This window comes from Bradyrhizobium sp. HKCCYLS1011, from assembly GCF_051167795.1.
GTDB lineage: Bacteria > Pseudomonadota > Alphaproteobacteria > Rhizobiales > Xanthobacteraceae > Bradyrhizobium.
On record NZ_JBNPTT010000001.1, the window covers coordinates 169105 to 224577 of the forward strand.

Annotated in this window: 54 protein-coding genes and 1 pseudogene (2 of these 55 cut by a window edge); 34 read left to right on the forward strand and 21 right to left on the reverse strand. The window is 63.6% G+C overall.

Annotated elements, in window-relative coordinates:
- Positions 1-474, reverse strand: the 5' portion of a protein-coding gene (locus tag ACQR1W_RS00785) for a transporter substrate-binding domain-containing protein (RefSeq protein ID WP_434849047.1). 321 nt of this gene lie to the left of the window's left edge; the window shows 474 of its 795 coding nt (coding positions 1-474); the start codon lies at positions 472-474; its stop codon lies beyond the left edge, outside the window.
- A gap of 352 nt (positions 475-826) precedes the next feature.
- Between ACQR1W_RS00785 and ACQR1W_RS00790 the strand changes: the two genes are divergently transcribed.
- The 3 genes from ACQR1W_RS00790 (at position 827) to ACQR1W_RS00800 (ending at position 5855) form a co-directional block, all read left to right on the forward strand.
- Positions 827-1681, forward strand: a complete 855-nt coding sequence (locus ACQR1W_RS00790; RefSeq protein ID WP_434849048.1) for an alpha/beta hydrolase family protein — start codon at positions 827-829, stop codon at positions 1679-1681.
- 302 nt (positions 1682-1983) lie between these two features.
- The gene (locus tag ACQR1W_RS00795; RefSeq protein ID WP_434849049.1) at positions 1984-2502 is read left to right on the forward strand and encodes a protein phosphatase CheZ; all 519 of its coding nucleotides are present in this window, start codon (positions 1984-1986) and stop codon (positions 2500-2502) included.
- 1016 nt (positions 2503-3518) lie between these two features.
- The gene (locus ACQR1W_RS00800) at positions 3519-5855 is read left to right on the forward strand and encodes an ATP-binding protein (protein WP_434849694.1); all 2337 of its coding nucleotides are present in this window, start codon (positions 3519-3521) and stop codon (positions 5853-5855) included.
- Between the two features lie 14 nt (positions 5856-5869).
- Here the strand turns inward: ACQR1W_RS00800 and erpA are convergent, their stop codons facing one another.
- Positions 5870-6196, reverse strand: coding sequence for an iron-sulfur cluster insertion protein ErpA (erpA, locus tag ACQR1W_RS00805; RefSeq protein WP_008968546.1), 327 nt, complete (start codon positions 6194-6196; stop codon positions 5870-5872).
- Between the two features lie 111 nt (positions 6197-6307).
- On the opposite strand from erpA, the gene ACQR1W_RS00810 reads away from it, so the two are divergent.
- From ACQR1W_RS00810 to surE, 12 genes and pseudogenes are all read left to right on the forward strand, one after another.
- Positions 6308-7474: a deoxyguanosinetriphosphate triphosphohydrolase gene (locus ACQR1W_RS00810; protein WP_434849050.1), complete on the forward strand. Its 1167-nt coding sequence runs from the start codon at positions 6308-6310 to the stop codon at positions 7472-7474.
- A 9-nt stretch (positions 7475-7483) separates the two neighbouring features.
- Entirely contained in the window at positions 7484-9283 is a 1800-nt protein-coding gene (gene argS / locus ACQR1W_RS00815; RefSeq protein WP_434849051.1) for an arginine--tRNA ligase, read from the forward strand.
- Positions 9284-9379: 96 nt separating this feature from the next.
- Positions 9380-11071 (forward strand): SPOR domain-containing protein, encoded by a 1692-nt coding sequence (locus tag ACQR1W_RS00820; protein WP_434849052.1) that lies wholly within the window; start codon positions 9380-9382, stop codon positions 11069-11071.
- Between the two features lie 42 nt (positions 11072-11113).
- Positions 11114-12142: a beta-N-acetylhexosaminidase gene (gene nagZ, locus ACQR1W_RS00825; RefSeq protein ID WP_434849053.1), complete on the forward strand. Its 1029-nt coding sequence runs from the start codon at positions 11114-11116 to the stop codon at positions 12140-12142.
- Entirely contained in the window at positions 12139-12975 is an 837-nt protein-coding gene (locus ACQR1W_RS00830; protein WP_008968540.1) for a segregation and condensation protein A, read from the forward strand. The genes nagZ and ACQR1W_RS00830 overlap by 4 nt, the downstream gene beginning before the upstream one ends.
- A gap of 19 nt (positions 12976-12994) precedes the next feature.
- Positions 12995-13706 (forward strand): annotated as a pseudogene (scpB, locus tag ACQR1W_RS00835) (SMC-Scp complex subunit ScpB); the annotation flags it as partial.
- 422 nt (positions 13707-14128) lie between these two features.
- Complete coding sequence (locus tag ACQR1W_RS00840; protein WP_008968538.1) at positions 14129-14362, forward strand: twin-arginine translocase TatA/TatE family subunit; 234 nt, start codon at positions 14129-14131, stop codon at positions 14360-14362.
- 114 nt (positions 14363-14476) lie between these two features.
- A complete protein-coding gene (gene tatB, locus ACQR1W_RS00845; RefSeq protein ID WP_434849054.1) occupies positions 14477-15052 on the forward strand; it encodes a Sec-independent protein translocase protein TatB in 576 nt (191 codons plus the stop codon).
- Positions 15049-15852 carry a twin-arginine translocase subunit TatC gene (gene tatC / locus ACQR1W_RS00850; RefSeq protein ID WP_434849055.1) on the forward strand — a complete coding sequence of 268 codons (804 nt, stop codon included), beginning with the start codon at positions 15049-15051 and terminating at the stop codon, positions 15850-15852. Before tatB ends, tatC begins: the two co-directional genes overlap by 4 nt.
- A gap of 115 nt (positions 15853-15967) precedes the next feature.
- Positions 15968-17299 (forward strand): serine--tRNA ligase, encoded by a 1332-nt coding sequence (gene serS, locus ACQR1W_RS00855; RefSeq protein ID WP_434849056.1) that lies wholly within the window; start codon positions 15968-15970, stop codon positions 17297-17299.
- Between the two features lie 106 nt (positions 17300-17405).
- Positions 17406-17756 (forward strand): hypothetical protein, encoded by a 351-nt coding sequence (locus ACQR1W_RS00860; protein ID WP_434849057.1) that lies wholly within the window; start codon positions 17406-17408, stop codon positions 17754-17756.
- A gap of 137 nt (positions 17757-17893) precedes the next feature.
- Complete coding sequence (gene surE, locus ACQR1W_RS00865) at positions 17894-18664, forward strand: 5'/3'-nucleotidase SurE (protein WP_434849058.1); 771 nt, start codon at positions 17894-17896, stop codon at positions 18662-18664.
- Positions 18665-18666: 2 nt separating this feature from the next.
- Here surE and ACQR1W_RS00870 read toward each other — a convergent pair whose 3' ends face one another.
- Positions 18667-19047, reverse strand: a complete 381-nt coding sequence (locus ACQR1W_RS00870) for a response regulator (RefSeq protein ID WP_008968531.1) — start codon at positions 19045-19047, stop codon at positions 18667-18669.
- Positions 19048-19326: 279 nt separating this feature from the next.
- Between ACQR1W_RS00870 and ACQR1W_RS00875 the strand changes: the two genes are divergently transcribed.
- Both ACQR1W_RS00875 and ACQR1W_RS00880 read left to right on the forward strand, forming a co-directional pair.
- A complete protein-coding gene (locus ACQR1W_RS00875; RefSeq protein ID WP_008968530.1) occupies positions 19327-19974 on the forward strand; it encodes a protein-L-isoaspartate(D-aspartate) O-methyltransferase in 648 nt (215 codons plus the stop codon).
- Between the two features lie 107 nt (positions 19975-20081).
- A complete protein-coding gene (locus ACQR1W_RS00880; protein WP_434849059.1) occupies positions 20082-21494 on the forward strand; it encodes a peptidoglycan DD-metalloendopeptidase family protein in 1413 nt (470 codons plus the stop codon).
- 137 nt (positions 21495-21631) lie between these two features.
- Here ACQR1W_RS00880 and ACQR1W_RS00885 read toward each other — a convergent pair whose 3' ends face one another.
- Positions 21632-22600: an ATP-binding protein gene (locus tag ACQR1W_RS00885; protein WP_434849060.1), complete on the reverse strand. Its 969-nt coding sequence runs from the start codon at positions 22598-22600 to the stop codon at positions 21632-21634.
- A gap of 198 nt (positions 22601-22798) precedes the next feature.
- On the opposite strand from ACQR1W_RS00885, the gene yajC reads away from it, so the two are divergent.
- The 5 genes from yajC to ACQR1W_RS00910 all read left to right on the forward strand — a co-directional run bounded on the left by yajC (position 22799) and on the right by ACQR1W_RS00910 (position 27156).
- Positions 22799-23155, forward strand: a complete 357-nt coding sequence (yajC, locus tag ACQR1W_RS00890; protein WP_434849061.1) for a preprotein translocase subunit YajC — start codon at positions 22799-22801, stop codon at positions 23153-23155.
- A 73-nt stretch (positions 23156-23228) separates the two neighbouring features.
- Entirely contained in the window at positions 23229-24830 is a 1602-nt protein-coding gene (gene secD / locus ACQR1W_RS00895) for a protein translocase subunit SecD (protein WP_434849062.1), read from the forward strand.
- An 8-nt stretch (positions 24831-24838) separates the two neighbouring features.
- Complete coding sequence (secF, locus tag ACQR1W_RS00900; RefSeq protein WP_434849063.1) at positions 24839-25858, forward strand: protein translocase subunit SecF; 1020 nt, start codon at positions 24839-24841, stop codon at positions 25856-25858.
- Positions 25859-25909: 51 nt separating this feature from the next.
- Positions 25910-26293, forward strand: coding sequence for an Mth938-like domain-containing protein (locus ACQR1W_RS00905; RefSeq protein ID WP_434849064.1), 384 nt, complete (start codon positions 25910-25912; stop codon positions 26291-26293).
- Positions 26290-27156, forward strand: coding sequence for a phytoene/squalene synthase family protein (locus tag ACQR1W_RS00910; RefSeq protein WP_434849065.1), 867 nt, complete (start codon positions 26290-26292; stop codon positions 27154-27156). Before ACQR1W_RS00905 ends, ACQR1W_RS00910 begins: the two co-directional genes overlap by 4 nt.
- A 9-nt stretch (positions 27157-27165) precedes the next feature.
- Here the strand turns inward: ACQR1W_RS00910 and ACQR1W_RS00915 are convergent, their stop codons facing one another.
- From ACQR1W_RS00915 to ACQR1W_RS00935, 5 genes are all read right to left on the reverse strand, one after another.
- Positions 27166-27882, reverse strand: coding sequence for a TauD/TfdA dioxygenase family protein (locus tag ACQR1W_RS00915; RefSeq protein WP_434849066.1), 717 nt, complete (start codon positions 27880-27882; stop codon positions 27166-27168).
- Between the two features lie 199 nt (positions 27883-28081).
- Entirely contained in the window at positions 28082-28972 is an 891-nt protein-coding gene (locus ACQR1W_RS00920) for a TauD/TfdA dioxygenase family protein (RefSeq protein WP_434849067.1), read from the reverse strand.
- Between the two features lie 369 nt (positions 28973-29341).
- On the reverse strand, positions 29342-30451 hold the full coding sequence (locus tag ACQR1W_RS00925) for an AMP-binding enzyme (protein WP_434849068.1): 1110 nt from the start codon (positions 30449-30451) through the stop codon (positions 29342-29344).
- Positions 30452-30458: 7 nt separating this feature from the next.
- A complete protein-coding gene (gene trmFO / locus ACQR1W_RS00930) occupies positions 30459-31892 on the reverse strand; it encodes a methylenetetrahydrofolate--tRNA-(uracil(54)-C(5))-methyltransferase (FADH(2)-oxidizing) TrmFO (protein WP_434849069.1) in 1434 nt (477 codons plus the stop codon).
- A gap of 145 nt (positions 31893-32037) precedes the next feature.
- The gene (locus ACQR1W_RS00935) at positions 32038-32190 is read right to left on the reverse strand and encodes a DUF1127 domain-containing protein (protein ID WP_083841365.1); all 153 of its coding nucleotides are present in this window, start codon (positions 32188-32190) and stop codon (positions 32038-32040) included.
- Between the two features lie 660 nt (positions 32191-32850).
- Between ACQR1W_RS00935 and ACQR1W_RS00940 the strand changes: the two genes are divergently transcribed.
- A complete protein-coding gene (locus ACQR1W_RS00940) occupies positions 32851-33114 on the forward strand; it encodes a hypothetical protein (RefSeq protein WP_434849070.1) in 264 nt (87 codons plus the stop codon).
- A gap of 60 nt (positions 33115-33174) precedes the next feature.
- Here the strand turns inward: ACQR1W_RS00940 and ACQR1W_RS00945 are convergent, their stop codons facing one another.
- Together ACQR1W_RS00945 and ACQR1W_RS00950 are read right to left on the reverse strand one after the other, a co-directional pair.
- Positions 33175-33963, reverse strand: coding sequence for a lytic murein transglycosylase (locus ACQR1W_RS00945; RefSeq protein WP_434849695.1), 789 nt, complete (start codon positions 33961-33963; stop codon positions 33175-33177).
- A 279-nt stretch (positions 33964-34242) separates the two neighbouring features.
- On the reverse strand, positions 34243-35154 hold the full coding sequence (locus ACQR1W_RS00950) for a DUF2189 domain-containing protein (RefSeq protein ID WP_434849071.1): 912 nt from the start codon (positions 35152-35154) through the stop codon (positions 34243-34245).
- Positions 35155-35522: 368 nt separating this feature from the next.
- Between ACQR1W_RS00950 and ACQR1W_RS00955 the strand changes: the two genes are divergently transcribed.
- Positions 35523-35936, forward strand: a complete 414-nt coding sequence (locus ACQR1W_RS00955) for a DUF3597 domain-containing protein (protein ID WP_434849072.1) — start codon at positions 35523-35525, stop codon at positions 35934-35936.
- A 73-nt stretch (positions 35937-36009) separates the two neighbouring features.
- On the opposite strand, the gene ACQR1W_RS00960 is transcribed toward ACQR1W_RS00955, so the two are convergent.
- The 3 genes from ACQR1W_RS00960 to ACQR1W_RS00970 form a co-directional block, all read right to left on the reverse strand.
- Positions 36010-36174, reverse strand: coding sequence for a DUF1127 domain-containing protein (locus ACQR1W_RS00960; protein WP_434849073.1), 165 nt, complete (start codon positions 36172-36174; stop codon positions 36010-36012).
- A gap of 118 nt (positions 36175-36292) precedes the next feature.
- Positions 36293-36568: a GNAT family N-acetyltransferase gene (locus tag ACQR1W_RS00965; RefSeq protein ID WP_434849074.1), complete on the reverse strand. Its 276-nt coding sequence runs from the start codon at positions 36566-36568 to the stop codon at positions 36293-36295.
- Between the two features lie 144 nt (positions 36569-36712).
- Positions 36713-37231, reverse strand: a complete 519-nt coding sequence (locus tag ACQR1W_RS00970; RefSeq protein WP_434849696.1) for a DUF3828 domain-containing protein — start codon at positions 37229-37231, stop codon at positions 36713-36715.
- A gap of 252 nt (positions 37232-37483) precedes the next feature.
- Between ACQR1W_RS00970 and ACQR1W_RS00975 the strand changes: the two genes are divergently transcribed.
- The 5 genes from ACQR1W_RS00975 to ACQR1W_RS00995 all read left to right on the forward strand — a co-directional run bounded on the left by ACQR1W_RS00975 (position 37484) and on the right by ACQR1W_RS00995 (position 43220).
- Complete coding sequence (locus ACQR1W_RS00975; RefSeq protein ID WP_434849075.1) at positions 37484-39118, forward strand: acyl-CoA synthetase; 1635 nt, start codon at positions 37484-37486, stop codon at positions 39116-39118.
- A gap of 6 nt (positions 39119-39124) precedes the next feature.
- On the forward strand, positions 39125-39985 hold the full coding sequence (locus ACQR1W_RS00980; RefSeq protein ID WP_434849076.1) for a PCC domain-containing protein: 861 nt from the start codon (positions 39125-39127) through the stop codon (positions 39983-39985).
- Positions 39986-40887: 902 nt separating this feature from the next.
- Positions 40888-41568, forward strand: a complete 681-nt coding sequence (locus ACQR1W_RS00985; protein WP_434849077.1) for a UPF0149 family protein — start codon at positions 40888-40890, stop codon at positions 41566-41568.
- 161 nt (positions 41569-41729) lie between these two features.
- Positions 41730-42284 (forward strand): SRPBCC family protein, encoded by a 555-nt coding sequence (locus tag ACQR1W_RS00990; RefSeq protein ID WP_434849078.1) that lies wholly within the window; start codon positions 41730-41732, stop codon positions 42282-42284.
- 45 nt (positions 42285-42329) lie between these two features.
- Positions 42330-43220 carry a YncE family protein gene (locus ACQR1W_RS00995; RefSeq protein ID WP_434849697.1) on the forward strand — a complete coding sequence of 297 codons (891 nt, stop codon included), beginning with the start codon at positions 42330-42332 and terminating at the stop codon, positions 43218-43220.
- A 99-nt stretch (positions 43221-43319) separates the two neighbouring features.
- Here ACQR1W_RS00995 and ACQR1W_RS01000 read toward each other — a convergent pair whose 3' ends face one another.
- Positions 43320-44006: an HAD-IA family hydrolase gene (locus ACQR1W_RS01000; protein ID WP_434849698.1), complete on the reverse strand. Its 687-nt coding sequence runs from the start codon at positions 44004-44006 to the stop codon at positions 43320-43322.
- Positions 44007-44142: 136 nt separating this feature from the next.
- Here ACQR1W_RS01000 and ACQR1W_RS01005 point away from each other — a divergent pair, with 136 nt between their 5' ends.
- Positions 44143-44379, forward strand: coding sequence for a hypothetical protein (locus ACQR1W_RS01005; protein WP_434849079.1), 237 nt, complete (start codon positions 44143-44145; stop codon positions 44377-44379).
- 325 nt (positions 44380-44704) lie between these two features.
- The gene (locus ACQR1W_RS01010) at positions 44705-45019 is read left to right on the forward strand and encodes a hypothetical protein (protein ID WP_434849080.1); all 315 of its coding nucleotides are present in this window, start codon (positions 44705-44707) and stop codon (positions 45017-45019) included.
- Positions 45020-45117: 98 nt separating this feature from the next.
- On the opposite strand, the gene uvrA is transcribed toward ACQR1W_RS01010, so the two are convergent.
- The 5 genes from uvrA to ACQR1W_RS01035 all read right to left on the reverse strand — a co-directional run bounded on the left by uvrA (position 45118) and on the right by ACQR1W_RS01035 (position 52120).
- On the reverse strand, positions 45118-48102 hold the full coding sequence (uvrA, locus tag ACQR1W_RS01015; protein ID WP_434849081.1) for an excinuclease ABC subunit UvrA: 2985 nt from the start codon (positions 48100-48102) through the stop codon (positions 45118-45120).
- A gap of 330 nt (positions 48103-48432) precedes the next feature.
- Positions 48433-49086 (reverse strand): outer membrane protein, encoded by a 654-nt coding sequence (locus ACQR1W_RS01020; protein WP_434849082.1) that lies wholly within the window; start codon positions 49084-49086, stop codon positions 48433-48435.
- A 288-nt stretch (positions 49087-49374) separates the two neighbouring features.
- On the reverse strand, positions 49375-50136 hold the full coding sequence (locus ACQR1W_RS01025; protein ID WP_008967580.1) for an outer membrane protein: 762 nt from the start codon (positions 50134-50136) through the stop codon (positions 49375-49377).
- A gap of 292 nt (positions 50137-50428) precedes the next feature.
- Entirely contained in the window at positions 50429-51160 is a 732-nt protein-coding gene (locus ACQR1W_RS01030) for an outer membrane protein (RefSeq protein ID WP_434849083.1), read from the reverse strand.
- A 207-nt stretch (positions 51161-51367) separates the two neighbouring features.
- Entirely contained in the window at positions 51368-52120 is a 753-nt protein-coding gene (locus tag ACQR1W_RS01035; protein ID WP_434849699.1) for an outer membrane protein, read from the reverse strand.
- A gap of 473 nt (positions 52121-52593) precedes the next feature.
- Here ACQR1W_RS01035 and ACQR1W_RS01040 point away from each other — a divergent pair, with 473 nt between their 5' ends.
- Positions 52594-53088, forward strand: a complete 495-nt coding sequence (locus ACQR1W_RS01040; RefSeq protein WP_434849084.1) for a single-stranded DNA-binding protein — start codon at positions 52594-52596, stop codon at positions 53086-53088.
- A gap of 168 nt (positions 53089-53256) precedes the next feature.
- Here the strand turns inward: ACQR1W_RS01040 and ACQR1W_RS01045 are convergent, their stop codons facing one another.
- Complete coding sequence (locus ACQR1W_RS01045) at positions 53257-54009, reverse strand: SDR family oxidoreductase (RefSeq protein ID WP_434849085.1); 753 nt, start codon at positions 54007-54009, stop codon at positions 53257-53259.
- Positions 54010-54119: 110 nt separating this feature from the next.
- On the opposite strand from ACQR1W_RS01045, the gene ACQR1W_RS01050 reads away from it, so the two are divergent.
- Both ACQR1W_RS01050 and ACQR1W_RS01055 read left to right on the forward strand, forming a co-directional pair.
- Positions 54120-55028, forward strand: coding sequence for an AraC family transcriptional regulator (locus ACQR1W_RS01050; protein ID WP_434849086.1), 909 nt, complete (start codon positions 54120-54122; stop codon positions 55026-55028).
- Between the two features lie 259 nt (positions 55029-55287).
- A protein-coding gene (locus tag ACQR1W_RS01055) for a hypothetical protein (protein WP_434849087.1) crosses the window boundary here: on the forward strand, positions 55288-55473 show its 5' portion. The gene runs 102 nt beyond the window's last position; the window shows 186 of its 288 coding nt (coding positions 1-186); its start codon is at positions 55288-55290; its stop codon lies beyond the right edge, outside the window.

Below are 55473 nucleotides of genomic sequence, written 5' to 3' on the forward strand. Positions count from 1 at the left end.
CGACGTCGATGTTCCCTCGATACAGCCAACCCGGATTCCGGCGCGATCAAGATCGGCGATCGAATGGATGTCGGAGCCGGCGCGCACCAGGTAATTGCTCGTGTAGGCCACATAAGCGGGTCCCTGATCCACGAACTGCGCGCGTCGGGCTTCGGCTGGCATGAACGAGATGTCCCAGGCATCCTTGGCTCCGGCCGCGGCGATGTCGTCCGAGCTGAGGTATTCGACAAGCTGCAGCGGCACGTGGAGCTTCTCCGCGGCCGCCTTGGCGAGTTCGACCGTCACCCCGCCCGGTTGGCCGGTCGCGGGATCACGCGTGGCCCAGAACGCCGAGGCCGCGGGACCGACCGCGATCGCGACCCGGAGCGTTCCGGTCGGAGCGACGTCGCGCGTGGCGTCGGCATCCGCTCCGAGCGCGCCGGTCATGGCGATCACTGAGCTCACGGCCGCAGCCAACAGACCCGGACGTAACATGGACCACCGCCAAAGCATGAAATCGGACCACTCTCCGACTGCGGCAGAATAGAGTGGCGGCTGAACCGGTCAACGTGGTGCAAATCAAATCGCGCATTTCGGTGCGCTCGCAATGACGGCGCCGTCGACCCAACATCACCTCGATGTCGGCATTCGAAGCCGATGCGTGTCCGGCATATCAATTTCATTTTCTCCGGATCTATCATCGTGCGATGCCTGCAACGCAGACGCGGATGCCCACAGCGCTGCGAGCGAAATTTGACCGCCGTCGCCAAAGCGGTGTGTTCGCAAAGAACATGTTGGCGTGCTTCGCTCGGGCCGGCAGGAGCTAATCCAGATCGGAGAGGAAGACGTGATCAGGTTTCCAGTGCTTGCAGAACTCGCGGCCACTCCGTTCTCGGGCGCCGAGGTGGTTCAGGGAATTGAACACGCCTCATCCGATGGCGACGGCGCGGGCAGGGTGCGAGTCGATGTCGACGGCCAGGCCGACGTTCTCGCCTTCTATGGTGCCGCGCCTGAAGACTCAGCTCTCGATCCTGTCATCTTTATGCGGGGCGATGTCGTCGAGAAGCGCGAAACCGGGATCGTGGCCATCGAACGCTACACGACGACATCCGCCCATGACGAGCAGGCGCTCGCCGAGCAGTTTTCCGCCACTTTCGCGCGCCCTTACGTCCACTTGGCGCGTCCAGGTATACTGGGCTCTTCAGGCCGCCATCTTGACCGGCGGCGGCCCCGCGAAGTTGCTCTGGTCGATGCCGCACTGACCCGGCTGAAGGCGCATTTCGGCTGGCGCCAAATCAATCTCGTCGGCCAATCAGGCGGTGGCCATCTCGTCGCCGCGCTGATCGCGCGCCGCGCCGACATTGGCTGCGCGGTGATCGCGTCAGGCAACACAGCGGTTGCTCTAAGGAATCGCGAGTGGGGCTGGACGACCGACATCACCGGTCACGCCGATTTCTTCGATCCGATCGATCATGTCGCCGAGGTCGCCAATCATCCTCCCCAAAAGATCATCGTGCTGACCGATCCGCGCGACAGCCGCGTATCGGCGTCGGTTCAAACCGCTTACGTCGAGGCACTTCGCCAGGTCGGCGTCGCCGTCGACCACCGGTTTCTGCCGGCCGCGGGCGTGCTTCATCATGACCTGCAACTGCCGGGAATTCTTGCCGCTTTCACCTGGCTCATGAGCGACGATCGGAGCTAACGCGAACGCATAAATCGTTTGCGAGTCCGCTTCGCTCCGATACTGACCGGCTTTGCGCGACGGCAGCAAATGTCGCGATGGGCCAGAAGCTGACCTCCTCAATCGTCGCCGATCAATTCCTGGGACAACACGACCCTGACCAAAGTACCGCTTCGAGGTTACGCTCGATCTCGATGACCGAGTCGCGACCTGGTTGCCGCCGAATCGAATGTGAGATGTCATTGCAGACAAGCAGGCCTGGGTTTGCAACTGCATCGTGAAACCCTTAGTACGGAGACGTTGAAGGAAAATCGGGGATTTCGATGATTGCGCCGGAACAAGAGAGGGTGCTGAAAACGCTCCTGGTCGAGATGTTCGGCCAACTTAGCAGCATGCGGCGGGAGCTCGCCGCCCTTCAAGGTGACAGCAAGGGCAGTTTCGCGACGATGGCAGACACCCTCGACGCGATCATCGAGAATACGGAGGCAGCCGGGAACACGATCCTCGAAAGCATGGAGGCGATCGGCGCCGGCGTCGTGAAGTTGCAAAGCGTCAACGACCCGACTGCAGCAGCAGTATGCGACGAGATCGTCGATAGCACAAACAAGGTGTTCGAGGCTTGCGCGTTTCAGGACCTCACAGGGCAGCGGATCACTCGAGTCGTCAAGTCGCTGCAGTTCATGGAGGACCACATCAACAGGCTGGTCCGCATGTGGGGAAAAGAGGAGCTGGCGCGGCTGGCCGCCGAGCTTGCCGTCGAAAGCGCCCCGGACTTGATGGAAGGCCCGCAGCGGCCGAGCGTGGCGATTTCCCAGGACGACATCGACAAGCTGTTCACGTGAACTGCCTCGAACCGGTGCCCATGGTGGCGAACGATCAGATCGAGGCGGCGCTACTTCCTCCGACGGTAACGGAAGTCCGCCTCGGGTCATTTGCGACGGTTTCAGCCGAGTTTGTCGGTCGGTTGATGTTCGCTTGTGCCCAAAACGCGGAAACAAGGACCATGCGAGGAGTCTTGCGTTCGGGGAGACCCGCGTGGTTCAACTCCCAAGCTGAGGGCGCATCACACGCTACGAACTCGCCGATGCCCAGGATGACGCGTGGCAGGGTTTGCCTGACAATGCAATTTGAGTCGTCGGGCAAATCACTTGCGCGATCGACACCCGTACTAGCCTTCCGAAGAGCATCCGGGACGTGGATATCATCCGCGCGGAAGCGCGAATTTCGGCCGCCGTTTCAACGCGGTGAGCATATTCAAGGCTGGACGCAAAAATAATTCGATTTCGATTTTTCGGAAATTATGGTTCTCTGTCGCCATCCCGCCTCATGCTGAGGGACGTACGCGTCGTCACGATACGGAGAGGCGGGACGCGGTGGCCGCGATACGTCGCAGCATTCTTTTCGGATGCGGACGAACGACGGGTTGCGGACGGTGAAGTCGTGTGGTCCTGGCGCCCCGGTGCTGGCGCTAAGTTCGCAACGAGAGTTTTCGTTCTCGTGCGGGTGACAGGGGCAAGAGAGCCGGTCCCTGGGGAGATCACGTATAAGCCGTAAACCCATCGCGCAGGGAAGGCCGGGATGTCTTGGCCGACCTGTGGTGACTGCCGCCTGCTTTTTTCTTGCAGGCGGGCCACGGGAGAGGCGAGCTCCCGGCCTTCCCTGCGCCCTCGCGTTATCGAGGGCCATTCCGGATGCAGAACCCGGGCGTGCCTGCGCCGCGGAGATGCGGTCGCTTGCCTGCAGCCGACTTGAGAATGCTGGGGCGAACCGCGATCCCGTAATTCTACGGGTCAAAAATTAACGCGGCTGAAGCCGCAGCTGGCGCATGTCAGGAACTCACAACGAAGGTCTGCCCCTGATGCTATGGCCCGGTGATCCCACAGCCGCGCAACCGACCGGATGGTACGGACCGGCGGGCACATTCGTGCTCTGGATCAGCGGCTTCGGCACCATGGCGCAGCTCGAAGGCGAAGCGCTCAGCGAGCGTGACAGGCGCCGCATCCGTGCCAAGCAGATCGATGCGGTGGCGCGACTGGTCCCGGTCACCGTCGCGATCAATTTCGCCAATGCGGCGATCATCCTCGGCGTGTTCTGGAACACCGGTTCGAACCGCTTTCTCGCGGTCTGGGCTGCGGCGATCGCGCTGGCCGGCGGGATGGCGCTGCGCGGCTGGTTACGGGCGCGCAAATCGAGGCCGAAGGAGGCTTCCGAGCGCGCGGTCTGGCGCATGACCCTGCAGGCGTTCTTTCTGGCGGCCACCTGGGGGGCGCTGCCGCTGACACTGATGCCCAAGGTCGAGGCCCAGAGCCAGATCATCATCGCGGCGCTGATGACCGGCATGATCTCCGGTGGCGCGTTCGCGATGTCGACGGTGCCCCGCGCCGGCCTCACCTACACCTGGACGATGATGCTGGCGTCCTGCGCGTCGCTGTTCCTCTGCGGCGGTCCGACCTATCTGGTGCTGGTCGGCTTCCTGCTGCTCTACACCTCGTTCATGGTTCGCCACCTGGTCTCGCATGGCAATTTGTTCCTCGACAACGTCAAGGCCCAGCTCCGGCACGAGCGGCAGAACGAAACCATTTCGCTGCTGCTGAAGGAATTTCAGGAGAACGCATCGAGCTGGCTGTGGCAGACCGATGCCGAGGGGTGTCTTGCCGATGCGCCGCAGCGCTTCGCCGACGTGGCCAAGATTCCATTGCAATCGCTCCGGGGCATGCGCCTCGTCGACACCTTGCGCCTGCTTTGTCCTGATGAGGCCAAGGCGCTCGCCGCGCTGACTGAGCGGATGGACAACAAGGCGCCGATCCCCGAGCTGTTTCTCCATGTCGTGGCCGGCGGGGAGCGGCGGCGCTGGGCGCTCACCGCGAAACCGGCTTTCGATTATGACGGCCATTTCGCCGGCTATCGCGGTTTCGGTCGCGATGTCACCGAGCGCTGGCGGGCAGAGCAGGCGGAAGCCGAGAGCCGCGCCAAGTCCGACTTCCTGGCGATGATGAGCCATGAGATCCGCACGCCGATGAACGGGGTTCTTGGCCTCGCCACGACGCTTCTGGAAACCAAGCTCGATCCCGAGCAGCGGCAGGCGGTGGTGACCATCCGCGAGTCCGGCGACAATCTGCAGCGGATCCTGAACGACATTCTCGACCTCTCCAAGCTCAACGCCGGCCGTCTCGAATTCGAGTCGGTCGATTTCTCGCCGACCGCTCTGGTCGAGGCCGTGACCGCGATCATGGCCGTCAACGCCAAGGCCAAGGGCCTGCTGGTCAAGGCGGAGATCGCGGCCGACCTTCCGCCTGCGCTCAAGGGCGACGTCGCCCGCATCCGCCAAGTGCTAATCAACCTCGCCTCGAACGCGGTGAAGTTCACCGAGCGCGGCGGCATCACCATCGCGGCAAGCTGCCGGATGCGCCAGGGAGATCGTGCGATGGTGGAATGGCGCGTCTCCGACACCGGCATCGGGATTGCGCCGGATCAGGTCAACCGCCTCTTCACCGATTTCACGCAGGCAGATGTTTCGATCAACCGCCGTTTCGGTGGCACTGGATTGGGGCTCGCCATCAGCCGCCGCATCATCGAGCAGATGGGCGGTGCGATCGACGTGACCTCCGTGCCAGGGGAGGGATCGACCTTCCGCTTCACGCTGGCGCTGCCATGGAGCGACAAGCAGATCTCGGATCAGCGCGGCGATCGGGTCGGCGCGGGCGATCTCAAGGTGCGAATCGCGACGCTGGGACGGCCGTTGCGGGTGTTGATTGCCGAAGACGATGCCACCAACCGCATGGTGGTTTCAAAGATGCTGCAGGAGTTTGCGATCGACAAGATGATCGTTCCCGACGGCGCGCAGGCCGTGAAAGCGGCCTGTGCGGAGGCGTTCGACCTGGTGCTGATGGATGTGCGGATGCCGGAAATGGATGGCCTCGCGGCCACGCGCGCGATCCGTGCCCGCGGCGGCAGGCTCGCGGAGTTGCCGATCATCGCGCTCACGGCCAATGCCTTTCCGGACGATATCCAGCAATGCCGCGAAGCCGGGATGTCCGATTTCCTCGCCAAGCCGCTGCGCAAGCCGGCCATCGTCGCGGCGATCCTGAAGGCAATCGGGACCTCGCCAAGCGCCTCCGTACCAAACCCCTCAGTACCGAGCCTCGCTGCGCCGTCACTGGCGCCACAACACCCGGGACAGGAGGTCAGTGCCTGACCAGTTCGGTGGTCCTAGACCGAGAAGCTGGTGCCGCAGCCGCAGGAGGCGGTGGCGTTGGGATTGTTGACGCGGAAGGAGGCGCCCATCAGGTCGTCGACGAAATCGAGCTCCGAACCGGCCAGGAACGGTACCGACGCCGGATCGACCAGCACGACCGCCTGGTCGCGCTCGATCACCAGATCGTCATCAGCCTTGGCGCGGTCAATATCGAACTTGTACTGGAAGCCGGAGCAGCCGCCGCCCTCGACGGAGATCCGCAGCATGGCCCCGTTGTCCTCCTTCTTGAGGATTTCCCCGATCCGGCGGGCGGCGCGCTCGCTGATGGTGACGGCGGTCATGGCAAAGGATCTCCCGAAGCTCTCATCATGCCCAATTCATTTGGTATCGGGCACACCCCATAGTTAAGTGCATTGAACGCTGGAATCAAATCGTCGGAGCTCGAAAACACCGTGTCGGTCGGAATGGCTGCCCCCCGCGCTCCTTTTTCCTGCGATCCCGATCGCAGCCGGGGCAGGCTCGTGGCCGAGCCACCGTCGCGGACCCGCAGCGCGTTCCGGCGGGATTGCGACCGGGTGATCCATTCGACCGCCTTCCGCCGGCTCAAGCACAAGACCCAGGTCTTCGTCTTCCACGAGGGCGACCATTACCGGACCCGCCTGACCCATTCCTTGGAAGTAGCCCAGATCGCCCGCGCGCTGGCCCGCCAGTTCGGGCTCGACGAGGACCTGACCGAGACCTTGGCGCTGGCGCATGATCTCGGCCATCCGCCCTTCGGGCACGCCGGCGAGCGCGCGCTCGACCGATGCCTGGAGCGCCATGGCGGCTTCGACCACAATGCGCAGGCCTTGCGCGTCGTCACCTCGCTCGAGCAGCGCTATCCCGAATTCGACGGGTTGAACCTGACCTGGGAGGCGTTGGAGGGCATCGTCAAGCACAACGGTCCGCTGCATCAGCCGATTCCGGTCGGGATCGCACAGTTCAATGAGAGCTACGATCTGGAGCTCGGGAGCTACGCCTCGCTGGAAGCGCAGGTTGCAGCAGTCGCCGACGACATCGCCTACGACGCGCACGACATCGACGACGGCTTGCGCGCCGGACTGTTTGCGGTCGATGACCTCAAGGAGATTCCGCTGATTGCCGCCATGATCGGAGAGATCGATCGGCATTATCCGGGGCTCGATGATATCAGGCGCGGGGCGGAGCTGGTGCGCGATCTGATTTCCTATCTGATTGCCGATGTCGCTGCGGAGGCCGCGGCGAGGCTTGATCGCGCCAAGCCCATGTCGCCGCATGACGTGCGCCGTCACGGCGCGCCGCTGATCGGATTTTCCGCCGAAGCCGCCGCGGCCGAGAAGACCATCAAGACGTTCCTGTGGCACCACATGTATCGGCACGAGCGGGTGATGAAGGTGATGCGCGAAGCCGAGCGGATCGTCGTGGACCTGTTCGAGCGATACCGGAACGACCCGGCCGCGCTGCCGCCCGAATGGCGCGACGGCCACGACGGCGAGGGCGAATGCGCCCGGCGGATCGGCAATTTCATCGCCGGGATGACCGATCGTTTCGCGCTGACCGAGCATCACCGGCTTTTTGACTCGACCCCGGATTTGCGTTAGGCGGCGCCCATGGTCGACACAGCTCAAAACCTGCATCTTTTCGCCGATGTGCTGGCGCGCGTGCACGCGATCTGCGCCACGCTCGCCAAGGACGGCAACTGGCCCGAGGGCATCGATTTTTCGCGCGTGGTGGTCGAGCCGCCCCGCGATGCCAGCCATGGCGACATGGCGACCAATGCCGCGATGGTGCTGGCGAAAGAAGCCAAGACCAAGCCGCGTGACCTTGCCGAGCAGATTTCCGCCAAGCTGCGCGATGATCCGCTGATGGCCAAGGTCGACATCGCGGGGCCCGGCTTCATCAATCTGACCCTGCGGCCGAGTGCATGGACCGAGGCCCTGCGCACGGTCCTGCACGAGGGGGATGTCTATGGTCGCCTCCCGCCCGTTCCGGGTGCGCCGAAGGTCAACGTCGAGTACGTCTCGGCCAATCCGACCGGCCCGATGCATGTCGGCCATTGTCGCGGCGCCGTGTTTGGCGACGCGCTGTGCAGCCTGCTGCAATTCGCCGGGCATGATGTCACCAGGGAGTATTACATCAACGATGCCGGCGCCCAGGTCGACGTGCTCGCGCGTTCGGCCTTCCTCAGATATCGCGAGGCGCTGGGCGAGGACATCGGCCGGATTCCGGAAGGGCTCTATCCCGGCGATTACCTGAAGCCGGTGGGGCAGGCGCTGGCTGCCGAGTATGGCGACAAGCTGAAGGCGATGCCGGAGGCGCAGTGGCTGGCAATCGTGCGCGCCAAGGCGATCGCGATGATGATGGACGAGATCAAGGACGATCTCGCCGCTCTCAATATCAAGCACGACGTCTTCTTTTCCGAGCGGTCGCTGATCACTGCCGGCAACAACAAGGTTGCCGAGACGATCGACTTCCTGCGCGAGCGCGGCGATGTCTATGAAGGCCGCTTGCCGCCGCCGAAGGGCGCACCTGTCGAGGATTGGGAAGATCGCGAGCAGCTTCTGTTCCGCGCCACCGCCTATGGCGACGACGTGGACCGGCCGCTGATCAAGTCCGACGGCACCTACACCTATTTCGCCTCAGATATCGCCAATCACCGCCACAAGTTCGAACGCGGTTTTGCAGATTTGATCGACGTGTTCGGTGCCGATCATGGCGGCTACATCAAGCGCATGCAGGCGGCGGTGAAGGCGGTCACGGCGGGGCAGGCCACGCTCGACGTCAAGATCGTCCAGCTCGTGAAGCTCCTGCGCAATGGCGAGCCGGTGAAGATGTCGAAACGCTCCGGCGATTTCGTCACGTTGCGCGAGGTCGTCGACGAAGTCGGTCGCGACGCGGTCCGCTTCATGATGCTTTATCGCAAGAACGATGCCGCGCTCGATTTCGACCTCGCCAAGGTGATCGAGCAGTCGAAGGACAATCCGGTGTTCTATGTGCAGTATGGTCACGCACGTGGGCATTCGATCTTCCGCAACGCTCGCAGCGAGGTCGTTCCGAACTTGCCGGAGGAGGCTTCAGCCCGTGCCGCTTTCCTGGCCGAGGCGAAGCTGGAGCTGCTTACCGATCCCGGTGAAATCGAGATTTTGAAGCGCCTCGCGCTCTTTCCGCGCCTGATCGAGGGCGCGGCGGCGGCCCATGAGCCGCATCGGGTGGCGTTCTATCTCTATGATCTTGCAAGTGAATTCCATGCGCAGTACACTCGCGGAAACAGCTTGCCCTATTTACGCTTCAGTTACCGTGATGATGCAGTGATAACCATGGCGAGATTGGCCATGGTTCAGGGCGTTGTCTCGGTGCTGGGGTCGGGACTAGCTATATTGGGCGTCCATGCTCCCGAGGCGATGAAATAACGGGGGAGAGCGGATGCAGCTTCAGTTGGGGGCCTCAATCTGGCAAGGTCCGCCTTAGTACGCATTTGCGGTTCACCCGCAGGGACGCTTCATTAGATGGCTGATCGTTACCAGGATAGACCCTTTCCCGCTGATGGTTTTGGCCGCGGTGGTGGGTCCGGACAGGCGGAGAGCGACCCGCTTGCCGAGCTTGCTCGCCTGATTGGGCAGAACGACCCGTTCGCCCAGACCGGCCGCAACATACCTTCCGGCGCGCCGCGCGCCGCGGCCCAGCCGCGGCCGTCAGCGCCGCTGCCGTCCACACCGTTGCCGCCCGTGGAGCCTGTCGCCGAACCGGTGGCACCAGCCGGGCCGCCGGCCTGGATGCAACGCGCCAACCGGCAGGAAGTCCCGAGAACTCAGCAGCGCGAGGCGCCGGCCACGCCGCGCGACCCCTTCGCCGAGTTGGCGCGAGAGCCGCAGCGGCCTACACCGCCGCCAGCTTTCCCGGCCGGGTATCAGGATCCTCGTGCCGCGCCCCGCGACTTTCCCGAACAGGACTTCGAAAGCCAGGATTTCGGGCGTCAAAACGCGGCGCGCCAGGATATCCCGCAGTCCTATCCCAAGGATGATTTCGCCGACGATCTTGCCAAGCTGAACTTTGGCGCCGGCGATCCGCATCGTGGTTTTGGCGCGAACGCCGAGTTCGATCGCGAGCCATCGTTCGATGACCACGAGCCGGATCCGTCACGTTATGACGAGGCGTTGTTTGGACCGGCGGGCTCTGGACAGCAGGATTATCACGGCGACCAGGAATTCCAGGACGACCAGTACGCCTATCAGGACGGCTATGACGAGGGCGAAGAAGAAGAGGAGCCGAAGCGCCGCAGCGGGATGAGCACCGTGTTTGCGGTCCTCGCGCTCGGCGTTCTCGGCACCGGCGGCGCCTTCGCCTACAAGACCTACTTCTCGACGGCCCGTACTGGTGAGCCTCCGATCATCAAGGCAGACAACAGCCCGACCAAGATCATGAACTCGCAGGCGGATTCGACGCCCAAGGTTCCCGACCGGCTGATTGGAGACGGCGGCGAGAAACTGGTGTCCCGCGAGGAAACCCCGGTGGACGTGAATTCCCGCTCCGTCGGACCGCGCGTGGTGTTTCCGCAGCCCAACCAGAACATCAATCCGACGTCGTCGGCGAGCGCCTCGACGGGAGGCCTGCCGTCTGGAACTGGGGCCAGCGGCAGCAATGGCATCCTGCCCAACAGCGACCCGCGGCCGATCAGCACGCTTCGCATCAGCGGCAATAGCAATTCTGCGGGAAGCACCCCGCCTGACGCCAACAGCGGCCCGGCGCAAGTGGTTGCGGCGGTCCCCGCCACCGCCAAGCCCGCCGCAGCCGCCAAGACGGCGTCGGCAGCGCGTAATTCACCGACCAACGCGAATGCCTCGGCCAACGCCCCGTTGGCCCTGACACCGCAATCGTCCGCGCCGCCGGCCAGGCAGGTTGCGGCTGTGCAGCCTGCCGAATCGACATCCACCGCAAGCACGAGCAGCGGCGGCTATCTTGTGTCGATTTCGTCGCAGGTGAGCGAAGCGGATGCGCTGTCGTCCTATCAGGTGACGCAGGGCAAATATTCTTCAGTGCTGGGGAACTATTCGCCGATCATCAAGCGCGTGGATATGCCCGATAAGAGCGTGCGATACCGCGCCTCCGTGGGGCCATTCGCGACCCGCGACGAGGCCAACAAGATGTGCGGCACGTTGAAAGCTGCCGGCGGCCAGTGTTTCGCGTTTAGTAACCAGTAACCTTGGCTTGACCGGTCGCAGGGCGGGGTCTAATCGGCCCCGATGACCATGCGGGCCTTCATTACCGGCGTTTCCGGACTAGAACTCGGCACCGCCGAGCGCGACTTCATCCGCGATGCCCGGCCCTGGGGCTTCATCCTGTTCAAACGCAATGTGCAGTCACCTACTCAAGTGACTGCACTCGTCGATGAACTTCGCGATGCCGCCGGCCGCGCCGATGCTCCGATCCTGATCGATCAGGAGGGCGGGCGGGTGCAGCGGCTGGGACCGCCGCACTGGCCGGTCTATCCCCCGGGCGCGGCGTTCAGCCGGCTCTATGACATCGATTCGGCACACGGCCTGCGAGCGGCATGGCTCAGCGCCCGCCTGATCGCCGACGATCTCGGGCAGCTCGGGATCACCGTGGATTGTCTGCCGCTGGCCGACGTTCCGGTCGCAGACGCCGACGCCGTCATCGGCGATCGCGCCTATGGCGAGACGCCGGACAAGGTCGCAGCCATCGCTCGCGCGGTGACGGACGGGCTCGCGCAGGGGGGAATTCTGCCGGTCCTGAAGCACATCCCCGGCCATGGCCGCGCCACCGCCGATACCCATTTCCGGCTGCCGACGGTCGATACGCCGGAATCGGAGCTCGATGCGACCGACTTCGCGGCCTTCCGGCCGTTGTCCGATCTGCCGATGGCCATGACTGCACATGTTGTGTTTAGCGCGATCGACCCCGCCCATCCGGCCACGACTTCTGCGACAATGATCGAACGGGTGATTCGCGGCCGGATCGGGTTCCAGGGTTTGTTAATGAGTGATGACGTGTCCATGAACGCATTGGCGGGGTCAATCGCCGAGCGCACGCGCGCGATCATTGCCGCAGGCTGCGATGTCGTCCTCCATTGCAATGGCAAGCTCGACGAGATGCAGGCCGTCGTGGCCGAGACGCCGGAGCTCTCGGGGATAGCGCTGGCACGTGCCGACCGCGCATTGGCGGCCCGCAAGCCCGCAGTCGCCTTGGATCGTGCGGCAGCGCGCGCCGAGCTCGATGCATTGATCAACCGGCTGGGACCAGCGAACGCATGACCGCGGAAATTCTGTCTTTCGAAACCGGCCGGCCCGCCGAGCTGTCCGAGAGCGACCCGGCATTGGTGGTCGACGTCGAGGGCTATGAGGGCCCGCTCGACCTTCTGCTGGCGCTGGCGCGTCAGCAGAAGGTGGATCTGGCCAAGATCTCGATCCTGGCTCTGGCCGATCAGTATCTGCAATTCATCGAGGCGGCGCGAAAGATCCGACTGGAGCTTGCCGCCGACTATCTCGTCATGGCGGCCTGGCTCGCCTTCCTGAAGTCGCGGCTGCTGCTGCCGGAACCGCCGGCGGCCGAAGGACCGAGCGCGGAGGAGATGGCGACCGCGCTGGCCAACCGGCTGCGCCGGCTGGAGGCAATCCGCGAAGCCGCCAATCGTCTGATGAACCGGCCGCAGTTCCAGCGCGACGTGTTTCCGCGCGGCAATCCCGAGCCGATCGCGGAAGTTCGTCGTCCGAAGTTTTCGGCGACCTTGTTCGATTTGCTCTCGGCCTACGCGACCCAGCGACAGCAGCGCGTATTGACCTCGGTGCATCTGGCCAAGCGGACCGTGTGGTCGCTCGCTGAAGCACGCGCGTCTCTGGAGCGTCTGGTCGGCATGACCGAAGTCACGGAGGACTGGGGTTGCCTCGACGACTACCTGTTGAGCTATGTGGTCGAGCCCGCGCAGCGCGCCACGATCTTTGCGTCGAGCTTTGCTGCCGCGCTGGAGCTGGTGCGGGAAGGGCAGCTCGAACTGAACCAGAAGCAGGCGTTCGCGCCGCTGTATTTTCGGAAGCGTCCGCCACAACCTCCCGGTGCCATGACCGCGCCGGATTTGACGGTTGAGTAACGAAGAAGGAGACCGTGCGATGGCAATCTTGGCGGAAGTGCGCATGGAGGAGCCGGAAGACATCGCAGCCGAGCCGCAAGCGCGGCCGGAAGAGTTGCGCATTCTCGAAGCCTTGTTGTTTGCCGCGGCCGAGCCACTCGATCAGGCGGCGCTCGCCAAGCGCATGCCGGAAGGCGTCGATGTGAAAGCGGCGTTGGCGCAGCTGCAGGAGGAGTATGCCACGCGTGGCGTGAACCTCGTGCGTGTGGCTAATAAATGGACGTTCCGGACCGCGGGCGATCTCGCGTGGCTGATGACCCGCGAGAGCACTGAGACCCGCAAGCTGTCGCGGGCAGCGATCGAAGTGCTCGCTATCGTTGCCTATCACCAGCCCGTCACGCGTGCGGAGATCGAAGAGATCCGCGGCGTCGTCACGTCGAAGGGGACCCTCGACGTGCTGCTCGAGACCGGCTGGATCAAGCCGCGCGGCCGCCGCAAGTCCCCCGGGCGCCCGCTCACCTTCGGGACCACTGACGCATTCCTCACGCAGTTCAGTCTCGAGACGCTCGGCGACCTGCCGGGGCTGGAGGAGCTCAAAGGTACGGGGCTGCTGGATTCGCGGCTGCCGACTGGCTTCACGGTTCCGACGCCGTCGGACGATCCGACCTTGCGCGAGGACGAGGAGCCGCTGGAGCCTGGCGACCTCGATCTGGCGCTGGCGCCTGCGGTCGAGCCGGAGGAGGCAAGCCACGAGGAGCAAGCCGCTCATGAGGCCGCTTCGGATGAAGCTGGGCCATCGGATGTTGAAGCTGCGGCAATCGATCACACCGCGGCCGAGCGTTCCGAAGATCCTGCTCCGGAACCCGATGGATCGCAGACTGGTGATCCGGACGAAAGCACCGAATAGCCAACCCACGCGCGTCGTTAACAACAGCGTTATTCCGTAGCGCTGGCCGTGATTTGCCGAAGCTTAAGTGCTTGTTTTTGGGGGCTGTGACGCCTACCTTCCGCCCAAGATCGGGCTTGCGCGTTACGCTTTGTCCAGTCGTCCGCATTCATGTTGCTGTTTCGCGGCCGGATGCTAGAAGCGATGGGACGCGGTCAAGCCCATGACCGGGCGTGGTTTGGCGGCGCGATCGCCGGTCTTCCGCGCCGATGTTTGGAGGGTTGCAGGATGGGTTCGCTTAGCATTTGGCACTGGATCGTGGTGATCGCGGTCGTCCTGCTGTTGTTCGGGCGCGGCAAGATTTCCGACCTGATGGGCGACGTCGCGCAGGGCATCAAGGCGTTCAAGAAGGGTATGCAGGACGACGACAAGGCGCCGGAAAAGACCGAGCCGGTCAAGTCGATCGATCATGGCGGTACGCCCACCGCGACCCGTACCGATGTCGGCAGCAAGGCTGTCTGACCGAGCCAAGGCGTGACCGGCGCGGACCGCGCCGGATTCGACTGGCAGTGACCTGATCTTACGGGACTGGGCAGCTCGGGATTGGCAGGCGACGTCTCGTAGGCGGATTGTTTGATGTTCGATATCGGCTGGAGTGAGCTGCTCGTCATCGGGGTCGTCGCGCTGATCGCGATCGGCCCGAAGGAGCTTCCCGGCGTTTTGCGCATGGTCGGGCAGTGGATGGGCAAAGCCCGCCGGATGGCGGCCGAATTCCAGGGCCAGTTTCAGGAAGCCATGCGCGAGGCCGAGATGGCCGACCTCAAGAAGAGCTTCGATGAGGTTCGCGAAGCCGCGAGCGGTTTCTCGCCGACTGGCGTGATCAGCTCCCTGCAGCGGGACGTCGACAAGGCGCTCGATATCGAAGGCGTGGACAAGCCGGCGGAAGTGGCTTCTCCCGCGCCTGAACCGACCGGCGCTGCGCCGGAGGCGCCGGCAATTCCGACCACGCCGGAGCCGCCTCACCCCGAAACCTTTGTCGAGGCGCAGAGCCATCAAGCGGTCGATGAGCCGTTGGCCATCGTCCGGGAAATCAAGCCCGAACCCAAGCCTGAGCCCAGGTCCGAATCGAAGTCTGAATTCAAGTCCGAGGCCGGGGCTGAGACCATCACCTCCGAGGAAGCGGATCGGTTTAAGGACGCCAAAGCGTCATGACCGCGGAAGATATCGAAGCCAGCAAGGCCCCTCTGATGGAGCACCTGATCGAGCTGCGCGCGCGGCTCATCAAGGCGCTGGTCGGATTTGGCGTGGCCTTCATCTTGTGCTTCATCTTCGCCAAGCAGATCTACAATATCCTGGTGTTGCCGTTCGTCTGGGTGGCGGGACCGGAGAACAGCAAGTTCATCTACACCCAGCTGCTCGAATACTTCATCACCCAGTTGAAGCTCGCGCTGTTCGGCGCCGGCTTCATCTCGTTTCCGCTCGTGGCCTTGCAGATCTACAAATTCGTTGCGCCTGGTCTTTACAGGCACGAACGCAACGCGTTTCTGCCCTATCTGGTAGCGACCCCGATCTTTTTCGTGTTCGGCGCGATGCTGGTCTATTTCGCCGTATGGCCGATGCTGGTGCGGTTCTCACTCGGCATGCAGCAGCTCGGCGGTCCTGACACCGCTCAGATCGCGCTGATGCCGAAGGTCGGCGAATACCTGTCGCTGATGATGTCGCTGATCTTTGCCTTCGGCATCGCCTTTCAGCTTCCGGTGATTCTTACATTGTTGGGGCGGATCGGCATCGTCACCTCCGAGATGCTGCGCTCGAAGCGGCGCTATTTCATCGTGATCGCCTTCATCATTGCGGCGGTGCTGACCCCACCGGACGTGCTGAGCCAAGCCTCGCTGGCGATTCCGCTCCTCGCCCTATACGAAGGGTCGATCATCGCCGTGCGCTTCGTCGAGAAGCAGGCCGCGGCAAAATCCGCCTCCGGCACATCCTCCACCCCCGGTCAGGCCGAATAGGCGGGCCACCCGCTCGGCCTCGGCTGTTCCCATCCGACGATAATCGCGGTAGTGCAAGCCGGCCGCGCGACCACATGCGACTCGCCCGTATTCTTCGTTCCAGGACCGAACGATCATGCACGACATCAAATCGATCCGTGACAACCCGCAAGCCTTCGACGCGGCGCTGACGCGTCGCGGCCTGATGCCGCTATCGGCGCAGCTGCTGGCTGTCGACGAACGCAGGCGTGCGGCAATCCTAGCCTCCGAGCAGGCGCAGGCGCGGCGCAACGCGGCGTCGAAGGAGATCGGCGAGGCCAAGAAGGCCAAGGACGAGGCGCGCGCAAGCGCGCTGATGGAGGAGGTCGCCAAGCTCAAGGTCACGATGCCGGAGCTCGAAGCGGCTGCGAAGCAGGCCGATGAGGAGCTGGCCCGCGAGCTCGCCGCGATCCCTAATCTTCCACTGGACGAAGTGCCCGACGGCAAGGACGAGCACGACAACGTCGAGCGCCACGTCTTCGGCGCCAAACGGAATTATGCCTTCGCGCCCAAACCGCACGACGATCTCGGCGCCGGCCTCGGCTATATGGATTTCGAGTCCGCGGCGAAGCTCTCGGGCGCACGGTTCGTCGTGCTGAAGAAAGGGTTGGCGCGGCTCGAGCGTGCTATCGGGCAGTTCATGCTCGACCTGCATACCAACGAGCACGGCTATGCCGAGATCAATCCGCCGCTGCTGGTGCGCAATGACGTGATGTTCGGCACCGGGCAGTTGCCGAAATTCGAGGATGATCAGTTCTGGGCCATCAAGGGCGAGCTGCTGGCCTCGCCGGATGAGCGGCTGAAGACCGATCGGCTCGGCCTGATCCCGACGGCTGAGGTCACTTTGACCAATCTCGTGCGCGAGCAGATCGTCGACGAGAAGGAGCTGCCGATGCGGCTCACCGCGTTGACGCCGTGCTTCCGCGCCGAGGCGGGGGCTGCCGGACGCGATACCCGCGGCATGATCCGCCAGCATCAGTTCACCAAGGTCGAACTGGTCTCGATCACGACGCCCGAGACCAGCAAGGACGAGCATGAGCGCATGCTGGCCTGTGCTGAGGAGGTGCTGCGGCAGCTCGACCTGCACTACCGGGTGATCACGCTGTGCACCGGCGACATGGGATTCTCCTCGCAGAAGACCTACGACATCGAGGTCTGGATGCCGGGGCAGGGCGATGGCGGTGCCTTCCGCGAGATTTCGAGCTGCTCGGTGTGCGGCGATTTCCAGGCCCGCCGCATGGACGCCCGCTACCGCGGCAGTGACGGCAAGCCGCGCTTCGTCCATACCCTGAACGGTTCAGGCACGGCCGTCGGTCGTGCACTGATTGCGGTCATGGAGACCTACCAGCAGGAGGACGGCTCGATCGCGGTGCCGGACGTGCTGCAGCCTTATATGGGCGGGCTCAAGGTGGTTGCCGCGGAGGGCTAGCGCGGCGAGAATTTATCGCCTCCAATGCTTCCCAAGGTTGCGCTAGCGCCGGCGGTCGATATCCTGGGTTTCTGCTTTAAGCATTCGCTTCGCAGAGCCGTGATCGATGCCCCTGCATCGGGATATCTATTGGATCGGCAGGCAATGGGCCGTCACCGGTCACGGTATTCAGGCCGTGGACCAGCGGCTGCAGGGGGCTTTTGACCTCGATCGGTCCCGGATCTGGGCGAACGATCTGCGCGAGGGCCTGCGCGGGCTCACCTGGTTCAACGAGGCTGACTTCGAGAAGGCGCTTGCGGCCGCCCGTGCCCGCTTTCCCAAAGCTGCGCAGGAATCGGCCGAACAGCTCGATGCGAGCGAGCCTGTGAAACCGGCCAGCGCGCGGAGCGAGCGTCTTCAGCTGCAGACCGAGGGACGGCTTGCGAAGTTCCTGCCGCAATGGCGGATCCGCCATTAAGCAAATGCGACAGCTCCCGCTACGCCGTTGCTCATTCACGAGATTTTTCCGTGTCGCCGCGGTTTGCCTCGCTCGCCCGCAGCAGATAAGACAGCGGTAACCCGATTTTTGACTCTGTTCGAGAGGTGGCCGGACGCATGCGCATTCTCTGCACCAATGACGACGGCATTCATGCTCCCGGTCTGAAGGTCGTCGAAGAGATCGCGCACGCATTGTCAGACGATGTCTGGGTGGTCGCGCCCGAATTGGACCAGTCCGGGGTCTCGCATTCGCTGTCCCTGAACGATCCGTTGCGGCTGCGTGAGGTCGGCCCGCGCCACTTTGCGGTGCGGGGAACGCCGACCGACTGCGTGATCATGGGCGTTCGGCACATCCTCAAGCCGAAGCTGCCAGATGTGGTGCTCTCCGGTGTCAACAGGGGCCGCAACGTCGCCGAGGACGTGGTCTATTCCGGCACGATCGCCGGCGCGCTCGAAGGCACCATCCTCGGGCTACCCGCGTTTGCATTGTCACAGGAGTTCTCGCTGGAGACGCGCAACAAGCCCGTATGGGACAGTGCGCGCAAATTTGCCCCTCAGATCATCCGCAAGGTGCTCGAAGCAGGGGTGCCGAAGAATACCGTGATTAATGTCAATTTTCCCGCGCGCCCGCCGGAGGAGGTCCAAGGCATCCGTGTGACCCGCCAAGGCAAACGCAATCTCGGTTTTCTCAATGTCGATGAGCGCCGCGACGGCCGGGGCAATCCCTATTTCTGGATCGGCTTTGAACGGGCCGCCGCGCTGGACACTCCGGACGAGGGCACGGACCTGGCAGCGCTCGCAGCAGGTTATGTTTCGGTGACCCCGCTCCGATTAGACCGCACCGACGAGGCGTTCTCGATCACGTTAGGCGGAATCCTCGGACAGTAAACTCAGGACGATGTCCCGCCACGCAGGACGTTCTCGATCGCTTTGCCCAGCGTCTCCAGCTGGAATGGCTTCTGCAGAGCAGGGCGGTCACGGTATTCTTCCGGGAGCCCCGCCGAGCCATAGCCTGTGGCGAAGATGAACGGGCGATTGCGCGCCTTGATGACATCAGCGACCGGGGAGATGACCTTGCCGTTGACGTTCACGTCGAGAATGGCGACGTCGAAATACGTGCTTTCGGCAAGCCGCATCGCCTCGCCGATCTCGCCGGCTTCGGCCGCGACGGTGTAGCCGAGCTCCTCGAGCATGTCGGCCACCATCATCCTAATCATGACTTCATCTTCAACCAGAAACACGGAGCCGCGTGGTGGCCGCGGTGCAGTCATGAATGCAGTCCTCGCCTTTATCGGGAGTGACGTTCGCAAATTACGGCAAACGGCGCAACGTCAACAGCGTTGTCCCCAAGACGGCCATCCCAGCTGTGACCTCTCTGGCGCTGGTAGGCAACGATCCCGGGCATCTAAACGGCGAGATCTCGTGCTTGGTTCCCGCGACGGAACAGATTTTGCGCGATCAGAGGTCGATGCTACCTGCCGTTTGCCGTGGAAAATCGATGCTTCGCCCCAACATGAGGCTTATGATCCATGGGTGCAACCGAGACGGCGATGGCTCCGAAAGCTCCTCCGGAAAAGATGATGTTTCAGCTGACCCTGCGTCGGCGGGGAATCAGCGATCAAGCCGTTCTGCGTGCCATGGAGGAGGTGCCGCGGGAAGAGTTCGTTGCTGCTGCCGACCGGGCCGATGCTTACCGGGACAGCGCGTTGGGCATCGCTTGCGGCCAGACCATCAGCCAACCTTTCGTTGTGGCCTACATGACTGAGCAGCTGAAGCTGCAGAAGACCAGCCGCGTGCTCGAGATCGGCACCGGCTCGGGCTATCAGGCCGCGATCCTGTCGCGGCTGGCCGGCCACGTGCTCACCATCGAGCGCTTCCGAACGCTTGCCGATGCGGCGCGGGAGCGTCTCGAGAAGCTGGGCTGCTTCAATGTCGAGGTCATGTTGGGGGATGGCTTTTCGATTCCCCCTGGCGCCGGGCAGTTCGACCGGATCATCGTGACGGCGGCGATGGAGGAAATTCCGCAAAGCCTGCTCGATCGGCTCGAGCCTGACGGTATCCTGATCGCGCCAGTCGGGCCGCACCACGGTGTCCAAACACTTGTGCGCGTCATCCGAAAGGCCGAAGGGTTTGAACGAAAAGAGCTTGTCGATGTGCGATTTGTGCCGGCAATTCCGGGCATTGCACGCGAACTCTAAACCTGCGGATTAGCAGGGCTGACAACAGCTTATCGGCTGCTTAAGCGGTTATTTACCGCCGGCGTGTTTACTCAAATTCGTAGTTTGTTGCGTACGAGTGAGTAACCATGCCCGTTATCGTCGAGTTGCTTCGCTCACGTCGCCTGCAGCAGGTCGGGGCGCTGGCGGTGATTTCATTCGGTGTTGCCGGCTGCAGCGGCGATATGTCGACGCGGCTGTCGCAAACCCAGAATTCGTTTTCCAATCCGTTTGCGTCGGATGCCACGGGCTCCGTGCAGCCTCCCGCGCCGATCGAGCGCCGGGCTGCGCCGCAGCAGTACGGTCAGCAATATAATCCGCCAGCTCCGGCCGCCTATTCGTCCGCGGCGCTGCCGCCGGCTGTCACGGCGCCGCAGACTTATGCCTCCGGCGGAGGTTCGGGCGGGGTATCCGCCGGTGGCCGCGGCGTCGCCTCCTATGCGCCGCCAGCGCCAATCCCGGCGCCGTCCTATGCGGCCCCGCCACAACCGCGTCTCGAAACCACCGGCACCCTGCCGCCGCGCTCGGTCGCTGCCGCCCGTCCCGCCGGTGTCACCAAGATCATCGTCGGCACCAGCGATACGCTCGAAATCCTGGCGCGCCGCTATCACGTGACGCCGGCAGAGATTCTGGCTGCCAACGGCTACAAAGGACCGCGCGCACTCTCGCCGGGGCAGCAGCTCATCATTCCGAATCCCGGCGCGGTCGCGGCGGCGCCGGCAGCGACACATATCGCGGCGGCTCCCGTCGCTCCCAAGCCGGTCGCAGTGGCCGCGCCTGCGCCACCGAGCGTGCATTTCGTCAATCGCGGCGACACGCTGGCCGGCATCGCCCGTCACAACCATATCTCGGTCGCCGAACTCGCACACGCCAATAACCTTGCGCCGACCTCGTCCCTGAAGCTCGGTGCCAGGCTGACCGTCCCCGGGAAGTCGGTGGCGGTGGCCGCGCCCGCAGCTCCGGTCGCAGCTGTACCCCAGGCGGCTGCGACCGTGCCGGCGCCGGCGCCGACGACCAGGCTTGCCACGGCGGGACCGGTGCAGAGCGCGCGCCTTGCCCAGGCCAATCCCGCGCCTGAGAAGGAGGAAGAGCCGGCCAAGCCGGCCGAGACCACCAGCGCGCTGCCGACCTTCCGCTGGCCCGCACGCGGCAAGGTGATCACCAGCTATGGCGCCAAGACCAACGGCAAGGCCAATGACGGCATCAACATCGCGGTGCCTGAGGGAACGCCGGTGAAAGCCGCGGAGGACGGCGTGGTCGCCTATGCCGGCAACGAATTGAAGGGCTACGGCAACCTGGTCCTGGTCCGCCATTCCAACGGCTACGTCACCGCATATGCCCATGCGAGCGAGCTGATGGTGAAGCGCGGTGACACGATCAAGCGCGGCCAGGTCATTGCCAAGTCGGGTCAATCGGGCGAGGTGGGATCGCCGCAACTCCACTTCGAGATCCGCAAGGGATCGTCGCCGGTTGACCCGCTGCAATTCCTCAATGGGGCGTAGGCCGTTGTCGCCCAATCACTCCCGTCGTCGCCCGGCTTGACCGGGCGACCTGGTATCCACAGCCGCCCGGGCGAGAGCCGGGGGACGGCGCGGCGTACTGGATTCCCCGCCTTCGCGGGGAATGACCGCTGGTTGGCCTACTTCCCTGTCAGCCTGACACCTCGCCGTCCGGCCATGTCCTGAACGAACTGCCAGGCCACACGGCCGGAGCGTGAGCCGCGCGTGGTGGCCCATTCCAGGGCCTCGTGCTCCAGCTCGTCCTCGGGGACCGTGATATCGAAATGGCTGCAATAGCCTTTCACCATCGCCAGGAATTCGTCCTGGCTGCAGCGGTGGAAGCCGAGCCAAAGGCCGAAGCGGTCGGACAGCGAGACCTTCTCCTCGACCGCTTCGCCCGGATTGATCGCGGTGGATCGCTCGTTCTCGATCATCTCGCGCGCCAGCAGGTGACGGCGGTTCGAGGTGGCGTAGAGGATCACATTCTCCGGCCGTCCCTCGATGCCGCCCTCCAGCACAGCCTTCAGCGACTTGTACGAGGCGTCATTGCCGTCGAAGGAGAGATCGTCGCAGAACACGACGAAGCGGAAGGAGGAGGCACGCAGGATGTCCATCAGCGCAGGCAGGCTCTCGATGTCCTCGCGATGAATCTCGATCAGCTTCAAGCGATCGGCATTCTTGCGGTCCAGATTGATGGTGGCATGTGCCGCCTTGACCAGGGACGACTTGCCCATGCCGCGCGCGCCCCAGAGCAGCGCATTGTTGGCGGGCAGGCCCTCGGCGAAGCGCTCGGTGTTCTCGATCAGGATGTCGCGCATCCGGTCGATGCCCTTCAACAGATCGATCTCGACGCGGCTGACGCGGGGCACCGTGTTGAGCCGTCCGTTCGGGTGCCAGACGAAGGCATCGGCGTCCTCGAAGGAGGTGGGGTGGGCCGAAGCCGGCGTAGAGGCGGCGAGATGCGCGGCAATTGCCTCAAGTGCTGCGGCAATGCGCTCGGGCGTGCCGTCGGCTGACGTGCTGAGGCGTTTTGCCGCGACTTTTAGTTGCTTTTGCGATGCGGGTTTGGCGGGTTTTCGGGACGGGGCTTTGGCTGGTTTTTTTGACATGCTGCAAGTTCCTGACGGTGCAGCCATATCGGGCCGACGCGGGGGTCGCAAGCTTGCCTAAATGAAAGGCTGGTCCACATTGCAATTGGGACCGCGGCCGCTATATTCCGCGCAAAATTCTGACCGACCGGCCCGCTGCCAGGCGGCTAGCCGGCTTTTCCCGTCTCGACGAGGCGGATCTCACGAGGACCAAAGCGCATGCTGATCACCCCCGCCTATGCCCAGGCCGCGGCCACCGGCGACACCAACAGCATGCTGATGTCGCTGCTGCCCTTCGCGCTGATCTTTGTGATCATGTATTTCCTGATCCTGCGGCCGCAGCAGAAGAAGGTCAAAGAGCACGCCGACCTGGTCAAGAACGTCCGTCGTGGCGACACGATCGTGACCCAGGGGGGCCTGGTCGGCAAGGTCACCAAGGTCGTCGACGACGACCAGGTGGAGTTCGAGATCGCCGATGGCGTGCGCGTGCGGCAGATGCGCCAGATGATTACCGGCGTCCGCACCAAGGGCGAGCCCGCCAAGGCTGACACGAAGGACGAAAAAGCGGCGAGCTGAGTTCGCCTTTACACGGGCTCGCGGCATATCGTTGCCGCGTTAACCGGTCGCTCTGATCTGACGGATCACGCAAATGCTTTACTTCACGCGGTGGAAGGCGCTGGGTATCATCCTCACGGCGCTTGTGGTGTGCCTGTTCGCCGTCCCCAATTTCTTTCCCGAGGCCACCGTCAAGAGCTGGCCGGCCTGGGCGCAGCGCCACCTGGTGCTCGGCCTTGACTTGCAGGGCGGCTCGTACCTGCTGCTCGAAGTTGACGCGAATTATATCAAGAAGGAGCGGCTCGATTCGATCCGCGATGACGCGCGCCGCGCGTTGCGCGATGCCAAGATCGGGTATACGGGCCTTGCCACCCGGGGCGATGCCGTCGAGGTCAAGATCAGCAAGGACACGGACGTCCCGACCGCACTCGCCAAGCTGCGCGAGCTGTCGCAACCGCTCGGCGGTCTGCTCGGCTCGAACGGCCAGCGCTCGCTAGAAGTCACCGACGCCGGCAATGGCCTTATTCGTCTGACGATCCCACAGGCTGCGATCACCGAGCGCATCCGCCAGACCATCGATCAGGAAATCCAGATCGTGGAGCGCCGCATCAATGAGCTCGGCACGGTCGAGCCGCTGATCCAGCGGCAAGGCGCCGACCGCATCCTGGTGCAGGTGCCGGGCCTGCAGGACCCGACCCAGCTCAAGGAACTGCTCGGCAAGACCGCGAAGATGGAATTCCGGATGGTCGACACGTCCGTGCCGCCCGAACAGGCGCTGCAGGGGCGTGTGCCGCCGGACTCCGAAGTGCTGCAGAGCGCGTCGTCACCGAACCAGCCCTATGTGATCAAGAAGCAGGTGCTGGTCTCCGGCGGCGACCTCAGCGACGCGCAAACCGGCTTCGACCAGCGCACCAGCGAGCCGATCGTGACCTTCCGCTTCAATTCGGCAGGCTCGCGGAAATTCGCGCAGGCGACGACCGAGAATGTCGGCCAGCCCTTCGCGATTGTGCTCGACAACAAGGTGATCTCGGCGCCGGTGATCCGCGAACCGATCACCGGCGGCTCGGGCCAGATCTCCGGCAATTTCACGGTTCAGTCCGCTAACGAGCTCGCGATCCTGTTGCGCGCCGGTGCGCTGCCGGCGCCATTGACCGTGATCGAGGAGCGCACGGTCGGCCCCGGTCTCGGCGCGGACTCCATCGCCAAGGGCGAGCTCGCCGCCTATGTCGGCTCGATCCTGGTCATCGTGTTCATGCTGTTGACCTACCGGCTGTTCGGCGTGTTCGCCAACATCGCCGTCGCCGTCAACGTGGCGATGATCTTCGGCGTTCTGTCGTTCCTCAATGCCACGCTGACCTTGCCCGGCATCGCCGGCATCGTGCTCACCGTCGGCATCGCGGTGGACTCCAACGTCCTGATCTATGAGCGCATCCGCGAGGAGTTGCGCGGCGGACGCAACGCGATCTCGGCGATCGACGCCGGCTTCAAGCGCGCGCTGGCGACGATCCTCGATTCCAACATCACTACCTTCATCGCTGCCGCCGTGCTGTTCTACATCGGCACCGGCCCGGTGCGCGGCTTCGCCGTGACGCTCGGCATCGGCATTCTCACCACGGTTTTCACCGCCTTCACGCTGACCCGTCTGATCGTGGCGTGGTGGGTGCGGTGGAAGCGGCCGCAAAGCGTGCCAATCTAGGAGCTAAAGTGACACACTGGGTTCTCATCGGGCTTGGCATCCTGATCGCGGTGCTGACGGTGGTCAGCGCGCTCGGCCTGCTGCCGTCGTTGCGCATCGTTCCCGACAACACGCATTTCGATTTCACGCAGTTCCGCCGCATCAGCTTCCCGATCTCGGCGACGCTCTCGATCGTCGCGATCACGCTGTTCTTCACGCATGGCCTGAATTTCGGCATCGACTTCAAGGGCGGCACCTTGCTCGAAGTCCGCGCCAAGTCGGGCACCGCCGACCTCGCCGCAATGCGCACTGCGCTAGCAGGTCTTCAGCTCGGCGAAGTCCAGCTGCAGCAGTTTGGCGGCCCGGCGGAGGTCCTGATCCGCGTCGCCGAGCAACCCGGCGGCGACACCGCGCAGCAGGAGGCGGTTAGCAAGGTTCGCGGCGCGCTCGGCGACAGCGTCGATTACCGCCGTGTCGAGGTCGTTGGTCCCCGCGTGTCCGGCGAGCTGCTCGCTTACGGCATGCTCGGCCTGATGCTCGCGATCGTGTCGATCCTGATCTATCTCTGGTTCCGGTTCGAATGGCAGTTCGCGCTCGGCGCCATGATCGCCAACGTCCACGACATCGTGCTCACGATCGGTTTCATGTCGATCACCCAGGTCGATTTCGACCTGACCTCGATCGCAGCGCTTTTGACCATTCTCGGCTATTCGCTCAACGACACCGTGGTCATCTACGATCGTATTCGCGAGATGCTGCGGCGTTACAAGAAGATGCCGATGCCGCAGTTGCTCAACGAATCGATCAACTCGACGCTGTCACGCTCGATCATCACCCACGTCACGGTGACGCTCGCGCTGCTGGCGCTGCTTCTGTTCGGCGGCCAGGCGATCCACAGCTTCACGGCAGTCATGATGTTCGGCGTGGTGCTGGTCGGCACCTACACCTCGATCTTCATCGCGTCTCCCATCCTGATCTATCTCGGCGTGCACTCGGTCCGCGCCGAGGCGCAGGACGACAAGCCGGCGCCAAAGAAGAAATCGGCGTGATCCGAAGCTCGCCTTCGGATCATATCCGCGGGCCGCAAGTTGGTTTCGGACATGGCCAAAGCAGATGACGCACCGCATTTCCCACGATCGGCGCCGATCGACGGCTACGGCAAAGGCGGCTTCGTCTTTGCCGGCATGTCGCATCGGGGGTCTCTGCTGTGCCTGCCGGATTCGATCTGGGCCTGGGATGTGACGCAGCCGAGCCAGATCGACCGTTACTCGCTCAAGCGCGTCTTTGACGCGGCCAACAGCATCGATACGCTGATTGTCGGCACCGGAACGGAGGTCTGGCTGCCGCCGAACGAGCTGCGCGCCGCGTTGCGTGCGGTGAAGGTGGTGCTGGACCCCATGCAGACCGGTCCCGCGATCCGCACCTACAACATCATGATCGGCGAGCGGCGGCGCGTCGCGGCCGCGCTCATCGCCGTTCCATGAGCGAGACGGGAGCCAACACGGATACCGCCGCCTTCTGCGCGGCACTGGTGCGGGAGCAGGATTTCGGCCGCTACGCCGCGACCTTGTTCGTCGCCCCGGAGCTGCGGCGCGCACTGTTGGCTCTCTACGCCTTCAATGTCGAGATCACGCGGATCCGGGACGTCGTGTCCCAGCCGCTGCCGGGTGAGGTCCGCCTGCAATGGTGGAGCGATGCGCTTTCCGGCGAGGACCACGGCGGGGTCGAGGGCAATCCGGTCGCGGCCGAGCTGCTGTCGGTCGTGCGCGCCTTCTCGCTGCCGGTCGATCGTCTGACGCGATTGATCGACGAGCATCAGTTCGATCTCTACAACGATCCGATGCCCACCATGGCTGCGCTGGACGGCTATCTCAGTGACACACATGCGTCGCTGTTTGCGTTGGCGGCGAGCATCGTGGCTCTCCCGTCACCTGAGCTCGACCATCTCGCCCGCCATGCCGGGCTTGCACAGGGCGTCCTGCAGGTGATCGCATCGTTGCCGCGAGACGCAGCGCACCGTCAGCTCTTCGTTCCGCTCGATCTCCTGGAGCGTCGCGGCAGCGGCCTTGAGGAGGTCTTCGCCGGTCGGCAGACGCCAGCGCTCCGTGCGGCGCTGGGCGACTTGCTCGCAGAGGCGCGGCAGCACCTGGACATGGCGCTCGAGCTGCTTGCGGAGGCGCCGCGGGAGATCCGTCCGATATTCCTGCCACTGGCGCTGGTGCGGCGCGACCTTGCGCGTGCGTCACGCCCCGAGCATGATCCGTTCCAGCCACAGGCACGTTCGCATCTATCCACCTTGTGGGCGTTATGGCGTGCGTCGAAGACGGTCACCTTCCGCGACCGCTGATCTCATGGATCAGTTCGGGGCAATCGAGCTCCAGATCTCGGAGCCGTGCAGCAGGCGCTGCGCTGTCGGGAAGCTGGCATTCGTGCGATAGATCGTGCAGCGGGCATCCCAGACCAGAAGATCGCCTTGTCGACAAAGCTGGGTCGAGGAGAACTCCGGACGGGTCGCAAACTCCCAGAGCTCGTCGAGCAACGCGTCCGATTCGGCGAGTTCGAGGCCGACGAGATAGGCATGGCGTCGCGAGCCGAGCGCCAGCATCGAGCGTCCCGTGTCGGGATGAACACTCACCAGAGGTCGGACGCTGCCGCTGATTGCGGTGTGAACGGGCCCTTCCGGCTGGAGCGGAGGGCTCTCCAGCTCAGACGCGAGCTGCCTGATCTTGAGGTGCGCGATCCGGCTCCTGAGCCGGGGCGGTAGGGCATCATACACGGTGTAAAGGCTGGAAAATGTGGCCGTCTCGCCAAGCCTCGTCCCGTGTGGCGTGTAGATCATTGTCGCAGTTCCGAAGCGTCGGCCGAGGGCCGCGCGTTCAGTGTCCGACAGAGTCTGACTGCGAACGAGTAGCACCTGGTGCTTCAGCAGCGCCCGCATGAAGCCGGCAAAGGCCCAGTCGTCGAACGACCTGAGATCGACGTCGCGGACTTCGGCGCCCAGTGCTCTTGCGGTCGGGATGACCTCGATCAGACTGCCCGACACCTTCTCCGCGACATCACGTGCAAGATTCACCGCGTCATCTCCTCACTTCACCAGTGCGAGAAATCAAACACGGTAATTTGTCCGGCTTATCTCTTCAGCGCGGCATTTCGCGGGAGGGCTGCGCCGACATTTGCCAATTCTCGGCGCAGTTCGGCAACATGAGTCAAAAGTTGGACGCGGATCCCGCAAATGCCGCGTCAAGACGACTCATCTGGACGCGCGTCGATGCTCATACGGGACGCGCCGTTCCCTTGATTTGGGTCCGATGCATGATTCGCCTCGAGCTGTCGTCAAACGGATCACGCCGATGCATCGTGCAGCGGTTGTCCCAGATCACGAGATCACCGACCTGCCAGACATGCTCCCAGGCAAAGTCGGGACGCGCGACATAGATCCAGAGCTCGTCGAGCAGCGCCTCGGAGTCGGCGAGCTCCAGGCCGACCAGATAAGCGTTGCGCCGGCGGCCCAGATACAGCATCTGCCGTCCGGTGTCGGGATGGGTGCAGACCAGAGGATGGATCGCGCCAGGCGAGGTGCGGGGATCGTCAGTGGGGGTAACACCCTGGCGCAGGAATCCGCCGCTGTTGTAGGTGCCGTCATGCTTGATCTTGAGGCCCGTGATCCGACGCTTCAGATCATCCGGCAGCGCATCATGAATCGCATACATGCTGCAGAACGAGGTGTTGCCGCCGACCGGTGGGATCTCCAGCGCATACAGCGCACTCGCGATTGGCGGCATGTCGAGATAGGACATATCGGTGTGCCAGACCGCTTCGCCGGCGCCGAGGCTGCCGATCGGCTCGCCGTTCTGCTTGACGTTGGAGACGATATAGATCTCGGGCAGGCCTTCGACGAAACGGCGGCCAGTTTCCTGCACCGGCGCCCAGTCGAGCTCGCCAAAGCGACGGCTGAAGGCGATGAGATCCTGGTCCGACAAGGTCTGGCCGCGCACGAGCAGCACAGAATGGTCATGGAAGGCGCGCAGCAAGGCAGCGAAGGCCTGGTCATCGAGGCGTTTGAGGTCGACATTGCGAACCTCCGCGCCCAGCGCTTTGCCGGTCGGCACGATGTCGATCGCGGACGAACCGGATGGGCCAGCGGAGCGGGTGTCGATATCCATATCTGACCTCCACGACTTGGGCTTATGCGCTCGGGCTTAAGCGCCTTCAGCTTACACAACTTGGATTTAGGCAGTGACCATCATATCAGCTTTGCCACAGATTGGAGGCAAGCTGCATCGATACCAGGCAGCTTAACGTCAGCCTGTGGTTGTTGTAAGCCTCAATAATGGAATGGCTGCGTTGGCATTTCGAACACAACAGAGCCGGTATCGTGGTTGCCGTGTTGGTCGCCGCGTTCTTGGTCGCATACCTCGTGTTTCCGCCTCCTTTTCGCAGCGAAAACGGCAATGGTTTCGGGCCGGACTGGGAGTGTACGACACAACCGCAGAGCGAGCCGACCTGCATCAAGAAATTGAGGCCTTGAGAGGCTACCGTCCGGTGGACTGCAGATTGACGTCCGCAGCCTCGAAATTGAAGCGGTCACGGAGGTTCTTGCGGGAATCCAGGATGGCCTTCAGGAAGGCGCGATCGGTGTCGGTCGTGACCATGGGCTCGATCAGGTCGAGCTGGTTCATGGCAACGAGCTGCAGGATTTCGGTCCTTGGCTTGCCGGCCCCGTCCCGCGGCAGCGCCTGAACCACTTGGATGTGCTCGGGCGGTTTGGGTCCCTTCGCGGCCGCAAGTTCGGTCTGGAGCTGAGCCTCGAGCGAGGGCCGGTCGGCTTCGACGAATGCGTAAAGGCCGACCCCGGTGCGACGGTCGGCAAAGGCCACGATCGCGGCGTCGCGCACATCGGGGTTTCTGAGGATCAGCTCCATCAACACGGGTGCATCATTGACCAGCCGCCGGCCACCGCCTTCGCGATCGGTGAAATTGAAGATGCCGCGGGTGATGGCGCGATAGACCTTCTTGCCGGTCATGAGCCAGATCCGCGCGAACAAGGATTTGCGCGCGAGGATCTTGCGCTCTTTCGGAGTCAGCGCCTCCGGTGCGTACGTCCGCTTGTGCTTGAGCATGTGCCGCAGGTCTTCATAGGCGGCGATGCGGAAGAGGCGGCTGCGCGTCGAGAAACAGGCCGCCAGCTGGAAGTCGGTGACGTAACAATGGCCGTCGCGCCCGACCAGCCAGTTCTGCTCCTTGGCGAGATCATTATGCGTGATGCCGGCGCGGTGCAGCCGGCGCAGCGTCTGCTTGGCGGAGCGGAAATAGGCGACATTGCCGCGGGGTTTTGCCAGATGAAGTGCGACGCCGTCGATGAAGCCGCGCACCAGAGCGCGGTCACCGGCCCACAGGAGCTCAGGACCCACATTGAGGCCGTTGGCCAATGTCAGTGCCTTGCGTTCCCGGGCGAACAGATGGCGCGCCAGCAGATACGACCACCATGGCACTTCATCGAGCCGCCGCAGCACGGCATCGACCTCGCCCTTGTCGCTGCGGAAACGGCCGCGCTCAACGATCGAAAACACGTCGCCCTTGAGCAGAACTCCGCTGCTCCAGCGCGACGACAGCACTTTGGCGTCGTCCTTCGGCAAACTCATCGGAAACTCACGCAGCGGCAGCGATATTGAGGTGGTCGGCGATCCAGCGGTCGAGATCGGCCAACGCGCGGGCGCTGAGCGCCTGCTTCTTGGCCACCGTTTTCTCGTTGCCGCGCAGGCGCGTGCCGTCCGGCTTTTTGGTCGGCACGCTCGCAAGCGGCGGGAAGAGGCCGAAATTGATGTTCATCGGCTGGAACGAGCGCGCCCCGGCGTCGATCGTTTCGATATGGCCGCCGGTGATATGACCCAGGAGCGCGCCCAGCGCCGTGGTCGGCGGGGGCGGCGTGAGCTGTTGTCCGCGCGCATCGGCCGCGGCGTAGAGGCCTGCGATCAAGCCAATGCTCGCGGATTCGACGTAGCCTTCGCAGCCCGTCATCTGGCCGGCAAAGCGCAATCGGGGTTGGGCGCGAAGGCGCAGCTGGGCGTCGAGCAGCTTCGGCGAGTTCAGAAATGTGTTGCGGTGCAGGCCGCCGAGACGCGCGAACTCGGCTTTCTCGAGGCCTGGAATGCTGCGGAATACCTGCTGTTGGGCGCCATACTTTAGCTTGGTCTGGAAGCCGACCATGTTGTAGAGCGTGCCGAGCTTGTTGTCCTGGCGCAGCTGCACGATTGCATAGGGTTTCACGGTCGGGTTGTGCGGATTGGTCAGTCCCACAGGCTTCATGGGTCCGTGGCGCAGCGTCTCGTGGCCGCGCTCCGCCATCACCTCGACCGGCAGGCAGCCGTCGAAATAGGGAGTGTTGGTCTCCCAGTCCTTGAAGTCGGTCTTTTCACCCGCGAGCAGCGCGGTGACAAAGCCATCGTACTGCTCCTTCGTCATTGGGCAGTTGATATAGTCCGCGCCAGTCCCGCCGGGCCCGACCTTGTCGTAGCGAGATTGAAACCAGGCCACCGACATGTCGATGGTTTCCTTATGCACGATCGGTGCGATGGCATCGAAGAAGGCGAGCGCATCCTCGTCGGTCAAAGCGCGGATGGCGTCGGCGAGCGGCTCCGAGGTGAGGGGGCCTGTCGCGACGATGACATTGTCCCATTCGGCCGGAGGCAGGTCCGCGATTTCGCCGCGCCGAAGCTCGATTCGGGGATGCTCCTGCAGCGCCCGCCCGACTGCGGCGGAAAAGCCGTCACGGTCGACCGCCAAAGCGCCTCCGGCTGGCACCTGGTTGGCATCGGCTGCGCGCATGATCAACGAGCCGAGCTTCCGCATCTCTGCGTGCAACAGACCAACGGCGTTATTGGCAGCGTCATCGGACCGGAACGAATTGGAGCAGACGAGCTCGGCGGGCGAGTGCGTCCGATGCGCTTCGGTCATACGTTCCGGGCGCATTTCGTGCAGAATCACGCCAACGCCGGCTTCGGCCAGCTGCCAAGCGGCTTCTGAGCCGGCGAGCCCGGCGCCAATCACATGAATGGGTTCGCGAGATGATTTGGTCGCAGTCATGGGGGCAGAGGTAGCGCGTTTCCCGCTGTAGGGAAATGCGCCTTAGCACGCCGTTCGACCAGATCGGCCACGGAACCGCGACGCCTTAAACGACAACGCCCGCCAAGAGGCGGGCGCTGTCCGTCAAGGCGTCGGAAGCAGCTGATCAGCCGTTGTAGTGACCGGCGGCGACGCGCGGAATGTCAGAGCGGTCGAGGCCGATATCCGCGAGCTCGCGATCGCTGAGCTGCGACAGCTCGGCAACGTTGCGCTGATACTCCCGGAACGCCTGGATCATGCGGATGAGCGAGAGCAACATAGTAAATCTCCTTAGATCGACGATTCAGCTCTTCGCCAGAGCCTCATCGTTGAAATGAATATAGAAGAGATTGTTGCGCTGCAGAAGCGCTGATGTTGCGGTGCAGCTAAACGATCAGCGCATAGCTTTGGTAACGGACCATTAGGAATCGATGCTGTCAGCTTTTTCCGTAGAAATACCTTTATTATCAATACCTTCGGAGGTATTTTGTGGAGGCCGGGAGCGGTGTGCATTCGGTGTCGTGGACTGTCGCGGCGCACTTTCTTGCCCGCTCAGTTCATTAAAAGTGAATTATAATTCGATTTATCTCACATCATCGCGAGCGGTTGTGATTCGCTTGCTCGGCGGCGATCCGGGGCCCAGACCAGATCGGGCGAGCGTTCCCCTTCTGATGCGCCGCGATCAATTGCGCCGCGCAGACTCCCGAAAATCGAAGAATGCAGTCTCAGATTGCATCTTCATTATCAGTTCGGCGTTCGCTGCGCCGCATCGTTACGGGGTTGTAATCGAATTGCTCTGTTATGCATGTGCCTCTGCGTTGATCGCGCATCACATTTTGCTCGCGTCGAATTCATTCGGAGGTTGAGCAACCTTCAGCGACAAAATGTCACATGGCTTTCGGCATGGCGTCGGGGGCCGTGGAAAAGGTGGGGAAATCACATGAAAACGAAGCTTTTTGGAGTAGCCGTGTTGGCGGCAGCGCTGGGAACAGCCCTGCCTGCGCACGCCGCGAAGGTGGGGGGTGGTTGCAGCGGCTCGAATCTCGAGAAGACGGAAACGGCCATCGAGGCGATGGCGGACGGCGACGCCAAGTTCGCGGCCGAGAAGGAAGTGGCGTTGGCGCAGGACGCTTTGCTGAGCGGCAAGATGGGCGTCTGCGCGGTGCACCTGTCGAAAGCCGCCCATGCGGGGGTAGCCAAGTAAGCACCTCCGATCGATGATATCAGGCCGACCGCGATGGCGGTCGGCCTTTTGTTATGCTCGCTAGGGGGCGTGCGACAATTGAGTCGCGAACGCTGCAATCGTGCGGGCGTAGACGTCGCTCTTGTTCCATTGCTGGAGCACCGTGAAATTCGGCCCGCTAGGTTCCCAATCCTTGCCGCGCTGCCACCCGTGCCCCTTCAAGTAGTTTGCGGTCGAAGCGAGGACATCCGGTGCGCTGCGCATCAGGTCGCGCCGGCCATTGCCGTCGAAATCGACCGCGAACTTCAGCCACGAAGACGGCATGAACTGGGTCTGGCCGATCTCGCCGGCCCACGCGCCGCGCATCTCGGCCGGCGCCAAGTCGCCGCGTTCCACGATGCGCAAGGCATCCATCAGTTCGGCGCGAAACTCGTCGGCGCGGCGGCAGTCGTAAGCCAGCGTCGCCAAGGCGCGGATGGTCGGGAACTTGCCGATGTTGACGCCGAAATCGGTTTCCAATCCCCAGATCGCAACCAGCACCTCGCCGGGCACGCCATAGGTTTCCTCAATACGCGACAGCACGGATCCATATTGCTTCATCATGTTGGAACCGCGGGTCAGCCGCGGCGGGATCATGCGGCCGGAGAACTCTTCGAAGGTTTGCGAGAAAACCTTCTGCGAATGGTCGCGGGTGATGACGCTCTGATCGAGCGTCACCCCGTTCAGGCCTGTGCTGACTGCGGCCGCCGAGATTCCTTTTGCCGTCGCTTCCGCCTTGAAGTCGGTCAGCCAGGCATCAAAGCTGCCGCTGCCGCACGCCGCCGCCGCGCGGGCTGTGCCGAGTGGCATCGCGGCAAACGCGGCGCACATGACAAGGCTTGCAAGGAGGCGAGAAGGGGGCATCGAACGCACCTGTCATCGAAATGATTTCAACCGATATCAGCGGGTCGCCATCTTGGGCGCGACCGCGGCCAGAACATGGCCCGCCCATCACGTTGCCGTATGTGAGACGCGCGTCGAACGTCCATCCAACACTATAAGGATTGTTTAACAGGCGGATGCGTCTGCAATACTTCGCCCTGTCAACGGCGGGCCGCCGGCGAGATGACCGGCGGCCCGGCTGCAGATCTTGACGCATGTATGTCATGCCTACTTGTCGTCGCGCGATCGCCAGGGGAACAAATTGGCGGGGAAGTCCGCGGCAGGTTTGCGCTGCGGAGGTGCCGGCGGCGCCAGCCGGACGGCGTTGGGATAGACCGCAATCACGTCGCGATAGAGGTGCCAGGTCGCGTGGCCGAGCAGTGGAACCACAACCGCAAGACCGAGGAAGAACGGGATCGTCCCGATAACCAGGAGCGCGGCGACAATCAGGCCCCAAGTTGCGATCGCAACCGGGTTCTTGGCGGTCACCCGCAACGACGTCACCATGGCTTCGAGCGCACCCGCACGGCGGTCAAGCATCAGCGGGAACGAGACCACGGTGATGGACAGCGCCAGCAGCGCGAACAGGAAGCCGGTGCCGCAGCCGACCACGATCAGCCACCAGCCCTGTCGTGTGGTCAGAACATGCTGGATGAAATCGCCAAAGCTGGTCGCGCCGCCATAGCCGAACACGGCGATATAGATCGCCTGCGCGGTCGCCACCCAGGTCACGAACAACGCCAGCAGCAACGTGCCGAGTCCGAGCATCGCGCCGAACGAAGGCGAGCGCAGCACCTCGAAGGCATCCCAGGCCGAGGCCTCGATTCCCCGCTCGCGCCGGCTGCTCAGTTCATAGAGTCCGAGCGCGGCGAAGGGGCCGAGCAGTGCGAAGCCGGCGGCCAGCGGGAACAACAGCGGAATCACCGAATAGCCGAACGCCGCCCGGGCCAGCACCAGGCCAAGCACGGGATAGATCGCGCACAACATCAGCGCGTGACTGGGCATGGCCTTGAAGTCTTCCCAGCCGAGCTGCAGCGCCCGCTGCAAATCGGAAAAATCGATGTTCCGGATGGTCAGCTCGGCCGCGACCTCATCGCCGGGCCGAGCGTGTGGTGCGACATTGCTATGATAGGTGGCCATGGTCGTTTGCTCCCTTCGATCCAGCGTGCAGCCGCCGCAGGGCTGGCGGCGTTCGCAGGTTTCAGACAGGCTCGCGATCTGGCCAGACGCGACGAACCCGAGGACGGCCATTCGCGAACTGAAGTCAGAAGCATACTCGAAAACCCAATTGTCCGTGCTCACGGCTGGGTGACGGTCGGCTATATCGCGGTGCACACAACGATACGTCATTTCGCCGTCATTCCGCCTTGGGTAAGGTTCAACGTTTCGCTGCCCTGTCCGGCGTCGACAGGTCGTTGGCTGTGAGTCACCGGTTCGCGCTGACACGCAACCAAAAGCAGCCGACTTCGTTCTTCACGCGTTAGCTAAAATCCATTGGGGAGCCATTGATGAGCGTCTTTGGAAAAATCATGAGCGCAATTTTCGGCCACCACGCCGAAGCGGCGCCGGCCGGCGGGGCTGCACCGGTGGGCGGCAGCGCGCCCGCGACCGAATCGGCTGCCCCGAGCGCTACGCCGGCGGCGGCGCCAGCTGCCGCCCCGCAGAGCGTCGACGTTGCCGCCATCGTGGACAAGGCGGCCGCGGCCAAACATGAAAAGCTGGAATGGCGGACCTCGATCGTCGACCTGATGAAGGCGCTCGATATCGATTCGAGCCTGGCCGCCCGCAAGGAGCTTGCCAAGGAACTCGGCTACACCGGCGACACCAACGATTCCGCAAGCATGAATGTCTGGCTGCACAAGCAGGTGATGGCCAAGCTCGCCGCCAATGGCGGCAAGCTGCCGCCGGAGATCAAGCATTAGAGGCTGCGCCGAAACGCGGACAAAACATAGGGCCCGCCATGGTGCGGGCCCTATTGCTGTTTGCGGCGCATTCTCAAACGGCCATGTGCTCGGCGTGCTCCCACGCTTCGGCGCGAAGCTCGGAGCGGCTGACGCCGATGTCATACAAGGTCCGGTCGTCGAGCTCCTCGAAATACAGCAGTTGGATGCGGTAGTGGATGTAGCGCTTGAGAGCGCCGAAAATCGCGGCGATGAACATCCGCGTCTCTCCCGGTTATCTGGTTCGTTTGACCGGCCGACACTGCTGCGCTGTCCGCGTAGCCATTGCGTTAACAACGCACCGGGGAGAGGCATTTCCAGTAGTTTTACGGGTCCGTTCAGGCCGCGAGATCGCGGTATTCCGGATGCCGGCGCAGATAGACGGCGACGAAGCTGCAGCCGGCGATCACCTTGCGTCCGTCGCTGCGGATCAGCTCCAGCGCGCCCTTGACCAGCTTGGAGGCAATGCCGCGCCCGCGAAGCGCCATCGGCGTCTCGGTGTGGGTGATGATGACGGCCTGCGGCGTCAGCCGGTAATTGGCGAACGCGATTTGGCCTTCCACCTCGAGCTCGAAGCGGTTTTGTTCCTTGTTGTCGCGGACCATCGCTGCCACCTTTCGCGTATTGCTGCCCCGATGTAAGCCGCTTCGGTCGGCTTGCACAGGTGCGACACTGCAATGCGGCTGCGCCGCGCATCACAGCTATGCTTCTTGCGTCATCGCCGGCTCTTGTCACGGGATCGCGCCGTCTCCTTTTCCTCAGCTCTTCAGGGAGTCCGCGAGCATGGCGCGGATCGACCAGGCCTGATCCTCGATCGCCCCCTTGATGTCGTCGATCTTCCACTTGTCCGCCTCGCGCACGAAATCGTAGCGAATGACCTGCTCGGCCTCATCCTTGCGGTCTTTGCGATGGCCTGTGAACGCCACGGCCAGCGTCGCCTTGTCAGCTTCCATTTTTTCCGTCGTGACCTTGAATGAGGCGACGTCCGGATCTTGCGAGTTGGTGACAGGATCGAAATCCACCGGGCCGATATCGCCCTTCGGCGTGTGCGCGTCAGACTTGGCCCAAAGCGCGATCAGCGACTTCGACAGGTATTTCGCCTTTGCGGCTTTGCTCTCGATGATGAACGCGCCGCCGCCATCTCCCTTGCCGCTGGCAGCGCGGGCATAGATCGCCGTGAGGATTGCGACCGGATCGTTGGTAACGGGCGCCTGCGCCAGAACAGATGATGCGGCAAGGGTAGTTGCGGTAGCGAGAAGGGTTCGACGGGTGAGCATTGCTGTCCTCGTATGAGAGATCGGGGCGCCGGGCGAAAGCCGCAGGCGCGCCCCAGATTTGTCGTGCGGCGTGCCGGTTCGTTCGATGCAATCGAAGCTATCGATGACATCGTCGTGCCGATCTTGCAGGCGATCGTGGGAAGGCGATAAACAGAAGGCTAATTTCGGCTTGCTGCCGCTTACGTTGTTCCCTGAGGAAATGCCCATGAAGCCTGAGCTCACCGTGTTCAGCCTGCCGGTCGTGGAGGCTCCATGAGCGGCGAAGCCGTCACGGAATTCGTGCCGCAAGGCGGGCTTCTGCGCATGTCGCGCCGGGTGATGAATCTCGCGCATATCGTCACGCAAAATGGCCGCAGGCTCGGCGATTGCGTCGGCTTCGTGTGGGGTGAACGATCCTGGACCTGGCGCGAGATCGACCGGATGGTATCTGCGCTCGCGGCCGCATTGGCTGAGCGCGGCATCGCCAAGGGCGACCGCATCCTCGTGCATTCCAAGAATTGCGAGGAGATGTTCGTCTCGATGTTTGCGGCGTTCCGGCTTGGTGCGGTGTGGGTGCCGACCAATTTCCGCCTGATGCCGGATGAGGTCGCCTATCTCGCCACCGCCTCGGGCGCCAAGGCGTTTCTTTGTCACGGCGACTTCCCCGATCATGCGGCGGTCGTGACTGGTCCCGCCTTCATCTGGCGCATCGGCGAGGCCGGCGCATTCGGTGAGCGCACCGTGAGCGAGGCGATCGAAGCGCATCGCGGCGCGCAAATCGACAATGCGCCCGTCGAGCACGATGACCCCTGCTGGTTCTTCTTCACCTCCGGCACCACCGGCCGCTCGAAAGCGGCGGTGCTGACGCACGGCCAGATGGCGTTCGTGATCACCAATCATCTCGCCGATCTGACCCCGGGGACGACCGCGGACGACGCCTCGCTCGTGGTGGCGCCATTGTCGCATGGCGCCGGCGTGCATCAGCTGATGCAGAGCGCGCGCGGCGCCAAGACGGTGCTGTTGCCAAGCGAAAAGTTCGACATCGCGGAAGCTTTTCGTTTGATCGAGACCCATCGCGTCAGCAACCTCTTCACCGTGCCGACGATCCTGAAGATGATGGTCGAGCATCCCGCCGTCGATCAGTTCGACCATTCCTCGCTGCGTCACGTCATCTATGCCGGCGCGCCGATGTATCGCGAGGACCAGAAGCGGGCGCTGAGCAAGCTCGGCAAGGTCATCGTGCAATATTTCGGGCTCGGCGAGGTCACCGGCAACATCACCGTGCTGCCGGCGCCGCTGCACGAGGGGAAGGACGGACCTGAGGCGCGGATCGGGACCTGCGGCTATGAGCGCACCGGCATGCAGGTCTCCATCCAGGATGATGCAGGCCGCGAGCTGAAGCCCGGCGAGACCGGCGAGATCTGCGTGATCGGCCCGGCGGTGTTCGCGGGCTACTACGACAATCCCGAAGCCAACGCGAAGGCATTTCGCAACGGCTGGTTCCGGACCGGCGATCTCGGCCACATGGATGCGCAGGGCTTCGTCTACATCACCGGGCGCGCCTCCGACATGTACATCTCCGGCGGCTCCAACATCTATCCGCGCGAGGTCGAGGAGAAGATCCTGACCCATCCCGATATCGGCGAGGTCGCCGTGCTCGGCGTGCCCGATCCCGTGTGGGGAGAGGTCGGCGTTGCCGTCTGCGTCGCGCGTGAGGGCGTGGCGGCACCGAGCGAAGCCGACATGGCCGGATATCTCGCCACCAAGCTGCCGCGCTACAAGATGCCGAAGCGGTTCTTCTTCTGGGATGCCTTGCCGAAATCCGGCTATGGCAAGGTGCCGAAGCGCCTGGTGCGAGACGAGTTGGACGCGCGCGGGTTGCTCGATCTTAACGCGAAGCAGGGCTGAAGCGACATGCGTCAGGTTCGTCAACCCGGGCCGCCGGTTGCGGAGCGCATCCAGTGGGTGGGAGCGCGTGGCCGCGCCGTCAGCTTCACGGTCCCCGCCGGCCTGCCGCTTCTGGAGGCGGTGCGGCAGGGCTTCGCCGCCTACGGCTTTGCCGGTGGCGTTGCCAACATCGCCGGCGGCGCACTCGGACCGTTGGCCTATGTGATGCCGGCGCTGTCGGCCACGCCGGATCATGCCGCCTTCTACAGCGAAACCTACCGTCCCCAGGGGATCACGCGGCTGTCGACGGCAACGATGACGTTGGGCGTTCGCGACGAGGCGCCGTTCTTCCATTGCCACGCGCTGTGGACAGAGGAGGGCGGTCGTAAGAGCGGTGGGCATATCCTGCCCGAGGAGACCGTCGTCGCCGAAGCGTTCGTCGTCGACGCGTTCGGTCTCGATGGTGCTGACTTCAGCGCCGCGCCCGATCCGGAGACCAATTTCAAGCTGTTCGGGCCGGTGTCGACAGCATCGAGCGGCGCCACCACGGATCGGCGCGCGTTCGCGCTGCGGCTGCGGCCGAACCAGGATTTCGCGCTCAGCCTGGAAGAATTCTGCCGCGCGCACGGCATCAGTCATGCGCGGATCCGCGGCGGGGTCGGCTCGACCATCGGCGCGCGCTTCGTCGAAGGAATAGATGTCGAGCCGTTTGCAACCGAACTGACCGTGACCTCCGGCCTGATCGCGCCGGGACCGGACGGCACGCCGGAAGCCACGCTTGACGTCGCCTTGGTCGACTACACCGGCGCGCTGGCCCAGGGGCGTCTGGTCCGCGGCGACAATCCCGTGCTGATGACCATGGAGCTGGTGTTGGAGGTGATGGACTAACACGGCCGAGGGTGGCGCTCCTGAGTGAGGTAGCCTAGCGTAGGATCGCCAATTCTCGGAGCTATCCTTGGCGTTCGCGCCATCATGTTGGTCGTCATGCCCTGCGCATGCGGGGCATCCAGTACGCCGAGGCCGTTCGGTGAATCGCTGCCGCCGCTGGAATACTGAATCGCCCGCATGCGCGGGCGATGACGGCGGGGGATGTGCGAGAACGCGACATCAAAAACGCGCATCGGCTCGTCCGTATCACTTGCCGGACAGCATCGCATATGCCTGACCATTCCCGCGGCGCGTGGCGTCCGGGTTTTGCATCGACGTTGGCTCCCTCGAAGGATAGAGGGCGCAGGGAAGGCCGGGCATCGACTGATACCCGCGGCCCCCGTGCGCGAAGAGTGCACGGGGAAGGAACCACAGGCTCAGCCGGATCGCACCGGCCTTCCCTGCGCGATGGTTTTGACGGCTGCTCCGAGCTCTCCCCGGGGACCGGCGTTCTTGCCCCCGTCGCCCGCGAAACGTCATCGCAAGCTTGGCGTCAGCACCGGGACGCCAGGACCACACGGCTTGACCGTGCGCATCGGGATTGTTCGTCGGCATGAGATGACTCACGCTGCAATCCGATGCACCCCATCGCAGCCCGCACTCGACGTTCGTGACGATCGCGAAGCGCCCCTCATGTGAGGCGGGATGACATGAAAAACCATGATTTCTGAAAATGCGAAATCAGAATATTTTTCGCAACAAGGCTGGACAGGGGGCATCGCTCTGGAAAACTTCGCGAAATCAGGTTTTCGGCGCGTGTCGTTTTCGGTATTGAGGAGGCTGCGAAGCGGAGATTTGGCAATCCCGCGCGCCTGACGGGCAAATCACCCGCGCTGAATACGGTTGCAGTTTGGGTGATGGAAATGATGGATCAGACCCGCCGCGATGAGCTGGAACAGGCGCTGCTGGCGCTCGACGACCGTGCCATGGTGCTCGAAGAGCTCGATGGCTTCATCGCCGGCCTGCTGGTCGGTCCCGAAACGATTCCCGTCAGCGAATGGTTCGCGGCTGCCTTCGGCATGACCGGAGGGCGCACGTCCGTGTTCGACACGATCGATCATGCCAACGACGTCCTCGGCCTGGTCACTGACTACTACAATGATGTCGCGATGACGCTGGCCGAGCATCCGGACAGCTATCGGCCGCTGTTTCCGATCGATGAGCGCACTGGCGATGTGCTCTGGGAGCTGTGGATGGACGGCTTTGCGACCGCGATGGAACTGCGTCGCCCTGCGTGGTTGCAGCTCCTTGATGCCGAGAGCGGCCCGACTGCAGCGGCGGCGGGCTTGTTCATGCTGGCGGATATCGCCCGTGAAGACCATGACCTGCCCGACAAAGAGGTCGCGCGGTTGACGCGGCAGGCGCCCATGCTGATCCCAAAATGGATCGTAGCTTTGCATGCGCATCGGCTGAAGACACCGGCGCCGGCGGGCAGTCTGACAGATCAGCCCAATCCTTTCGCTTCGAAGCGCAAGATCGGCCGCAACGAGCTGTGCCCGTGCGGGTCGGGCAAGAAGTACAAGCGCTGCTGCGAAGCCAATTGAGCGGGGCGCGCTGGAGCAGTCGTCGCCTGACCGGCTGCAGGGCGGATTGGCCGTTCCCGGCTCGCCATGACACCGTCTTGTTTGCCGCCACAATGAACAGTAGCCTGTGCAACGACTGCGCCGCGCTGGCGCTGGGCAACAAGAACGATTGAGGAAACGACATGAGGGTGACGATCGCCGGGGCCGTGGCGGCCTTGATGGCAGCTGCGGTGGTGACGACGGCATTGAACACGGCCTGGGCGCATGGCCCGACCCGGCGCAAGGTGCAGCAGCAGGTCGAGATCAACGCCGCTCCGGCCAAGGTGTGGGCGGTGATCGGCAATTTCCAGGACATGAGCTGGCTCGGCCCGGTCGAGAAGACCGAGGGCGACAAGGGCAATGAGATCGGCGCCACCAGGCGGCTGACGCTGAAGGGCGGGGCCACGGTCGACGAGGAGCTCTATAAGTACGATGCCGAGAAGATGAGCTATTCGTACCGGATCACCGCTGTCGACGTGAAGGTGCTGCCGGTGACCAACTATTCGTCGACCATTACGGTGTCGCCGAGCGCGGACGGGAAGGGCAGCCTGGTCGAATGGGCCGGCGCGTTCTACCGCGGCTATCCCAACAACGATCCGCCGCCGGAGCTGAACGACGAGGCCGCGATCAACGCGGTGACCGGGCTCTATCACGACGGGCTGGACGGGCTGAAGAAGAAGGTCGAGAGCGGAAGCTGACCGGTGCGTGCTCTGCTGATCTCGGCCTGCCTCGTGCTCTCGGGCATGGCGCGGGCGGAGGAAGCGTTCGTCACCAACCAGCTCAGCGATGATCTGACCATTGTCGATCTCGCCAACTTGCAGCCGCTGGCCACGATTCCGATCGGCGGCAAGCCGGCCGGGGTCGCGGTAACGCGTGACGGGCGGTTTGCCTATGTGACCAGTCCTGACGACAAGGCCGTCAGCATCGTCGATGCGGCGGCACGGCAGGTGGCGGGACGTATCGAGGTCGGTGGCGGGCCGCTCGGCATCGCCGTCGCGCCTGACGGAGCTGCAGTCTATGTCGCTGACTGGTACGCGGCGGCGATCCGCGTCATCGATCCCAAAGCGCGGGCCGTGGTCGCGAGCATCGCGGTCGGCGCCTCGCCCTCGGGGCTGGCGGTCACGCCGGACGGCAAGCTGCTGCTGTCAGCGGACCGCGATGATGACAGCGTGTCGGTGATCGACACGGCCACACGCGAGCGCAAGGCCGTGATCAAAGTCGGCACCCGGCCGTTCGGCGTCACCATCGATGCCGAGGGCCGGCGCGCCTACACCGCCAATGTCGGCTCCAACGATGTCTCGGTGATCGATCTTGCTGATAACAGCGAGGTCGGGCGCGTGAAGGTCGGCCTGCGGCCCTATGCGGTGGCGCTGGCGCAGGGGCGCGGTTTCGTCACCGACCAGTATGACGGGATGGTCAGCGTGTTCGATTTGGCGAGCCTTAAGCCGCTCAAGCGCATCAGCGTCGGCGACTATCCGGAAGGGATCGAGGCGACCGCGAACGGCCAGCGCATCATCGTCGCGAATTGGGAGAGCAACACGCTCAGCGTTATCGACGTTGCCGAGTTGAAGGTTGTTGGTGAGGTCAAGGTCGGTGACGGCCCGCGTGCATTCGGGGTATTCCTGCGGCGGTGAGGGCGGTCTCTCCACGGTGAGCTCGTCATGCCCCGCGCAGGCGGGGCATCCAGTACGCTGAGGCGTCTCTGATGAACGCAAGGTCTCTGGGATACTGGATCACCCGCCTCCGCGGGTGATGACAGCGGAGGGGAACGGCTGCCCCGGAGAACGTGGCGATGCCAGCAGTACCGCCTCCGCGATCTGCTCCATCTGCTCGAACACCAAATCCGGCTTGCGGTCGATCAGCGCCTGGCGCGCCGCATAGCCCCAGGTCACGGCGCCGCAAGCGATGCCGGCGGCGCGCGCCGCCTCGATATCGCGGGTCTCGTCGCCAATTGAGATCGCCTGCTCCGAATCGCGCCGGGCACGTTTCAGCACGCGGCGAAACTTCTGCGCCTTTCCGAACACCGAGGCTGAGCAGTCGAAATCGGCAAACAATGCGGCAAGCGGCCCGAGCTTCTGGCGCGCATTGGCTTCGGTGTCGGAGGAAACCAGTGCCAGCGCGACGCCATTGGCTGCCAGCGCGGCGAGCATGGTGTCGACGCCGGGAAACAGCGGAATGGTCGCGGCATCAGCGGTCTTCAGCTTGCGCATGTGCCGCGCGATCAGCGGCAGCTTCCAGCGGGGCACCTGCAGGAAGTCGAGAATCTCGCGGGTCGACGCGTGCCGAAGCCGCTCTACGTCCTCGTCTTGCACGCGGCGGAAGCGATAGCGGTCGGCCACCAGGTTCACGGTGCGCGCGAACCAGGGGAAGCTGTCGACCAGCGTGCCGTCGAGATCGAAGATGACGAGGGAGTAGAGCATGCGGGCGGGCGGGTACAACGACATGTGCTATTGTTGGCGACACATCGTAACACATCAAGGATGATGCAGGTCGCCGATGAGAGTAATCCCGCCATTCCGGCTCGTAGCCGAGCCGTTGAACGAAGAGGCTGGAAATATGCAGCCGTTCAAATGGGCGCCGAAAGAAATCGGCACGAGGCACCGGCTTGGTGGTACGCCGGATTTCATTCAGGACAACGAATGGCCGACCTGTCCCATGGGGCACGGCAGGATGTCGTTTTACGGCCAATTGGATTCGATCAATGACGATATCTGCATCGCAGACTGCGGCATGGTCTATGTATTCCTTTGTTTCGACTGCTTCAGTTCAGTGGCCATCGTGCAATCATCTTAGAGGAGACTGGGGCTGCGTGGTTGAGCCCAGCGAAAATGGGACGTTTCACTGTCGTCCCTACGAAAGCAGGGACCCATAGCCCCCGGGCTCTCGGAATTGTGAGATGTTGCTCCAGCATGCTCAGATCGGCAGAGGTGGCTACGGGTCCGGCACAAGGCCGGGACGACAGCATGCGTTGCGCCTGGTCACGCAATCTCACGTGGTGAAGTCAGATCCATGATCGCGCTCCATCACATTCGCTCACATCTTTTTGGTGATCGGCTGAAAACGGAACGCTCCCGCAGTGCGGTAGTTTACCTTCGACTTGAAGCAAGGGAGCGTGCACATGCAACGCAAGATCCAACTGGCCGCAATGGCGGCCGCAACTCTGATCGCCGGCACCGCCGGCGCGTTCGCGCAAGGTTATGCCCGCTACGGAGATTCGATGGCTTGGGGACCTGGGCCGGGCTACGCGGCCGGTCCGGCCTACAGCTATGACGCCGTTCCGCCGCAGCCGATGTATTACGGGGGCCGGGGCTGGTATGGCGGCTATGGTAACGGCACCAGCCACCCGACGCCGAGCTCGACCCAGGGCGATGTCGGCCCGCAGGGCAATAACAACGGCACTGTCACGGGCGTGTACCGCTATCAGCGCTGGTAAGATCGGCCTGAACTAACGTCATGCAACAAACCCGCCGCTCGTGATCGCGCGGCGGGTTTGTCATTGCGAGGTGGGCTGTTTGCCCCGTAGCCTTGTATTTACTCCGCCGCCTCGCTCGCCGATCCGCCGCGCTTCTTCGGCTTGGCTGACTTCTCCAGCACCGGCTTCAGGAACTGCCCGGTGTAGCTGCGCGGCGCTTTCACGATGTCCTCCGGCGGGCCCCAGGCAACGATCTCGCCGCCGCCGTCGCCGCCCTCGGGGCCGAGGTCGATCACCCAGTCCGCGGTCTTGATGACTTCGAGATTGTGCTCGATCACCACAACCGTGTTGCCCTGCGCGACCAGCTCGTGCAGCACCTCCAACAGCTTCTTGACGTCGTGGAAGTGCAGACCCGTGGTCGGCTCGTCCAGGATGTAGAGCGTGCGCCCGGTGGCGCGCTTCGACAATTCCTTGGCGAGCTTGACGCGCTGCGCCTCGCCGCCGGACAGCGTCGTGGCCTGCTGGCCGACATGGATGTAGTCGAGCCCGACCCGGTGCAGGGTGTTGAAGGTCTCGCGCACGCGCGGCACCGCCTTGAAGAACTCGGCGGCTTCCTCGACCGTCATGTCGAGCACGTCGGCGATCGACTTGCCCTTGAACAGCACCTCCAGGGTTTCGCGATTGTAGCGCTTGCCCTTGCAGACGTCGCAGGTGACGTAGACGTCGGGCAGGAAGTGCATCTCGATCTTGATGACGCCGTCGCCCTGGCAGGCCTCGCAGCGGCCGCCCTTGACGTTGAAGGAGAAGCGGCCCGGCTCATAGCCGCGCGCCTTGGCCTCAGGCAGGCCCGCGAACCACTCGCGGATCGGCGTGAAGGCGCCGGTATAGGTTGCGGGATTTGAGCGCGGCGTGCGGCCGATCGGCGACTGGTCGATGTCGATGATCTTGTCGATATGTTCCAGGCCCTCGATGCGGTCATGCGGCGCGGCCGCCTCGTTGGCGCCGTTGAGCTTGCGCGCGATCGCCTTGTAGAGCGTGTCGATCAATAGCGTCGATTTGCCGCCGCCGGACACGCCGGTGATGCAGGTGAACAGCCCGAGCGGAATCTCGGCCGAGACGTTCTTTAAGTTATTGCCGCGCGCATTCACCACCTTGATGGTGCGGCGATGGTTCGGTGGCCGCCGTTCCGGCACCGCGACCTCGAGCTCGCCCGTGAGATATTTGCCGGTCAGCGATTTCGGGTTGCGCATGATCTCGGCTGGCGTGCCCTCGGCGACGATGTTGCCGCCATGCATGCCGGCGCCTGGACCAATGTCGAGCACGTAGTCGGCAAGGCGAATGGCATCCTCGTCATGCTCGACCACGATCACGGTGTTGCCGAGGTCGCGCAGGCGCTTCAGCGTGTCGAGCAGGCGGGCATTGTCGCGCTGGTGCAGACCGATCGAGGGCTCGTCGAGCACGTAGAGCACGCCTGTCAGGCCAGAGCCGATCTGCGAGGCCAGGCGGATGCGCTGGCTCTCGCCGCCGGATAAGGTGCCGGAGGAGCGCGATAGGGTCAGATAGTTGAGGCCGACATCGAGCAGGAAGGTGAGGCGCTCGCGGATCTCCTTGAGGATGCGCGCGGCGATCTCGGCCTGCTGCGCGTTGAGGCTCTCCGGTACTTTCGCGAACCACTCGCCGGCCGCCTTCACGCTGAGTTCGCTGATCTCGCCGATATGCTTGGTGCCGACCTTGACGCACAGCGCCTCGGGCTTGAGGCGGTAGCCGTTGCAGGCGGCGCAGGGCACGTCGTTGAAATATTTGCCGAGCTCCTCGCGCGCCCATTCGCTCTCGGTCTCGCGGAAGCGGCGCTCGATATTGGTCACGACGCCCTCGAACGGCTTCTTGGTGTCGTAGGAGCGGACGCCGTCCTCATAGGTGAACTTGATCTCGTCGTCGCCGGAGCCGTTCAGCAGCGCGTTCTGCACCTTCTTCGGCAGCTCCTTCCACTTGGTGTCGAGGGTGAATTTGTAGAACTTGGCCAACGCCGTCAGGGTCTGCAGGTAATAGGGCGAAGACGACTTGGCCCAGGGCGCGATCGCGCCCTTGCGCAAGGTCAGCTCCTTGTCGGGAATCACCAGGTCGGCGTCGACATGCTGCTCGACCCCGAGCCCGCCGCAGGCGGGGCAGGCGCCGTACGGATTGTTGAACGAGAACAGCCGCGGCTCGATCTCGGGGATGGTGAAGCCGGAGACCGGGCAGGCGAATTTTTCCGAGAACAGGATGCGCTCGGGTCCGCTCTTGTCGTGGATCTTGGCGGTCTTCTTCTTCTCCTCGGCCGGCGCGCCGGAGGTGGGCGCATCGGCGAACTCGATCACCGCCAAGCCCTCCGCGAGCTTCAGCGCGGTCTCGAAGCTTTCCGCAAGCCGCTGGCCGATATCGGAGCGCACCACGATGCGGTCGACCACGACGTCGATATCGTGCGGGAACTTCTTGTCCAGCGTCGGCGCCTCGGCGAGCTCGTGGAAGGTGCCGTCGATCTTGACGCGCTGAAAGCCCTTCTTGAGATACTCGGCGAGCTCCTTCTTGTACTCGCCCTTGCGTCCCCGCACGACCGGCGCCAGCAGATAAAGCCGCGTGCCTTCCGGCAGCGCCAGCACGCGATCGACCATCTGAGACACGGTCTGGCTCTCGATCGGCAGCCCGGTCGCCGGCGAGTAGGGCACGCCGACGCGCGCCCAGAGCAGGCGCATGTAGTCGTAGATCTCGGTGACGGTGCCGACGGTTGAGCGCGGGTTCTTCGAGGTCGTCTTCTGCTCGATCGAGATCGCAGGCGATAGGCCGTCGATCTGATCGACGTCCGGCTTCTGCATCATCTCCAGGAACTGGCGCGCATAGGCCGAGAGCGATTCGACGTAGCGGCGCTGGCCCTCAGCATAGATGGTGTCGAAGGCGAGCGAGGATTTGCCGGAGCCGGACAGGCCGGTGAACACGACGAGCCTATCGCGCGGAATCTCGACGTCGATGTTCTTGAGATTGTGCTCGCGCGCGCCTCTGATGGTGATGGCGCGCAGGCTCGACTGATTGGCTTGCGCACGTTGCTTGGCCTTGAGCACTTCATCCATCGCGATTCGTCCCACGGCGCCGGTCCAGCGCCATTGTTGGCGGCGCGCAGACTAGCGCGCCTTTCGGTTCAGGCGCGCTCCGCCGGGAACCGGCCATCGGACGCCAAGGGAGAAAGGTAGGCTAGGAACGTAGGAAGAACGGCGGCGAATTTCCAGTGCGCGAATCGAATCATCAACAATGCGCAGACGGAATGGCAGCGCCTGTCAGCAGGCCGGCGCCGAACAGGTGCCAGGAGCACAAGACAAGAGCACAAGAGCAGGAGCGGTAAAGAAAAAGCCTCCGCTCGCGAGAGCGGAGGCTTTGCAGGTGGCCCAGAAGGCCCGTCGGTCTTAGAAGTGGTAGTTCACGCCGACCTGCACGGTGTGCAGGTTGAGGTCGCCGGTCGGCAGCGCACCGTTGAAGTAGGTCTTGCCGCCGAAGCTCTTGTAGAGGTATTCGGCCTTGATCGACCACTTCGGAGCAATCAGGAACTCGGCGCCAGCGCCGGCGGTCCAGCCGCTCAGGAACTGCGAGTCGGACGCGCTCACGCCGAGCGCGGAGAGCGTGATCTTGTTGTCGGCCCAGGCGTAACCAGCGGTGCCGTACAGCAGGACGTTGCCGAACGCGTAGCCGAGGCGGCCGCGGACCGTACCGGTTGCATCGACCTTGCTTCCGACGCTGACGGCACCGAAGCCGGGGACAACGCCCGCAACGGAGTCGTTGATGTCGGCCCAGGCGGCATCGGCCTCAAGGCCGTACACCCAGTTTGCGGTCTGCCAGTTGTAGCCCAAGGTGCCGCCCGCGAAACCGCCCTTCGGGCTGAGAATGCCGCCGTTGTCCGTGGTGGCGTAGCCGCCCATGGCGCCGATGTAGAAGCCGGCCCAGGTCGGCAGCGGGGCCATAACCGGCGCCTTGGTGTAGGTGCGCGCGGCGAGATCGGCAGCGACGGCAGGAGCCATTCCCAGCGCGGCAAAGGCCACAGTCGTCAGCAGAAGTTTCTTCATGATTTCCAGTCCCATTCTTCCTCGTCGCTCTCGCCGCGCTTGCAAGTCCTGTCACGCGACCAGAACGTACCCGTTCAGATTGACGAGGCCCTCATAACCGAGGTCCGGGCGAAATACCGTCACCTCAGAGCCACAGTCGGGGCGAAAGCACGGATTTGGGAACCGATTCAAAAAGAGGTGGCCGTTCAATCACTTGTTCCAACTGTGTCCGGAAAAACGCGGTTGTCACGGACAATAAAAAGGCCGGCGCAGGGCCGGCCTTCAGGTTCGATCGCGCCGCGTGGCAGATCAGTATCGCGTCAGCGCCGCCCCGCCGAAGCGGTAATTGACGCGCACGGTTGCGAGATCGACGCTCTGCTTGATCGTATCGGTGCGGGCGTTGGCAAACGCGGTGGCGGGGAAGTTGATGTCGCGGCTGCCCATGAAGAGGTGGTCGTATTCGACCGCCACCGACCAGTTCGGGGCGAAAGCATATTCAACGCCGGTGCCGACGGTGCCGCCCCAGCGCGACTCGCTTGCCGAATCGAGTTCGGCGCCGGTCAGGGTGGCCAAGCCGCGGTACTTGTTGTGGGTGACGGCCGCGCCGCCCTTCACGTACCAGAGCACATTGTCCCAGGCATAGCCGCCCTGGACCGTGAACAGGCCGATCGCATCGGTCTTGGTCTGATTGGTGATGCCGACTGCCGACGCGGCCGTGCTCGCGTTCGATGCCTTCAGATCGGTCCAGTCGCCCTGCGCTTCGACGCCGAACACCCAGTTGGCAGCCTGCCAGCGATAGCCGACCTGTCCACCGACCAGGCCGCTGGTGGCGTTGTGGCAGCCTTCGGACTGAGTGGCCGCCAGCGGCACGCCCGCAACACTGTTCAGCGTCCAGCAATTGCGGCTCCAATCGGCGCCGCCATTGAGGCCGATGTAGAAGCCGGCCCAGCTCGGCAGCGGCGTCACATAGGCGGGCGCCTTGGTATAAGAGCGCGCAGCCAGGTCGGCGGCGGATGCAGGTGCTACTCCGAGCGCCGCAACGCCTGCAGTCAAGAACAGCATCTTCTTCATTGTTGTCTCCAGTCCCATTGATCCTCGTTGCCGGACCCCACCGGTCCGGACCCACCCCGAGTGGCTGAAGCAAAGTTGTAGCGACGGGAGCTTTCCAAAGCTGTCACCCGCGCGCTGCATCAACCGGAAGCTGCTGATCGTGCTTAAGGTTTGGTAACCACACAGACGCCGCCGCCGGCGCATGGCCGCCGGTCAGGAAATCTGGATGAGAAATCTGCAGGAATCGCGGAGGTCTGTCCTCGCCGCTGCCGAACGGATGAGGAGCGGCCTAAGTGTTTGTTAGTACTTATTACTACTTGGCGACGACCGGACCGCCCCAGCGGTAGTTCACGCGCAAGGTCGCCATGTCGGCGTCGAGGCCGACGGTCTCCCCGCGGGATGCGGCGCCTCCGGGAATGTTGGTGAGGCCGACGCTGCGGTTGCCCATGAAGAGGTGATCATACTCGGCAGCCAGCGACCAATTGGGTGCGAAGCCGACCTCGATGCCGGTGCCGATGGCGCCGCCCCAGCGGGTGTCACTGGCGCGATCGAACACGGCTGTCGCCGCCGTGAGGCCGTTGTATTTATCGGAAGTGACCGCTGCGCCGCCCTTCACGTACCACAGCACGTTGTTCCAGGCGTAGCCGGCCTGGCCGGTGAACAGGCCGACGGCATTCATCTTGGTCTGATTGGTCGTCGCGGCCACGACCTGGCTGGCATTGCTGCCCTTGAGGTTGGCCCAGTCGCCCTGTGCTTCGATACCGAACACGAGGCCGCCACTCTGCCATCGATAGCCGATCTGGCCGCCCGCCAGGGCGCCGGTGGCATTGTGGCAGCCTTCGGAGGCTCCGGCCGCGGTGTTGGTCCAGCAGCTGTGAGCGGAGCCGCCGCCGGCGTTCAGGCCGGCATAGAACCCACCCCATTCATAGATGGCGGCCACCATGGCTGGCGCCTTGGTGTAGGTGCGCGCGGGCAAATCGGCTGCGATGGCCGGCGCTGCCCCCAGCGCCAATAGGGTTGCCGCCCCCAGCAGCATTCCTCGCATCGCAGTCCCCAAATCCCTTCCGACGCCCGCACGCACACTCACCAACGCCCCCCGACGCCCTCGTTCTATAGCCGCTTTCCCTGCGACATGCCGTCACCGAAATGCCACAACGGCTGAGCAAGCGCCAGCCGTCGAGCAATCCGGCGCCAAATGAAAAGGCCGGCGCAGAGGCCGGCCTTTTTTGCGCGAGTTGGGTGTGCTGCGCGATCAGTAGCGGGCGACGACCGGGCCGCCGAAGTGCCAAATAATACCGGCCTTGACGGTGTGGACGGTGTCTTTGAACTCGGAGCGATCGGTCGCGACCGGTGTGAACTGGATCGTGCTGCGGCCAAAATCGATGAAGTTGTATTCGAGCTTGGCCGACCAGTTCGGAGCGAACATGTATTCGCCGCCCACGCCGACGGTCCAACCCCAGCGCCAATCGTTTTGGACGAAGCTCGGCGGGTTAAGACCGGCATCATACCGATGCTGCAGATCTCCCACAGCGGCACCACCGCTGATGAAGAGCAGGGCAGGCCCGGTCGCCCAACCCAGGCGGCCCTTGATATCGCCGAAGCTCCGTATTTTCGTGAAATAGGTATCTCCGAAGCCTAGCGCCGGGTTGATTACGGCCGAGCGGCCGTTGATATCCGACCAGTGATAGTCGCCCTCGAGGCCGATCACGTAGTTGCCGAACTGCCAGTTGTAGCCGGCCACACCACCGACGAAACCGCCGGAGGTGTCGTAGTTCTGTGTGCCAAGGAAGCCCACAGTGTTCGGCGCGCCGAAGAATGTCTCCTTGGTACGGCCCCAGCCGCCGCCGCCTTGCACACCGATGTAGAACCCGGCCCAGGTCGGGGGCAGGGGAGCAGGCGCTGGCGGCGCCTTGGTATAGGGACGTGCAGCGAGATCGGCAGCGCTCGCGGGCGTGACCAGTCCCAGGACAATCAGGCTTACAGCTCCAAGCATAATCTTTTTCATTGGAAGTTCTCCCGCATCGCGCGCTTTCATGATCGGTCCCCCCGAAAAGCGCCCAGTAACAGATCAGCACGACCGCCGAAGCGGCTTGTCATTCCTTGAGCAGGATACGTGATTCAACCAAAAAGACTGTCGCCCAAAAGCCACATAGAGGCCGTGAAATCGGCTGTCGGAAACTAGCATAAGTTAATGATAGTACTTGTGTTTCTCTGGCATGCCTGGAACCCGCATCTCCGCCCTGAAGTGGAACCTTGATCAACTCCGTTTTGGACGGAACTCAACGCACGATTGCGAACACAGGCGACGAACAAAGCTGGAACATCTCGCCGCGGCTGCTATATGTGGATAAGCTAGGAGAAGGCGGGTGACCCGGCCGGCAAGCGTATAGGGTCCGCCGAAGAGGAAGGGATGAGCCACCGCATGCCGACAGGCCGGCGTGGACACCGGTCCAGCAATTCGAACCGCGGGAGAGTGCGATGGCGGGAAGCGTGAACAAAGTGATTCTGGTGGGCAATCTCGGCAAGGATCCCGAGATCCGGCGCACCCAGGACGGTCGGCCGATCGCCAATTTGAGCATCGCGACCTCGGAGACATGGCGCGACAAGGCCACCGGCGAGCGCAAGGAAAAGACCGAGTGGCACCGCGTCGTGATCTTCAACGAAGGGCTCTGCAAGGTCGCCGAGCAGTATCTGAAGAAGGGCGCGAAGGTTTACATCGAGGGCGCGCTGCAGACCCGCAAATGGACTGACCAGAGCGGCGTCGAGAAATACTCGACCGAGGTGGTGCTGCAGGGCTTCAATTCGACGCTGACCATGCTCGATGGCCGCGGCGGCGGTGGAGGCAGCTTCGCCGATGAGCCCGGCGGTGATTTCGGCAGCAGCGGTCCGTCGATGGCGCCGCCGCGCCGCGCGGTTGCTTCGGCCGGCGGCGGCGGACGCAACAGCGACATGGACGACGACATTCCGTTCTGATCGATTCACAGCTGAGACGACGGCAGACCTCGCGCGCTCGCGCGAGGTTTTGCCCATCATCCGTGTTTATCGTGTTGGCCGGTCAACACGGTTGTGCCGATCTGCTGGGACTGGACTGATCGCCGGCTTAGACCGCAATCACCCGTCGCCCCGATATCGTAGTCTCGGTCATCGGTCCGCGTCTGCCATCCAGGCCTCGGCGTCAGCGCCGGCCGGAAGCCGCAACGGCGCAGCTGGCTCAGTGGCCGCCCGCCAGATCGCCTTGGCCACATCAGTTGCATGGGTGACTGGACTGGAACTGTCGCGGACGCTCGCGACGAAGCGCTCGATCAGGGGCGCATAGTCGGGATTATCCGGACCGCGCAAGTGCGGGCGGGCATTGTCGCCGAAGCGCGTCTCGGGCGAACGGCCCGGCAGCACAAGATGCACCCGGACTCCGAACGGACTTACCTCGACCGCGAGCGACTCGGTGAAGGCATTCACCGCTGCCTTGCTCGCTCTGTAGACGCCCACGATCGGCAGCGGCTTGAGCGTAACGGACGAGGTAACATTGATGATGACGCCTGCGCGCCGCTTGCGAAATTGCGGCAGCACCGCCTGGCACATCGCGAGCGTGCCGATCGTGTTGGTCTGAAACAGCGCTTGCACGGTATCCGCCGCCGTCAGTTCGACCGGCGCAGGTGCGCCGAAGCCGGCATTGTTCACGAGCACGTCGATCGGCGTCGCAATGTTCACCGCTTGGGCGATGCTGTCGGAATTCGTGACGTCAAGCGGCAGCACGCGCAGCCGCTCGGAGGAGGGCAGCAGCTCCTGATGCGGCGTGCGCATGGTCGCCACGACGTTCCAACCTTGCTCGAGGAACAGCTTCGCGGTCTCCAGGCCAAATCCGGACGAGCAGCCGGTGATCAAGACGGTATTCATGAGAGCCTCCTCGGAAAACGGATAGCCCATTGCTAGAGATGGCGCTCAAGACTTACTATGATCGAGCGTCCCTGTTTCTTTAGCGTCAGTCCTCCCATGCCCGTCCTGCCATGACCGTCGATCCGCTCGCTGAGATTGTCACCCTGCTGCAGCCGGCGGCTCGCCTCTCCAAGCTGGTGGAGTGCGCCGGCTCATGGCGCATCCACCGTCAGGCCACCGGGGAGCCGTTCTACTGTGCGGTTCTGGACGGGGAGTGCCGCGTCGCGGTCGACGGGCAGCCGCCAATGGTCCTGCAGGCCGGCGACTTCGTGCTCGTTCCCGCCATGCGCGATCTGATCAATGAAAGTCTGGATCCGCCTGCCGGCCGCTCAGTCAGTGTCCCGAGGCAGGTGAGCGACGGCCATGTCCGCGTCGGTCGCCAGGATGGACCGGCCGACCTGCGCATGCGCATCGGGCACTGTAGCTTCGGCTCGCCGAATGCCGATCTGCTTGTGCCCTTGTTGCCGCAGATGGTGCTCGTACGCGGCCAGTCCCGGCTCGTCACGCTGATGCAGCTGGTCAGCGACGAGACGCGCGCGCAACGTCCAGCACGCGAACTCGTTCTCGAGCGGCTGCTGGAGGTGCTGCTGATCGAGGCCCTGCGGTGCGGAGCCGAAACCGCGGCTTCGCCGGGCCTCTCCCGGGGACTTGCCGACGAGCGCCTCGCAGCGGCGCTGTGCGCGTTGCACGCGCGGCCCGAACATCCCTGGACGGTGGCGGAGCTCGCCGCCGAAGCGGCGCTATCCCGCTCGGCCTTTTTCGCCCGGTTCAGTCGCACTGTGGGTTTGCCCCCGATGCAGTATCTCCAGGCATGGCGCATGGCGCTCGCCAGGCGACTGCTGCGTGAGCGCGAACTCGGGATGGACGAGGTGGCAGAACGCGTGGGCTACGGCTCGGCCAGCGCCTTCAGTGTTGCCTTCGCCCGTCACTCCGGCGTGGCGCCAGCCCGCTATGCGCGAACGATTCAGAGCAAGGCTTAGTTAACAAGGCTTAGTCATTCGTTTCGGTCCGTTGTCGTCGATCGACAGCCGAGGAGGATGGGCCAGAAGCGGCGCGGCTGGCTTCGCGAAGGCGTTTGCTTGGGCATGGACTCATTAAGCGCCGGGTCGATTGATGTCCGATTAACCCAACAGCAGCACAAGGGCGGACATTCTCAACGTCGCAGATGGGCCAACAGGAAACATCGCAGGTGCTACATGGTATGGCAAGCCCGCCAACTGCCTAAGTCATGAGGTTCATATGATAACCGACCGAAACGCGCTGTCCGTTGATGTCGAATACGTCATTGACGCGAATGGCACCAAGATGATCCTCGTGGTCGAGACGGACCTGCAACTAGACCCTCCCGAAATCGATTTTGATAAGGCGGCAGTGGATGCGCTTTGCTCTGATCTAGAGCGGCATCGTGCGTCAAAGTCCTACGAT

Excerpts from the sequence above, each read along its gene's own strand:
- ACQR1W_RS01050 (WP_434849086.1), top strand. The coding sequence starts at position 54,120 with ATGACCGTCGATCCGCTCGCTGAGATTGTCACCCTGCTGCAGCCGGCG.
- ACQR1W_RS00925 (WP_434849068.1), bottom strand. The coding sequence starts at position 30,451 with ATGAGTTTGCCGAAGGACGACGCCAAAGTGCTGTCGTCGCGCTGGAGC.
- ACQR1W_RS00995 (WP_434849697.1), top strand. The coding sequence starts at position 42,330 with ATGGCGCGGGCGGAGGAAGCGTTCGTCACCAACCAGCTCAGCGATGAT.
- ACQR1W_RS00990 (WP_434849078.1), top strand. The coding sequence starts at position 41,730 with ATGAGGGTGACGATCGCCGGGGCCGTGGCGGCCTTGATGGCAGCTGCG.
- yajC (WP_434849061.1), top strand. The coding sequence starts at position 22,799 with ATGCTGATCACCCCCGCCTATGCCCAGGCCGCGGCCACCGGCGACACC.
- ACQR1W_RS01000 (WP_434849698.1), bottom strand. The coding sequence starts at position 44,006 with ATGCTCTACTCCCTCGTCATCTTCGATCTCGACGGCACGCTGGTCGAC.
- ACQR1W_RS00885 (WP_434849060.1), bottom strand. The coding sequence starts at position 22,600 with ATGTCAAAAAAACCAGCCAAAGCCCCGTCCCGAAAACCCGCCAAACCC.
- ACQR1W_RS00860 (WP_434849057.1), top strand. The coding sequence starts at position 17,406 with ATGCCCCTGCATCGGGATATCTATTGGATCGGCAGGCAATGGGCCGTC.
- ACQR1W_RS01040 (WP_434849084.1), top strand. The coding sequence starts at position 52,594 with ATGGCGGGAAGCGTGAACAAAGTGATTCTGGTGGGCAATCTCGGCAAG.
- uvrA (WP_434849081.1), bottom strand. The coding sequence starts at position 48,102 with ATGGATGAAGTGCTCAAGGCCAAGCAACGTGCGCAAGCCAATCAGTCG.
- ACQR1W_RS01010 (WP_434849080.1), top strand. The coding sequence starts at position 44,705 with ATGCAACGCAAGATCCAACTGGCCGCAATGGCGGCCGCAACTCTGATC.
- ACQR1W_RS00940 (WP_434849070.1), top strand. The coding sequence starts at position 32,851 with ATGAAAACGAAGCTTTTTGGAGTAGCCGTGTTGGCGGCAGCGCTGGGA.
- ACQR1W_RS01035 (WP_434849699.1), bottom strand. The coding sequence starts at position 52,120 with ATGAAAAAGATTATGCTTGGAGCTGTAAGCCTGATTGTCCTGGGACTG.
- ACQR1W_RS00945 (WP_434849695.1), bottom strand. The coding sequence starts at position 33,963 with ATGTGCGCCGCGTTTGCCGCGATGCCACTCGGCACAGCCCGCGCGGCG.
- ACQR1W_RS00880 (WP_434849059.1), top strand. The coding sequence starts at position 20,082 with ATGCCCGTTATCGTCGAGTTGCTTCGCTCACGTCGCCTGCAGCAGGTC.
- ACQR1W_RS01030 (WP_434849083.1), bottom strand. The coding sequence starts at position 51,160 with ATGCGAGGAATGCTGCTGGGGGCGGCAACCCTATTGGCGCTGGGGGCA.
- ACQR1W_RS00960 (WP_434849073.1), bottom strand. The coding sequence starts at position 36,174 with ATGTTCATCGCCGCGATTTTCGGCGCTCTCAAGCGCTACATCCACTAC.
- ACQR1W_RS01025 (WP_008967580.1), bottom strand. The coding sequence starts at position 50,136 with ATGAAGAAGATGCTGTTCTTGACTGCAGGCGTTGCGGCGCTCGGAGTA.
- argS (WP_434849051.1), top strand. The coding sequence starts at position 7,484 with ATGGTCGACACAGCTCAAAACCTGCATCTTTTCGCCGATGTGCTGGCG.
- ACQR1W_RS00870 (WP_008968531.1), bottom strand. The coding sequence starts at position 19,047 with ATGACTGCACCGCGGCCACCACGCGGCTCCGTGTTTCTGGTTGAAGAT.
- ACQR1W_RS00820 (WP_434849052.1), top strand. The coding sequence starts at position 9,380 with ATGGCTGATCGTTACCAGGATAGACCCTTTCCCGCTGATGGTTTTGGC.
- nagZ (WP_434849053.1), top strand. The coding sequence starts at position 11,114 with ATGACCATGCGGGCCTTCATTACCGGCGTTTCCGGACTAGAACTCGGC.
- ACQR1W_RS00970 (WP_434849696.1), bottom strand. The coding sequence starts at position 37,231 with ATGCTCACCCGTCGAACCCTTCTCGCTACCGCAACTACCCTTGCCGCA.
- ACQR1W_RS00975 (WP_434849075.1), top strand. The coding sequence starts at position 37,484 with ATGAGCGGCGAAGCCGTCACGGAATTCGTGCCGCAAGGCGGGCTTCTG.
- ACQR1W_RS00950 (WP_434849071.1), bottom strand. The coding sequence starts at position 35,154 with ATGGCCACCTATCATAGCAATGTCGCACCACACGCTCGGCCCGGCGAT.
- ACQR1W_RS00985 (WP_434849077.1), top strand. The coding sequence starts at position 40,888 with ATGATGGATCAGACCCGCCGCGATGAGCTGGAACAGGCGCTGCTGGCG.
- serS (WP_434849056.1), top strand. The coding sequence starts at position 15,968 with ATGCACGACATCAAATCGATCCGTGACAACCCGCAAGCCTTCGACGCG.
- ACQR1W_RS00910 (WP_434849065.1), top strand. The coding sequence starts at position 26,290 with ATGAGCGAGACGGGAGCCAACACGGATACCGCCGCCTTCTGCGCGGCA.
- erpA (WP_008968546.1), bottom strand. The coding sequence starts at position 6,196 with ATGACCGCCGTCACCATCAGCGAGCGCGCCGCCCGCCGGATCGGGGAA.
- ACQR1W_RS00920 (WP_434849067.1), bottom strand. The coding sequence starts at position 28,972 with ATGGATATCGACACCCGCTCCGCTGGCCCATCCGGTTCGTCCGCGATC.
- ACQR1W_RS00875 (WP_008968530.1), top strand. The coding sequence starts at position 19,327 with ATGGCTCCGAAAGCTCCTCCGGAAAAGATGATGTTTCAGCTGACCCTG.
- ACQR1W_RS00795 (WP_434849049.1), top strand. The coding sequence starts at position 1,984 with ATGATTGCGCCGGAACAAGAGAGGGTGCTGAAAACGCTCCTGGTCGAG.
- surE (WP_434849058.1), top strand. The coding sequence starts at position 17,894 with ATGCGCATTCTCTGCACCAATGACGACGGCATTCATGCTCCCGGTCTG.
- ACQR1W_RS01045 (WP_434849085.1), bottom strand. The coding sequence starts at position 54,009 with ATGAATACCGTCTTGATCACCGGCTGCTCGTCCGGATTTGGCCTGGAG.
- ACQR1W_RS00905 (WP_434849064.1), top strand. The coding sequence starts at position 25,910 with ATGGCCAAAGCAGATGACGCACCGCATTTCCCACGATCGGCGCCGATC.
- ACQR1W_RS00980 (WP_434849076.1), top strand. The coding sequence starts at position 39,125 with ATGCGTCAGGTTCGTCAACCCGGGCCGCCGGTTGCGGAGCGCATCCAG.
- ACQR1W_RS01005 (WP_434849079.1), top strand. The coding sequence starts at position 44,143 with ATGCAGCCGTTCAAATGGGCGCCGAAAGAAATCGGCACGAGGCACCGG.
- tatB (WP_434849054.1), top strand. The coding sequence starts at position 14,477 with ATGTTCGATATCGGCTGGAGTGAGCTGCTCGTCATCGGGGTCGTCGCG.
- ACQR1W_RS00830 (WP_008968540.1), top strand. The coding sequence starts at position 12,139 with ATGACCGCGGAAATTCTGTCTTTCGAAACCGGCCGGCCCGCCGAGCTG.
- tatC (WP_434849055.1), top strand. The coding sequence starts at position 15,049 with ATGACCGCGGAAGATATCGAAGCCAGCAAGGCCCCTCTGATGGAGCAC.
- trmFO (WP_434849069.1), bottom strand. The coding sequence starts at position 31,892 with ATGACTGCGACCAAATCATCTCGCGAACCCATTCATGTGATTGGCGCC.
- ACQR1W_RS00955 (WP_434849072.1), top strand. The coding sequence starts at position 35,523 with ATGAGCGTCTTTGGAAAAATCATGAGCGCAATTTTCGGCCACCACGCC.
- ACQR1W_RS00840 (WP_008968538.1), top strand. The coding sequence starts at position 14,129 with ATGGGTTCGCTTAGCATTTGGCACTGGATCGTGGTGATCGCGGTCGTC.
- ACQR1W_RS00935 (WP_083841365.1), bottom strand. The coding sequence starts at position 32,190 with ATGTTGCTCTCGCTCATCCGCATGATCCAGGCGTTCCGGGAGTATCAG.
- ACQR1W_RS00800 (WP_434849694.1), top strand. The coding sequence starts at position 3,519 with ATGCTATGGCCCGGTGATCCCACAGCCGCGCAACCGACCGGATGGTAC.
- ACQR1W_RS01020 (WP_434849082.1), bottom strand. The coding sequence starts at position 49,086 with ATGAAGAAACTTCTGCTGACGACTGTGGCCTTTGCCGCGCTGGGAATG.
- secD (WP_434849062.1), top strand. The coding sequence starts at position 23,229 with ATGCTTTACTTCACGCGGTGGAAGGCGCTGGGTATCATCCTCACGGCG.